Below are 46,986 nucleotides of genomic sequence, written 5' to 3'. Positions count from 1 at the left end.
AGGTAGGCGAGATCGGCGATGTGGTCCTCACAAAGGATGGCAAGGTTGACGCGGTCATCGTCGATGTCGGCGGTTTCCTCGGCATCGGTGAAAAGGAAGTGGCCGTAGGCATGGACAAGCTTTCATTCATGCAAGATCGCAGCGGCAGCAAATACCTCTATACTAATTTCACCAAGGATCAGTTGGAGGCCCAGCCCGCGTACGACAAAAGCACATGGGCCGAAAACCGCAACAGCCAGCGCATGATTGTGCAATAGTCATTCGAGGGCCGCTCCGATCCCGAGCGGCCCTCGCCACCGATCGACTTTCCGACGGCACACGTTCGAGCACGCTGCCGACGCGAGCCGTGTCCGTGATGCGGGCTGATGCTGGCGTCTCTCGGGAAGCCTGGGGTAAAGCGCAAACCCAATCTTGCCTCACCGCATCCGACGCCGTCCCTTGATTCACGCAGATGCCGGCCCGTGCGCCAGGTTGAGCCGRATGCCCACGGCGCGCCATGAAGCTCGGGAATGGCAGATTTTATCGCGCGCAGCCAATGAACTCAGTTTGCTGCCGATGGGATTTCGTCCGCGGCCGTCACGTTCCGGCCAGCCACCTGGCCGGCGCCGGTTGCCGCTCGGTCGCCGTCCGTGTGGTCTCCTGACTTGCCCCCCAGTTGCACAGAGCTTTCGCGACAAGGCCTGAGGGCCCACGGAAGCGACCGAGCCCGCCGCCCACACATATCTGCGACTGTCGTGGAATAGTTTCTGCTCGGGATCGGTAGATGCAGCAACGAGGTGAAGTTTGTCCGTGCTCGCCACTTTGAACAATTTTCGGATGCTCATGCCGAGCGTTTCTCGGGCTGCAATATGGAAGACGAGCGCTCGAGGATCTGCACCGAAGCGCTCAAGGCCGAAACTTCTGCCTCTCGGACCMAGCATCCCCCTACCCCGCATCTTGATCTGGATCGCCCCCGCCGAGAAAACCCCATCATCTCGGTCGATCGACCGATCGCCACACGACCAGCATCCACGAGGGCGCTGGAAAGCAACCTGAGACACRGGCGTCTCAAAGGGAGGAAACTATGGAACAAACATTTTCGCAACGCTTCGACGCTTACCAACCGTCAAAGAAGCTGTGGTTCTGGACGGTGGTATGTGCCGTTGTGCTGACGATGATCGTCGGCTTCACGGCCGGAGGCTGGACGACGGCTGGAACGGCGGCGGAGATGGCCAAGACATCGGCCATCAAGGCAAAGGCCGAGCTGGCAGCCAATCTGTGCGTCCAAAAATTTATTACAGCGTCGAATGCCAGCGACAACCTCGCCAAGCTGAAGGAAACCTCTTCTTATCAGCGAGACAGCTTCATCAGCGATGGCGGATGGGTGAAGCTGGCCGGGATAAAAAAGGATGTGCCGGGTGCGGCGGATCTGTGTGCCGACAAACTGTCGGCGATGGACACGATCCCGACGAACAGCGTGGCTCAGGAGAACACCAAAAGCTGATGACTTTGGTTCGCCCCGGCCGACGGTGTGTCGCCGGGCGCTACTCGCGACGGAGGCGCAGCCATGGACGAAGCGTGGTTTTCAAGGCCCGTGCCAGTGGCTAACGGCATATCAGGGGAGATCAACAACGTCCTCAATGCCAACCAGGCGATCGACCTGCTTACCAGGCACTGGCGCGGCGCGGGAAGCCAGAAGCACAAGACGGCGCTGCGAGCCTGCCGGCAGGCTATGAACGGCGGTATCGCGGCCGACCTTGCCAGGGACGCTTTGATCGACGCGGCTCGAGAGGCGCACATGCTCGTCGAGTAAGCAGCCCGTCGTCATGGCAAAACGCGTARCTCCGTTCGGTTTCCTGCCGGCCAGACGGCAAACTGGCTGTCGCGRGCGGCTTGCCTTCGTCYGTGGCGTCCTTGCAATTCTGTTGCTCGCRGCGTCGGCCAACACCACGGGCGCCCTGCGAGCGGACGCTGGCTCGTTTCCCCTGCCTCGTTTCGTCTCGCTAAAGGCTTCGTCCGCCAATCTGCGGGTTGGGCCAGGTGTCGGCTATACTATCGAATGGGTCTTCAAACGACGTGGCATCCCCCTGGAGATCTATCAGGAGTACGGCAATTGGCGACGGGTGAGAGATTGGGACGGAAGCTCCGGCTGGATCCATCACTCGCTCCTGTCAGGGCGCAGAACCGGCGTCGTCGCCCCCTGGTCCAGGCAGCCGCTTGCCTTGTACGCGAAGCCGGCGGCGGACAGCGCCATCCTTGCGTGGCTCGAGCCGCGCGTGGAAGTCGAGCTGACCCGATGCGACGGACAATGGTGCGCGGTCGCATCGCGTGCCTCAACGGGTTTCATGAAACAAACCGGGCTATGGGGCGTCTACCYGGGCGAAGTGCTCTAACCTGGTGCTTCTGGATGGCCGAGCGAACGGTGTTGATTTCAGGMGGAGGAATTGCCGGACCGGCACTGGCTTTTTGGCTTGCAGCCGCCGGATTCCGGCCGACGCTGATCGAACGGGCGCCCCAATTGCGCACTGGGGGCTATGTCATTGATTTTTGGGGCCTTGGCTATGACATCGCCTCGTGGATGGGCCTTGAGGCAGATATCAATCGCCTAGGATATCACGTGCGCGAAATGCGCATCGTGGGTGAGAACGGCAAGCGCGTCGGAGGCTTTGGCACGGACGTCTTCGGCGAACTGACAAACGGCCGCTACGTGACCCTCGCACGCAGCGATCTCTCGCGACTGCTCTTCAAAAAGATCAAAGACACCACCGAAGTCATTTTCGACAATGAGATCGTTGGGCTCGAAGAAAACTCGCACGGTGTTCGGGTGCAACTGGAACGTGGAGGCGAACGCGACTACTCGCTGGTAGTCGGCGCCGATGGCTTGCATTCAGGCGTTCGGCGGCTCGCGTTCGGACCGCAGCATCAGTTTGAGAAGAAGCTCGGCTACGCCGTCGCGGCATTCGAGGCCGAGGGCTACCGGCCACGCGATGAAGACGTGTATTTGATGTACGGCCTGCCGGGGCGGATGCTCGGCCGTTTCACGTTGCATGGCAACCRCACCCTTTTCCTGTTCGTCTTCACCGTTGGTGAGAGTCCGTTGCCAACGGCGCTGGACCTGCAAAAGGAAATGCTGCGCAACAAGTATGCCGATGGCGGATGGGAATGCCCACGCATCCTGGAGGAACTGGGTCATACCGATGAGCTCTACTTCGACAGCGTCAGCCAGATCGCGATGAACAGATGGGCCAAAGGTCGCGWAGTGTTGACCGGCGATGCCGCCTTTTGCGTTTCCCTGCTAGCTGGGCAGGGCTCGGCGCTGGCCATGATTTCCGGCTATGTTCTGGCAGGGGAACTCTTAAAGGCCGATGGTCGACATGAGGAGGCTTTCGGTCGCTACGAAGCGCTTTTGCGGAACTACATACGAACCAAGCAGCAGGGAGCAGCGAGATTCGCGAGCGCCTTGGCGCCCAGGACGCGGCTCGGACTTTTGTTCCGCAACCTGGTGACAAAGGCTTTCTTAATACCCGGCCTGGCGCGTCTGGTGATCGGAAAAGAAATTACTGACGCACTGCACCCCCCCGACTATCGCTGGCGTTAGCCGGTCCCGGCTGCAGCACTACACCTCTCTCTTCGGAAAGCGATTCCCGAACCCGTTGCCTGGCGGACGATCGGGGTGCAAGCCTCCACTTCCTGGAAGACGAGTTGCCGCTGCTCTGGTCGGTGCCCTTCCCGGGTCATGCGGATGAATGCCAAGCCTGGCGGCGGAGACCGCCGTTTGATCCTCATTTTCAGTTCTTTGCCGCGAGCTTGGCTGGGCGGATCCAGCGCCGTGCCTGTGTTAGGGTAGGCTTTTCCTCAAGGACAGGCATGGCAGGCATCTCGCGGAAATACCCCATGCTGCGGCGCTCGCGGGCAGGACTTCGCGTCGCATCCGGCAACCGCGCGTTGTTTTCTGAGCTGGAGCCATATCGACCGGATTGATCAGCGTGCCGTTCGCGGCTCTCGGATGTGTGCGGCGATGTTGGGCTACGGCACGGCTGGCCTCGTTTCGCGCGAGCCTCTTTATCACGCGCTATCGCGCGTGTTCGTGGCCGAGGCGATCCGGGGGCGCAGGCTGGATGGCGCTGACGATGCAGTAAAAGCCTAGTCAGGACAGCAAAACACTTGCGTTCGACCGATTAGAAATGGCCGCTCCAACCGGATTTCGAGGAACGGCGCCGATGGGTGTCAGCTCTGCGGTCAACAACGAGCGTGATTTTCTATCAGCCACCGCCGGCGTCTGAGTTCCAGTCAAATGAAGCAAGGCCTCACAGCACCCAGCGGAACGCTCGCCTCAGCTCAGCAGTGYCGTCTTTGTCATACCATCGCCCGTGCGAGATGATGACACGCTCCGGATGCCAGGCCAGCATCTCTTGGACTGCCATGCGCAGCGCTCTGCGGCGTCGGAAGAAGCTCAATCGCATGTCGATCGGTGCCTTGCCGTCGGGGTCGGCGGCGCCTGCGAGTCTTACGAACAGTCTCAAGAACCAGCTGTGTATCCGCTTCGGCTCGAAGTTCTCGATCAGGTCGGTGAGGATCAGGGTTCGCGTGGCGCGGTGGAACAACACAGCTTCCGTCAGCACATCGCCTCGAACGACCAAAAGGTCGACTTCGCCAGGCCATGGCGAGTGCCGCCCCACCAGAAGCCGGTCCACGGCAATCGGACGCTTGGCCCGCTTCTGCAAACCGCGCACGGCCATAACTTCGGCATTGGGAATGGSCGCCTTCCAGTCCGGTACCCACCAATAGTGCAGCGAGTTCGGAGCAATCAAAAATCGGACCGGGCCGAGCACATCGACCGCCGATCGCAGCGCCGGGGTCAGAGCTACCGGCGAGTGGAGCGCCAGATCGCCATTGCGGAGCCGCAGAACTGTCATACGGGTACTGAAGGGAAATCTCATCAGGCCGAGGTCAAAGTCTATCGGCGGTCCATCCACGATCCACACGTCCGGTGCGACCGGCTTGAGMAGATTGATCGGCTCGTACAGGTTCAACGCGGACTGGCCGTTCAAAGTTTCCTCAGGGCTCGGCATCAGCTCTCAATCCTTCGGAGTGGCTCGGCGTGGGTCAGCAACCACTTCCGCGCTGGCGCGCCGCCAGCCATTCACGAACAGCCAGGCGGACGACTTCCGATCTTGCGACCCTCATTTCGGCGGCGGCTGCGACCAACGCCGCTTCGACGCCGGCGTCGAAGGACATCGACCCGGTTTCTCGCAGCATTGCCGCGGCGCGGATCTCGGAAGGCGCATCATCAAGGGCGAGCGCGTCTCGGGCGTCTGATCCGCTCGTCATGACCGCAACTCCGGCCGCTCGTTGGCCTGAGTGTCATCGTAGCTCCGGATGGCAACAACCCTGTCCTTCCTGATCGTGGCGAGCACGAGACGGCAACCTTGCGGATAGTAGCGCGGCAGCGCCGCAGCCTGTTCGGCAATAACAGCACCGTTGAAGCCGCRCAGCTCGCCTCCGAGCAGCCAATCTTCGCGATCGTTTGCGCCAACCACCGCGATGTAGTCTCCATCGCAGGGATAGCCGATGAGCCCAACTTCTTCGTAGTCTTCAAGCTTGCGGATGGCGTTTGCTGCACTCAAGCCGGACACCTCTCGGTACAAGATCGGACACAAACACATCTGGAACGGCCCGGAACCCCCCACCTCGATGCCGGGCCGCAAGGAAGTATCCGCGCGGGCGCACTTCCCAAGTGCCATGACGCGGATTCACGATCCGCCCCGCGACAGCGTCTCGTTTGCACAGGCAACAAACGGGACAGTCGAATTCTGTTGCCTGGCCTGCGACAGCCACATCCTTCGGTTCTCCTCGGAGAGCCCCTTCATTGCGACGCGCGCTGCCGAAGTGATTTCAAAGGGGCCGCAACAAGCGCATTGGAACTCGACCTTGCGCAGCGCGATATCAGCCTCCAAGGCGGCGCCAGCACAGATCGGACATTTTGAGGGATAATATCGTCTCTCAAACGACAAAATGTTCATCACACGAGCCTTCTTCGGGCCTTATCGAGAGCGACGCACCGAGACCGAGGCCGCCGCTGCGCCGATGGTGGAGGATGGGAACGCGCGTCAACGTTAGGCGACGATCAACCTCGAGTCTTGGGAGCAACATTCCTGCGCGTGGCGACTTCAATCTGCTTTGCTTCCACCTCGAGCCGGTCCGGCGCGGCGGATCCCATCAAGGCATAGGCGGTGCCTCCAGACTGCCAGTAGACCGTTGGCACGCGTCCGTCCGTTGCCGGGGTGGGAGGCACTGCGTCCTCGCCATTCATGGGGGCTGCCACCAGCGTGATGCGACCAACGCTTGGCGTATCTGCCGTGACGACGAGGCTTTGTTTCCCGTTCCACGGCTGCACCTGGACGTCCTTCACCACCCACACCGACGGCAGGGTCGGCATGCTGACGTTGACGGCACCGACCAGCCGTTCGATCTTGTCCTGCTTCGGCTCGACGCCTCTCTCCGGGCCCGCATTCAGTTGCGCGACCCGCAACGCGTCTCGTGCGGCCAAGATGAAGGTCTCATCAGCCGTCTTGCCGCCTTRGCGGAGCGGCACAGTCAACGAGTTCGCGCCCCAGCCGATCGCAACCAGCACGACGGCGGCGACCTGGAGCCTCAGTAGTGCCAACATCTTTCCGCGGCGAAAGGCACTCTCCAGTCGCTTCGCCTTCTCCATGCTCGCGGCAGGCGGAAACAGCCGCTGTGGCTGTGAGGCGCGCAACGCCTCCATACGTTGTGCATGAGCAAAGACCTCCGCCGCCAGCTCCGGCTCACGTGCGAGGCGGGCTTGCAGGTCCGATCTCTGCGACGCTGAAAGCTCACCGTCCAGAAGGCGACCGATATCCTCTTCGGAAATCCCATCAGTAGGCCGCATCGCGCCCTCCCACGATCTTGAGACGGGAAGACCCGTCCTCTTTGTCTTCCAGGTTATGCTTCAACGCCGCTCGGGCGCGGCTGAGGCGCGACATCACGGTCCCTGCCGGCACGCCCAGAAGATTGGCGGTCTCTGAATATGTGAACCCCAGCACCGCAACCAGATGCAGTATCTCCGCTTGCTCGGCCGGCATTCGCGTCAGCGCCCTTTGTACCTTCGCGAGTTCAGCCGAATGCTCCTGCGAGGGCGGCAAGGCCGATTCTGCTACTTCCGCAAATGATGCCATGCGCTGCCGGGTGGCAACGGCCCGGCTGGCGTTCGTGAGGAATGTGTTGCRCACGATGGTGATGAGCCAGGGCAGCAAGGGACGTGAGGTATCGTAGCTGGCGGCCATCGTCAGTGCGCGGGCAAGCGCCTCCTGGACCAAGTCGTCCGCATCAGAATCGTTGCCGGTGAGGACGCGACCGTAACGCCAAAGATCCTCGAGGTGCGGTATGACGTCCAACCTGGTTTTCATATCACCAAGATATACTTTTTTGCGTCACTTCAGGATCTCCATTTTGAATCTGGCTGACGGGTAGACGGCCCAGCGGGCAGGGACAGCTTCCGCTGGGCCGACTGGGAGCGTGCTCCTCCCGGTTCCRAGATCTGGGTGCCATGTATCCTCAGATGCTTGCGCCGCTCCCGTGTCCGATATTGGCTTCGACAGGTCTTGTGCTCACCCTCCTTGCACCATTTACCAAGGCAGGCCGGAAACTATTCCAAGCAACAGAGAAAATATTCCGGAGTGCGAGCCGACCCTCATCACTCTAGCAAGCCGGAATAGAATCCGCTGCTCGACGGTATCAACGAGAGCCGGCTCGTCGACAACGCCGGCCGGAGCAAGAATGAGGACGGGTCGCGATGCGGGTGGGCGAGATCATTGCAAACACCTTCGCTGCTGTGTTGCTGGTAGGTGGCCTCGCGGTGGTTTTCCTGATTGCCGGCAGGCCGCTCGTCCCGAGGCGCCAAGCCAGCCGATCCGGATAAGACGRCCTCGATCCGCGACAAGCGCCAGCAACTGCCAGGCTATTTCAACCTTGCGCTCGCCCCAAGAAGACCAACGGCATTGCGATAGACCGTCTCCCGCGTCCAGGCGACCGTTTTGGCGGCCCACCTCCGCTGCGTGCGCAGGCAACCGGCGGCGGCACTTGCCTCTTGGAGGCGCCATGCGTGCGCGGGCACCGGTACCCGGCGGGTTTGACCGGTGTCGATCTCGCGTCATCAGACGGCATGTTGATCCGTCCGTGAAGGGGCCGAGACCTTCCTTGCCTGTCAAGAGTAGCCGCCGTCCATGACCGCGCTTGTTGGTGGCAACGGCTTTTGCTTGCCGAATCCGTTCCCAGCTAGCCATAATCCGGAATGGACGAACTCTCCATTCCCACGCTCGGGCTTATACTCCTGACGGCCTCGCTCGTCGCGATGATCTCGAGGCGGCTGCGCCTTCCCTACAGCGTCGGGCTGGTAGCTGCCGGCATAGCGCTGGGCTTTGTCCCGGGTGTTACCGAACTGCCACTCAGCCGGGACCTGATCTTCACGGTATTTCTGCCTCCGCTGATTTTCCAGGCGGCCCTTGAAATCGAATGGCGTCATTTCCGCGTCAACCTGCCGGTGACTGCTTTGCTTGCCTTTCCGGGGGTGGCGATCGCTGCGGCTGTTGTAGCACTCGGGATGCATTGGCTGCTCGGATGGAGCTGGACTGGCGCAAGCCTTTTCGGCGTGCTGATCGCGGCGACGGATCCGGTTGCGGTGCTGGCGGCCTTCAAGGAGATGAGGGTGCAGCCGCGGCTTGGGCTTCTGGTCGAATCCGAAAGCCTGCTCAACGATGGCGCGGCCGCCGTCGGTTTCACCATCCTGGTTGCGGTGGCATCAGGCGCAAGCGCCACGCCCGTGGCCATCGCCTCTTCCTTCGTGTGGATTGTGGCTGGCGGCATCGCGGTGGGTGCGGCCGTCGCAGCGGTTCTTCTTCTGATCGCGGGGCGGACCGAGGACCATCTGGTGGAAATTACGCTGACGACGATCGCGGCCTATGGGTCGTTCCTGATCGCCGAGAAATTCGGCATGTCAGGCGTTCTTGCGACGCTCACCTCCGGCCTTCTGGTTGGCAATGTGGGCTGGAAAGGCGCGATATCCGCCAACGCGCGAAGCCACGTGCTGGCATTCTGGGCCTATGCCGCCTTCCTCGCCAACTCGATCGTGTTCATCCTGATCGGCGGCCATGAGGCGCACCAGCCGCTCGGGATTTTTGCGGGTAGCTCGGCGGTCGCCGTAGCACTCGTACTGCTCGGCCGGGTACTGGCCATCTATCCGCTCTGCGCCCTRCTCAAGCCGACTTCGCTGAAGGTGGATCTCAACTACCAGCATGTCCTCGTTTGGGGCGGCCTGCGCGGCTCACTCGCGCTTGCGCTGTCCCTTGCCCTGCCGCAGGACATAGCTGAGCGTGGCGCGATCATCGTCACGGCGTTTGYCGCGGTGGCGTTCTCGATCTTTGTCCAGGGCCTGACAATGCCATGGTTTATCAAGAAGCTGGGACTGACGGCCGAGCAAAAAGCGTAAGGGCGCGCCGGCTGCCGTGAAGGGGGACTTCGCGCTTCGGCAGCCGGCACTRCACGGGCCGTGCGGGACGGCCATCCCTCCCGTGGCCGAGAGGATGGGCCTGAATTCCTTTTTCATCAAGAGCGGCTTGCCTCTTTGAGATGATGACAGCGTGCCCGAGCAAAGCAGCGGTCCAGGAAGTGCGATTTGCTAGGAGCAGCGACCGAGAGGCGTGCGAGAAAGCTTGGTCAATTCAGCTTTGTCCACTATGCGGTGTCGGTCTGATCGTAGGCCAACGCGGGCAGCCGTTGGCTCCCGCTCGTCAGTCATTCCCGGCAAGTTCGTCTGCCCGCCGAAGGCTCTACCAAGCGGCRCCAACTCTATCGAGGAAAATGCGCTTCTCCCTGGGAGCATCATCGCCTCCGCAGTGCTTTTCCCCTGGCCTGATCATAGCTGCTTTGCTCGTGGCGTCGAACCGTCGCGACCTCCTGAAGAATCGGTCGAGCTCAGACCGGTTCCTACAGGCGCGGGAGCGCTRCACAAGCATGATGGATCCGCTTAAACCAAAGTATTACCGCGCCGCCATGGGCGATCTAACATGACGCGCTGTTGGAGGCGGTGAAGGAAATCACCGGGAAGGATGTTCATCCGCTGGTTTGGGGCGGTTCGCTCTAAGCAAGCCCGCCCGAGCAAACCCGGGCGGGCGGTCAGGTCATCCCCAACGGCGGCACGTTAGCTAGTGTTCCAGTCCTACGAAATGCGCCGCGTTCCCTAACGGGCGCGGTTTGGCAAGGTTCCAATCTGGGTCTGATCGCCATCCACCGTGATTTGCATCAGCCGTTTGCCGTTCGCGTCGCGGACAGTGCAGGCGATGTCCTGGCATTTCTTTTCCACTAATTTGCTGACGATCTCAAAGGCCCTGTCCTTGGCCTTTTTGACGTCAGGCAAGGCAGTTCCCATGGCGTCGTGATAGACGTCGCCACCATAGGCGAGATCGAAGTGAAACCGGAGCATCTGCCGAGTAAACGCCTATCGACGCGAAAAGGGCCCCTCATCGTTTTGCGTTATGTTGGTCTACCGGCATACGCCGTAAATATAGCTTACGCCGGAACCGATGTCATTTGATAATCGCTGCTGGATCAGCATAGGGGTAACGCGATATCGGGGGATGGTGAGACGCCGYTGCAGGAGCGATGCCCAGTCAGTGCCGATCATCTCGACGAGCTCTCCGGCTTGGTGTTCGGAAATCTCTGTCTCCTTAACCAGCCGCCGAACCAATAGGGCAACCCGGTTTTCCTTGTCTTCGCGACACGTTGGACATCCATGAATCGCGTCGAACTGGTTCTGAGCGGGAAGCTTTCAGGTGCGGATCAGGCGTAACAGAAAACCCGCCGACCGAGGTCGACGGGCCCTCTTCCCTCAAACTGCTTGTGCTCCGCTTCCCGGACGGACCGCCAGACCCAGGAGCCCGCACAACGCTCTTCCTAACGCAGTATTGACCGACGGGGCTGTAGCTCGGGAGCAACGACGAGAGGGGATTCGCCGCCAGCACAGAGCAAGGATACTGTCTAGCGCCCGAGCGGACGTTTTGAAACGGACAGCAGTTCAGCCTCGTCCCTGATCCCCGCCAGGTAGTTGGCCAGAACACGAGAAGCGAGAGCTTCACGTCGCTCGGGGGACTGATGTTCATCTTTCAATCTGTCGAACACGCGAGCGAGTAGTGCGACTTCTGACGAACTGAAGATGCCTGCTTCTCTGGCTCTCGCAAAAATTGGCATGAAGTCCCTCCCTAAATAGGTCGATCCCTCAAACCCCGCCAATCTGGGCTTCATGAAAGTTAGCTGTCAACAAAAAGCCCACCGGCAGAGCCGCGCTTGCCTGGTGTACCATCGCATTCGGCCCCCGTGCAGAGACTGATGGTGCAGCCTGCCGTCATCGTTCTGTCAATCCTGTTCTGCTCGGCCAGTGTCTCACCCTGCGCGCCCGCCCGCCTATTACCCAAGGCTCGATCTAATCGGCTGACAACACTGTTGACGCCGGAAGTCGTACACATCCCAGTGCGGATGCGGGCCGATTTCACAGCGCCGTCGAAAACGGCATAGTCAGYGCCGGCCGGCAGTTAGTCCCCCTTCACGGCCTCCCAACACTGGCGCTCATAGATTTCGAAGAGTTGATCGATCGAAACGCCCTTCACCGAACCCACAGCCTGGCATTCGCTCTTCCAGCATCTGCGGATCAGCGCACCGATGCGCATAGGTCCTGGCGATCATGCCCGCATGAGCTTGCAGTAGTGACGGGCGAGCAGCGCGATGGCGTCGTGCCTTCCGCTCCGACGATAACGGTCTCGGTCACGGGTTTGGCAGTTTCAAGGCCCGGGACTTCGGTGCGCCCGCCAAATGGGAGGATGGGACGGCTACCGCGTCTCGGCGCGGCTCTGCAGTTCGCGCAGAACAAGCATCCGCAGCACCATTTGAGCGCTGGCCGGCGGCGCGTCGTTGCCTAGCCGGGTTTCGAGTGCTTTCAATTTGTAGTCTTCGAGTTTTGAGACACGATCGCTCAGGGCGTCGATCACGTCACGAAGCCTGCTCATCAACTCCAAAGACACCAGCATCAAAGCGCTCCATCCATAAGGCATTTCTAATATATAGGCACGACCGGTTTACAAATGTTGAGTTGGGACGACTGTCGCCGCCGCAACCAGCGAGAACAGAGACAAGAAAAAATCAGCCGGCACGACAGCGCCGCCTTCCGTCTTGACCGCGACAGCGGTCTCTCCAGGCTTGCCGTCGGAGTATTTAGCTGACTGGCATAAGACGCTGCTCGTTAAGCAGCGTGGCCAAAGCCGTTATGACCTGCGGCATGAAAAATGGCTTCGGGATCATAATGCTGCCGGGCACACCTTTGACCGGCCATTCGTGGGCGCTGTCGCCGCTCATGTAAATAACAGGCATGATCGGGTTGACTGCGCGCACGTACCGGGTCAAATCCCACCCGGATTTGCCGGGACCCAGTCGGATGTCGGCGATGAGAGCTCTAAATCTATCGGGTTCTGGGTCGAAAGTGGCGAGTGCGCGCTCGGCATTGCTTTCCGAACAGACCTTGAACCCTGCTTCCTCTAAACCCGCTTCGATTTCGAGGAGGATGAGAACCTCGTCTTCAACGATCAGAATCTCGCCCTCGCCCATGGTTGGCCGGTCCCCATTTGATCCAATACGCGTTTGGTACACTCTCGGTTCCAGGTAAGTAATCGTTTTTTTCTGCGGACTCGCGGCCCAAACGATGTGAACGGGCCGACTTCAGCCCGGCAACGAGAACGGCAAGGCGAAGAAGTCGTCCCGGTGCCGGAGCGGCTGACTTCTGAAGCTTGACGGCGATGTCGGCGAGCTGATCGACGCCGTAGCGGTTTCGTCGTTGACTGACTGAATGACGTGGAGGCCGAAGACGCTGCCGTCGTCACGGATGACGAGCTATGGCGCACCGGCGGATTGAGCGCCGCGCGAGGATGTTGCGCGTGCCCAGGCCGCCGAGCTTGGTCGGCAGCAAGCGCATCTGTCGATGAGACGGCGATCGTCAGCCATTTCCGGCTGATCCATGCTTCACCAGTTGTGGGACGCCAGACAGAGCCCCGCTGCAGGCTTCTCTGGTTACGCCCCAATACAGTCGAAACCGCCGGTGTTTCCCCTTTCCGAGCGGCGTCGGGTTCTCGCGCCCCCGACGCGCAGGATCCAATCGATCCAGGCCTTGAGCACCGAGGGAACGGGCCGTCCAAGCCTCGTTGGCCGTAACATCGACAGAGCATCCCATCGTCGTCTCGGCACAAGGCACTCGGCGGTTGGCGGCCGTCGGAAAGCTCGGATTCAAGCCTGCTCCTTCTTCGCTTTCRCAAAGCCGCGGTCGGTTGCGATGAATCGTTCAAGCATCGGCGCGATCAAGCGCGATGGATCGGCAGATGGCCGCCCRGTCTCGCGCCCGAGGATCTCCGCGTATTTCACCAGATCGCGATGGAGMGCCGCCGGCAGTTCCACCGTAATCTTCACCGGCTTGTCGTCGGCAATCGTTGCGAGCTTCAACTTGGTCATGTCAACCTCGGTATGGTTCAAGGGCAAGGTCGCGGGTAACGAGGACGCGGACGGGAAACCCGGGCCGGATCGTAAGCGTCGGTGCAACAGAGAGTTGGYGCTGAACGACCTGTTGGCCTAYCTGGCTGACGCTATCGGAAGCTCCGCTTCGCAGGGCACGCACGATATCGCTGTCCTGATCGGAAGAACCGGCCTGCGCGCCAACGCTCAGAACGGTCGACAACACCGCGGCCTTGAACAACTCGCCCCAGTGATAGTCGACGGCATCCTCCAGGCCGGCATAACCCTGGGCGTCCGCGCCAGGTTGCCGCTCCAGCACGATGGAGCGTCCGTCGGGAAAGATCAGCCTGTTCCAGACAAGCAGCACGCGGCGCTGCCCGGAACCAATCCCGCTATCGTATTGCCCAACAATGCGAGTGCCTTGCGGGATGAGCAGCGAGCGCCCGGTAGGACTATCATAGACGTTTTCGGTCACCTGAGCGCTGATCTGCCCGGGAAGGTCCGACCGGATGCCGGTAATGAGCGCGGCTGGGATCACGGCACCGGCTTGCAGCACATAGGGCGACACAGGAGGCGTGACGTGATCCGGGGCCACCGTCCGCCGGTYAGCGGCGGCGGACAGGAAGGAAAGCTGGCGATCCTGCGCATTTGGCGCAGCGTTCTGACTGGCGAGATCGGCAATAGCAGGGGCGGACGCTTCGGCGGTCCTGGGATCTCGTGGCGCTGTCTGGAAGAAGACACGCGAGGTTCTGGCCGCTTCCTCTTCGGCTCGCCGGCGCTGCTCGGCTTCGTCAATCGAGGGGCTTGGGATTGAGGGGGGCACGATGGCCTGCCCCTTGTTTTGAGCATCGAGGATCGGCCTGCCGAGATCRCCGGGCAGCGGCGGCCCAAGGATCGGGCCGGCGTAGTCGCGCGGCAGTCTTGCCAGTCCGTCGGCCGGCGGCCGATTGGAGGTGGGGTAGAGCTCCTCGCCCTGCTTGAACGTGTTGGCGTCCTGCAGAGCGTAAATCAGCGCGCCGCCTATACCGAGCGAGGCGACGAAGCCTATACCCGCGAGCATTTTGCGCGACAGACGCGTCACACGCGGCGGTTCGGGGCGAAGCCGCATGGGTTCGACGGCCATATTCCTCTCGTTCATGGCTGCGGCGCTCCCCTGCGTATTGCGTTCGGCAGCGTCGACGCGGCGCCATCGCTTGGGCCTCGCCCCACCCCATCGGTTCTTCTGTCGATGCGCACGATCCTGACCGTCTGCTGCCGCTTGCCGGCGCCAAGACGCAGTTCGGCCGCGCCAAAAAGACGGTCGACGATGAGGATATTTTGATGGACGCGGCTGTTGGTGATTTCAGCCTCGCCGTCCGGGCCGATGACGAAAATCGGCGGCATCTCGCCTTGCACGATGCCGCGCGGAAACTCGACGTAAACCCGGCGGCCATCGTCGTAGGCGCTCACCGGCTTCCAGGGAGGGCTGTCGCCGGCGATGCCGTAGCGATAGTTTCGCGCCGTAAGCTGCGGTATGACCGGCATCGTGGCGATCGTCTGCAGCAGGCCCGATTTCGGAGCCGGATAGGACCAGGCAACGGCGGGCATGTAGGGCTTCGCGCCTGAGCGCAGCTCAAGCATATAGCTGCGCCGGTCCGTGGCGATGATAAGGTTCGTTGCGATGTCAGCCCGCGAGGGTTTCACCAGGACGTGGACGCGTCGGGCAATGCCGGACCCGCTTTCGGTGTCGCCTATGATCCAGCGCGCGGTGTCACCAGCCGCGATCGGGCCGTCTCCGGTCAGGCTCTCTCCCGGCTCAAGCGCGATGTCCGTTATCTGGCCAGGTGAGGCGTAGACCTGATAGAGCGCTCCCTCGCTCCAGGGGTAGATCTGAATTGCGTTGTAATAGCCCTCACGGCGCGGTTCCACGCGTGCCGCGGCGTTTGCGTTCTCGACACGGGCGGCCGGCGTTTGCCCGATGGCGCCGCCCCGCGCGGGCGCCCACCTTGGGGGGACGCGAAGAGGCTTCAGTCGTTGGTCGGTCGAGGCGGCCGGAGCCGGCGGCAAGGGCGGAACGGAGCTATCGTAGCTGATCGTCGGCGGCTTCTTCGCAGGCGTGGCGCAACCCGCAAGCAGCGCTGTCGCCGAGACCAGCGCCGACAGCAGATGCCTCGACAAATTCGTGCCCGCCACAAGACGCGATGTCGGGCTCATTGGCTCATCTCCCGCGACCAGTTGATGGCGTTGACGTAGATGCCAAGCGGATTGGCGCGAAGCCGTTCGGCGTCGCTTGGCATCTGCGTCGCGATCGTCAGGATCGCGGTCCAGCGCTCGGTGCCCGAAAGTTGACCGTTTTCATAGTGGTGCTCGATCCAGGCGACACGAAAGGAGCCCGGCGAGGCTCTGATGACCGACGAAATGTCGACCGCGACCTGCTGCTTGCCGACCTTGGAGAAGGGATCCGCGGCGCGCGCATAATCGTTGAGYGCCGCAGCACCCTGGTCGGTGGTCCAATCATAGGCGCGCAGCCAATCCTGGCGCAGGATGATCGGGTCGGCCGGGATCGAGCGTACCTGCTCGATAAAGCGGGCAAGATGCCACGCGATCTGCGGATCGGTCGGCTTATAGTCGGCGGTTGCTGGTGCGATCGCTTGAGCCTGGCCGAGCTTGTCGACCTGCACGACCCAGGGCACGACCGTGCCGTGACCCGACTGCCAGACCAGTGAAGTGGCAAGCCCCGCCGACAGGATGAGCGAACCGAACGCCATGGCGCGCCAGTTGCGTGCCTGAACGCGTGCGGAGCCGATGCGTTCGTCCCAGATCTGCTGCGCCTTCTGATAGGGGGTTTCCGGTCGAGGGCTCTTGCCGTAGTGGACGGCGGGGCGCCTGAAGATGTTCATGGATCATTTGCCTTCAGAAAGAGAAATCGAGGCTCCGCCGCCATGGCTGTCACCGGCGCGCACCGCGTGGGCGGCGGTCTGGACGCCGTGGGCGAGGCGTTGGGAGCGATGCAGACGTCTGGCCCATTCGGGCTCTCTTTGAGCGCCGGACGGCTTGCCCGCGCCGGAGGCGTCCGCCGTTGACGCCGTGACGCCGCCTAGCGTTCCCATGGTCGACGAACCGCCGGTGATTTCAGCGGCCGAACGGGAGCCGGTGGCGAAGCTCGCGCTAAGTGATTGAACTGTGTTTGCGGCGGCGCGCCTGAGTGGAGAGGCTGCCGCCGAAGCGCCAGCGCGCGCAATGCCGCCCAGACCGGAGGCGATGCCCGCCACGCCAGGCTGGCCGGCGGCGCCAAGCCTGTAAGCCGCCGAACCGCCACCGGCGAGTGATGTCGCGCCACGCGCGGCCGACGCCACTCCCGCGGATGCGGCTGTCCCGCCTCGCGTCGCGAGGCTGGCTGCTCCGTAGCCGGCAACTGCGATGCCGCCCGCGGCAAGGCCGGTCCCCGCGGCCGCACCGGCGCCGAGTTGCGGTCCACCCGCGACGAGCCCGTTGGCGATGCCGGGACCGAAGATGCCGAGCCCAAGCAGCGACAGCGCCGCCAGCACGATGGCCATCGCCTGGTCGATGGTGGGGTTCTCGCCGCCGAAGCCTTGGGTGAATTCGCCAAAGAGCGTCGATCCGATGCCGATGACCACGGCAAGCACCAGAACCTTGATGCCGGACGAGATGACGTTGCCGAGCACGCGTTCGGCCATGAAGGCCGTCTTGCCGAAGAGGCCGAAAGGGATCAGCACGAAGCCGGCCAGCGTCGCCAGCTTGAACTCGATCAGCGTCACAAAGAGCTGCACCGCCAGGATGAAGAAGGCGAGCAGGACGAGCGCCCAGGCAAAGAGCAGGCAGGCGATCTGGATGAAGTTTTCAAAGAAGGAGATGTAGCCCATCAAGCCGGAGATCGCTTCGAGCAACGGTCGTCCGGCATCGAGACCGGTTTGCGCCACCTTGCCCGGGTGCAAGAGGTCCTGTGCCGAAAAGCCGGTTCCACTCGCCTTGAGGCCAAGACCGGAGAAACTCTCGAAGACGATCCGGGCAAGACCGTTCCAGTTGGAAATCAGATAGGCGAAGACACCGACGAAGAGCGTCTTCTTGACGAGCCGCGCAAGGATGTCGTCGTCGGCGCCCCAGCTCCAGAAAAGCGCGGCAAGCGTCACGTCGATGACAATCAGCGTGGTGGCGACGAAGGCGACCTCACCGCCGAGCAGGCCGAAGCCGCTGTCGATATAGCGGGTGAAAGTGGCCAGGAACTGGTCGATGACGCCGGTATTGCCCATGTCTAGCGGACCTCGTGCAACGCTGGATCTGGCGAGCGCGAAGCGGCGGGCTCGAACGTTGAACTGCCCGAGGGCTTTTCGAGACCGAGGAAGCGCTCACGCTGTTCGGCCCACAGCCGCGCGCATCCTTCCTCACGCAGGGCAGCCTCGCCGAGGATCTGGCAACGGCGCAGGCCATCGCGGAGCGGATTAGGCACGGAGGACGCCCTTGTGAGCGATCCCTCCCCCACAGCCTTGTCGTCCTTCCGGCTCATCTCGAGCGCCGTCGCCGTCACGGCGGCAGCGACGAAGACGACGGCCACGATGCGAATGAGGTTTTTGCCGTCCATGGCGCCCGACCTCAGCGGTTGAACATCTGGACAGAGCCTGCCTGGTAGCCGGAACCAGGCGCCAGGAAGCGGCGCCGTTGCTCGCGTCCCTGGTCGGCCGCCGCGGCACGTTCGGCTTCGGTCAGGGCCTGGGCACGACCGTTGGCGGCTGCCAGGGCGGTCAGGTCCGCAAGCTGCTGGCCCTGAAGCGCCAGCAGCTGGTTGCCGGCCTGCGTCGCCTGCAGGGCACCGATCGCCGACTGGCTGGCGCCGACCAATGCCGACATCTGCGCGCGACCGGTGTCGATGTTTGCGACCACGCCCGCCTGGACGCGCATTGYGTCTTGGAGACCGCCCACCGTGTTTTGCCAGCGCGAGCGCGCATCCGTGACGAGTTGCTGGTCAGAGGAAGAGAGCGAGACGCTGCTGTATTGCTGCCGAAATGCCTTGTCGACCTGCTGGACGTCGAAGGCGATGTTTTGTGCTTCGCCTAGAAGCTGTTGCGTGCGCTGCACCGAGTGCTGCAGTTGCTGCAGCGAGGACAAAGGCAGGCTCGCCAGGTTGCGCGCCTGGTTGATCAGCATCTGGGCCTGGTTCTGAAGCGAGGTGATCTGGTTCGTGATCTGCTGCAGCGAGCGGGCAGCCGTCAGGACATTCTGGGAATAGTTCGATGGATCAAACACGATCAGGGCGTGCGYCGGCGCAGTCATCATCGGCGAGATAGCGATCGGCCCGGCGAGTGTCGCCGCGACCACAAGAAGGGCGCGCCGGCGGCTTTGACGAACAGTCATGGTTTGGAATCCTCTTCAGGTTTGGGAACAGTGAGGCTGGGAATGAGGTCGGCGGCCCAGCCGACGTCGCGGGCACGCAGCCAGGCCGACAGGAACCCGTCGCGGCCATGCTCGGCGACGATGCTGCCGATCAGGGCCTGATCGCTCTTCGAGGACGCGGCGCAAAGCGCAAGCCCGACCTCCGACAGGCCGAGCTCGAAGAGACGGTTGCCGCGGCGGGACTGGCAGTAATAGTCGCGCTTTGGTGTGGCTCGCGCCAGGATCTCGATCTGGCGATCGTTCAGGCCGAAGCGGYGATAAACGGCGGTAATTTGCGGCTCGATCGCGCGTTCATTGGGCAGCAGCAGCCGGGTTGGACAGCTTTCGATGATTGCCGGCGCGATAGCCGACTTGTCGATGTCGGAGAGTGRCTGGGTGGCAAAGACGACGCTGRCATTCTTCTTGCGGAGCGTCTTCAGYCATTCGCGCAACTGTCCGGCGAAGGCGTCATCGTCGAGGGCAAGCCAGCCTTCGTCGATAATGAGCAGGGTCGGACGACCGTCGAGCCGGTCGCCGATGCGATGAAACAGATAGGAAAGGACGGCCGGCGCGGCCTGCGTGCCCACCAGACCTTCGATTTCGAACGCCTGCACGGATGCCTGGCCGAGCTGTTCGGCCTCTGCGTCGAGCAGCCGCCCGTTCGGGCCACCGACACAGTAAGGACGAAGCGCCTGTTTCAGCTCGTTGGTCTGCAGAAGCACGCTGAGCCCGGTCATGGTGCGTTCCTCGACCGGGGCCGAGGCGAGCGAGGTCAGCGCCGCCCAGATGTGCTCCTTTGCCTCCGGCGTGATCTGGACGCCCTCGCRCATCAGGATCGCGACGATCCAGTCAGCCGCCCAGGCGCGCTCGTATGTGTCGTGAACGCGGGCGAGCGGCTGCAGCGAAACGGAAGCGTCTGTGCCTTCGGTGAGATGACCGCCGAGATCGTGCCAGTCGCCGCCCATGGCGAGCGTCGCCGCGCGGATCGAGCCGCCGAAGTCGAAGGCGAAGATCTGTGCGTTGCGGTAGCGGCAGAATTGCAGCGCCATCAAGGCCAGCAGCACCGACTTGCCGGCGCCGGTCGGTCCGACGACCAGCGTGTGACCGACATCGCCGACATGAAGGACCAACCGGAACGGGGTCGAGCCTTCGGTCTTGCCGTAAAGCAAGGGAGGACCGACCAGATGCTCGTCCCGTTCCGGCCCTGCCCACACGGCAGAAAGAGGGATCATGTGGGCGAGATTGAGCGTCGAGATAGGCGGCTGGCGGACATTGGCATAAGCGTGTCCGGGCAAGGAGCCGAGCCAGGCGTCGACGGCGTTGACGGTCTCGACAATGGCCGTGAAGTCGCGGCCCTGGATGACCTTCTCGACGAGTCGCAATTTCTCGTCGGCCACGCGCGGGTCGCTATCCCATATGGCGACGGTCGCAGTGACGTAGGCCATGCCCGCCATGTCAGCGCCGAGCTCCTGCAACGCCGTGTCGGCGTCGGCCGCCTTGTTGGCGGCGTCGGTGTCGAGGAGTGCCGATGCCTCGTTGGTCATCACCTCCTTCAGGATCGAGGCGATGCTCTTGCGCTTGGCGAACCATTGCCGCCGTATCCGGCTCAGAAGGCGGACCGCGTCGACCTTGTCGAGCAGTATCGCGCGGGTCGACCAGCGGTACGGGAAGGCCAGCCTGTTGAGGTCATCAAGCAGGCCAGGTGTCGTGGCGGTCGGGAAGCCGACGWTGGTGAGCACGCGAAGATGCTTGTCGCCAAGCCGCGGTTCRAGCCMGCCGGCGAGCGGCTCGTCGGCCAGYAGCGCGTCGAGATAGATCGGGGTCTCGGGGACGCGCACCGCATGACGCTTGGTCGAGATGGTCGAATGCAGGTAGGTCAGCGTTTGGCCGTCGTCGAGCCAGTGGCATTCAGGCATGAACCCGTCGAGCAGGGAGAGCACACGCTCGGTCCGGTCGACAAAGGCGCGGACCATCTCGCCCGGATCCGCGCGCGACTGGTCGCGGCCCTCATAGAGCCAGCCTTCGGCGCGCGTGGCGTCTTCGGGCGGCGGCAGGAACAGGAACGTGAGAAAGTAGCTCGATACGAAATGAACCCCCTCCTCGTCGAAGTCGGATTTGCGCTCGGCATCGAGCAGGCCCGAGGCCGCATTGGGAAACTGGCTTTCGGGGTAGGAAGCCGCTTCGTGGCGCTGCGCTTCGACGAAGATGCTCCAGCCCGAACCGAGACGACGAAGGGCATTGTTGATGCGCGATGCCACCGCGACGAGTTCGGCCGCTACGGCGGAGTCGAGATCGGGTCCGCGAAAGCTGGCGGTGCGCTGAAAGCTGCCGTCCTTGTTGAGCACGACCCCGGGGGCGACGAGTGCCGCCCAAGGCAGGAAGTCGGCAAGGCGAGCAGCAGTCCGGCGGTATTCGGCAAGGCTCATCATGGCGGCGCCCTCAAACCGACAGATGCCCGGGCAGCCGCAGGTGCCGGCGGCCGACTTCGAAAAAAAGCGGATCGCGCCTGGCAGCCCAGACCGCCGTAAAATGTCCAATCGCCCAGATGAGAAGGCCGACCAGCCAGAGCCGCAGTCCAAGACCGACAGCGCCGGCCAGCGTGCCATTCAGGATCGCGATTGCACGCGGCGCGCCGCCGAGCAGGATCTGCTCGGTTAGCGCCCGGTGCACGGGCACCGTCCATCCCGGCACCGCGTCGAGCTGTTCGAAAGCGGTTGTCATCAGATCAACGCTCCGCCGCCGAACGAGAAGAACGAAAGGAAAAAGCTCGACGCCGCGAAGGCGATCGAAAGGCCGAAAACGATCTGGATCAGCCGCCTGAAACCTCCCGAACTGTCGCCGAAGGCCAGCGTCAGGCCGGTGACGATGATGATGATGACGGCGATGATCTTGGACACCGGTCCTTCGACCGACTGCAGGATCTTCTCGAGCGGCTGTTCCCACGGCATCGAGGAGCCCGACGCGAAGGCCACCGGCGCGAGCATGAAGTTGAAGGCGACGGCGGCGCTGGCCACGGCAAGCCTGACCTGGCAGCGCGAAGAGAGGCGGGTCATGAAATTTCTCCTGTGTTGATCGGTGTGACTTCGGCGATGCGATAGTCGCCATCGGGGCCCAGACCCTCGACCCTGACCAGCTCGACAAGCCGTCGCGCGGCGCCGCGACCGGCGAGCACGGCAACAAGACCGATCGTGTCGGCGATCAGCGCACGCGGCACAGTGACGACGGCCTCCTGGATCAGCTGCTCAAGCCGGCGCAGAGCGCCGATGCCGGAGCCGGCATGAAGGGTGCCGATGCCACCGGGATGCCCGGTGCCCCATGCTTTCAAGAGGTCCAGCGCCTCGGCGCCGCGCACCTCGCCGATCGGAATGCGATCGGGCCGCAGGCGCAGCGAGGAACGAACCAGATCTGAAAGCGTGGCGACGCCATCCTTGGTGCGCATCGCCACGAGGTTGGGGGCAGCGCATTGCAGTTCGCGGGTGTCCTCGATGATGACGACACGGTCCGTCCCTTTCGCCACTTCGGCGAGCAGCGCGTTGGTCAAGGTCGTCTTGCCGGTCGACGTGCCGCCGGCAACAAGGATGTTTGCGCGGTCGGCAATGGYGGCGCGCAACGCGGCGGCCTGGCAAGAGGTCATGATGCCCGCCGCGACATAGTCATCGAGCGTGAAGACGGCGACCGCTGGCTTGCGGATCGCGAAGGCCGGCGCGGCGACCACTGGCGGCAGCAGGCCTTCGAAACGCTCACCGGTTTGCGGCAACTCGGCCGAGACGCGCGGCGAACGGGAATGGACTTCGGCGCCGACATGATGGGCGACCAGCCGCACGATCCGCTCGCCAGCGGCAGGCGCGAGCATTTCCCCCGTATCAGCCAAACCTTCCGCAAGCCGATCGACCCAGATCCGGCCATCCGGGTTCAGCATGACCTCGATGATTGCGGGGTCGTCCAGGAACCGGGCGATGGCCGGCCCGAGCGCGGTGCGCAGCATACGCGAGCTGCGTGCGCGTCCTTCGGTATCGTTGTGCAAGATGGCCATCGGGTCCCCGTTTGGCCCGGGAACTCGTCGAGCAGTTCCCGGTCGCAGACAAGCAAGAGCGGCCTGGAGCAGTCCGATTCAACAGCTTTCGACCGCCGTCGTAGCGCAGCGAACAAAGACCGGCGAACGGCGGCGCCGAACTCGGGAAGTTTTACGGCGGGGTGTCCCCGTGGTCCAAACCTCGGCAGAGGATGAACTTCCGCAATATAATGTACATGTTTATTGACACACGACTCTCGTCGGGTTTATGAAACGGCCTGGCAGTGGCGGCGATCGCCCTTTCCACGGCGCGGAGGATTGTCATGCGGTTCGGTCCGGAGGGCTCGGTTTCGCGGCGCCAAACAGGCGGCTCCAAAAATCCGGCAGTCGCTAGACCGCGACGCTTCACGGCAAAGGGCGGCGAAGCTTCATGAGCATGCTCGACATCTGGCTTGGGATCCTGCACGGGCTGCGCATAACGGCAGCGGTCACCGCCTATGGCCTTGTCTTCGCGGTGCCCTTCGCGCTTGTTTTCGGCGTCGCGCAGTTTCTGACCACCGGGTTGACGCGCTTTCTGGTCACGGCAGTCATCGAATTCTGGCGCAGTTCGGCGGTGGTCGTCCTGCTCTTCGTCTTTTACTACGTTCTGCCAGTCATGGGGGTCACCCTCTCAGCGATGACCGTCAGTGCATTGGTGCTCGGCCTCAACAGCGGCGGCTATGCCAGCCAGGCGGTGCGGGCCGGGCTCCAATCTCTTCCGGCCGGCCAACGCGAGGCTGGCATGGCGCTCGGCCTCTCGCGCCCGGCGATCCTGCTCCTGATCGAGCTGCCCCAGGCGTTGGTCGCCATGAGCCCCACATTCGTCAACAATCTTATTCAGCTGGTCAAGGCAACTTCCCTTGTCTCCTTGGTCACGCTGACGGACATGACCTTCCGCGCCAAGGAAATCTCCCAAACCGAATACGACCCGGTCGCGATCTATTCGGCATTGTTGCTAGCCTTCTTCGTCGTCTGCTATCCGATCGCGCTCGCCGGCCGCTGGCTCGAAGCGCGGGTCAATCCCGAAAGCGGAGCGCCTCGTGGGATTTGACCTCGACTTCGCGCTCTCGACCGTCCCGATCATAATCGGCGCGATCGGGACTACCCTGCTCGCGACGGTCTTGAGTTGCTTCGGCGCGTCGGCGCTTGGCTTCACGTTCGAGATGATCCGCCGTGGCGGCGGCGTGCCTGGCTTCGCCGTGCGCTTCCTCATCGATTTCATCCGCTCGACGCCGGTCTTGGCGTGGCTCTATTTCCTGTATTTCGTCATGCCCTTCTACGGGATCYGGCTCGGCGCCATGACGGTGGGCATATTGGGGCTAAGCCTCTATTACAGCGGTTATCTGGCAGAGGTGTTCAAGGCGGGCATCGACGCTATTCCGAAGGGCCAGCAGGAAGCAGCCAGAGCCCTGTCGCTCACCCGCCGCGATACGGTCATCTTCGTCATCGCACCCCAGATGCTGCGCAACATCGCCGCGCCCCTGGGCAACTACCTGGTCTCGATCCTCAAGGCGACGCCTTATCTCGCGATCCTGGCGGTGCCGGAAATGCTTGGGCGTGCCTTCGACATCGCATCCCAGACCTATCGCTACGYGGAGCCGCTGACTGTCGCGGGCGTTCTGTTTCTCGCGCTGGCGCTGATCGTTTCTTATGGGGTCAAGCGCATGGAGAAGCTCCTGCTTGCGAGCGGGCGCCGCTGATGCTCGACCGGCGGACGCATCCGACCCCGACGCCTCAATCCGTCCCGCTCGTACGGATCGACGGCCTCAACAAGTGGTTCGGTGCGCTGCAGGTATTGAAAGACATCGATCTGACCTTGCGGCCGGGTGCGCGCGTCGTCGTCTGCGGACCCTCGGGGTCGGGCAAGTCGACCTTGATCCGCTGCATCAACGGTCTCGAGCCCTTCCAAAAGGGGACGATAGAGCTTGCAGGAAGACGCCTCGGAAAAAGCGATCGCGATGCGGCGATCGCGCGCCGGCTGACCGGCATGGTGTTCCAGAGCTTCAACCTCTTCCCTCACCTCACCGTGCTTGCCAACTGCACGCTGGCTCTGCGCCGGGTCCTTTCGAAATCGGCGCGGGAGGCCGAAGAGATCGCGATGCGGCATCTGACGGCGGTGCACATCGCCGAAAAGGCGCGGGCCTATCCGGCTGAGCTGTCGGGCGGCCAACAACAGCGGGCGGCGATCGCGCGCGCGCTCTGCCTCGATCCCCGCATCATGCTTTTCGACGAACCCACCTCGGCGCTCGACCCGGAAATGATCAAGGAAGTGCTCGACGTCATGATCGCGCTCGCGAAAACCGGCGTGACCATGGTCTGCGTGACGCATGAAATGGGCTTCGCACGCGAAGTGGCGGATGAGATCGTGTTCATGGACCAGGGCCGCATCGTCGAGCACGCGTCTTCCAGTGGCTTCTTCTCCGGAGCCGCTCATCCGCGCGCCAGGCTATTCCTGGACACAATCCTGAGCCATTGAACGTCGCGCACTTAATCGCGGCGCGATTGGCAACATGGATCAGCGCCGGGATCGCGGTGCGCACTACCAGTCGGGCGCGAATGCGTAACCGGCAGAGCGGACGGTCCGGATCACATCGCTTCCCACAGATGCCCGAAGCCYTTTGCGCAACCTGGCAATATGAACGTCGACACCGCGTATGTCGGTTGCGGCGGCGTGTTCAGGCCATGCGGTCGCGACCAGTTCCTCCCGGCTGAGCACCTTGCCAGGTTGCGCCAGCAGGCTGCGCAAAAGCCTGAATTCGATTGGCGGCATAACGATTTCTTTTTGCTTGAAGAATGTCCGGTGGGTCTGTCGGTCCAACCGGAAATCGCCCTGCACCAGATCGCCTGCCTTGGTTTGGCGCGCAAGCCTGGCGGCCCCTGCCTTGCCATGCAGCCAGGTCAGAAGCTGCTCGGGCGCAAAGGGCCGGGAGAATATCTCGTCCACGCCCGCCTTGATGAGGTCCAGGTGCAGTTTGCCGGAACGAGGCGCGACCAAACCTGCAAGAGGCGCTGCACTTGTCGCTTCGGACGATTTGAGCGACAGGCATAGCTTGGCGACTGCGCGGTCCCCCGGCTGACAGTCCAGGATGACCGCAAGCGGCGCTTCGGCCTTAATGGCGCGCGCAATTTCCTTGTCCGCCGTGATCAAGCGGGTTTCGAAGCCGGCTACTGAAAGGATATGCCCGAAAACCAGAAAGAAATCCGGGTCCTTCGAAGCGATCAGGACCAGCGGCATCATGAGTTCATCAACCGAATTCGGTGCACCATAGGGCTGACTACCGCGCAAATGGGCGCGATGACAATATCCCCTGGCGGGCGAACCACCAGCTGCCGGAGGCAATCAGCCTAGATTTTGTCCGCCAGTATGGCGCCGGGGATGCCGTAAGCCTGGCGCGTCTGCTCAATGGCCTCAGGCGTGACATCGATCAGCAGCGCGATGATGTCGCCATCGGGATGTTCGAGAGCGTTGCCGAGTTCGTAAAGCGTCCAGCCAAGGGCACGCAGGCGTTTCGGCCAGAATGTTTCGCACACGACGCTGATTTGTCGAATCCCCAGACTTTGCGCCGTCTCAAGGAGGCCGCACAGAACAAAGCCGGCGATCGGCGACGACGCTCYATGCGTGCGAAGCGATGGGACGACAAAAAAGCGCGTCCATTCGAAAATGTCAGCCGCTCGCGGAGGCGTGCCGCCGGCGAGAACCGGGAAAACCTCGCTCATGAGATGCGGCTGCAATGTCGGAACGAGACGCGAGCCGCCGACGATCTTGCCATTTGTATCGAGCGCCAGAACGTAAAGCGCATGCTCGTTGTCGAAGGCGTCGATCTCGATGTTGATGGGCCGGGCGACGGCGCGCCAGCGTCTATGCTTGACGTAAATGTCGTAGCGGATGCGAAAATAGCGCTCCAGCACTTTTCTATACTGCTTCCTGTTTTCCCAGGTGACCAGATGAATACGGACCATGACGCCTCCAAAAGTGGAGGTCGTAGGAAAACACGCTTCATGCCCGTATGATGGTATTCAGGTATTGCTAAATCTGGATTTCCTGCCGTCGCAGAGCTTTGACGATGGCATGCGAGACATTGGCCGCGTCGAGCTTTCCTCGAATGTTGCGCTGATGGCTTTCAACTGTGTTCCTTGTGACGCCCAGGATGCAGGCGATGTCTTCGTTCGACTTGCCTTCCGCACTCCACTCCAGGAGTTCGCGCTCGCGCGGCGTCAAGGGCGCGGCATCGACGGCCTGGCCGGATTGTTCCAGCCCTGACAGACGTCGGAAGGTATGCACGCAAAGCGTCTCGATGAATGGCACGTCGCTCGGCGCTATTTCAATCCGATCGCCCGCTGCCGTGACGACGCCTGGCCCTGCCAGCGGCACGTGGACGGGAACGCAGAGACCTTGGCCCATCCCGAAGTCCGCCGCTTCATCCATCACCAGCTTTGCGCGCGCAGAAAGCTTTGCCGGCGGAAGTTCGTCCCATAGGAATGGCTTCGGCGAGTGCCGGCACTGCGCGACGCAGGGATCATGCGAGAAATAATCCTCCGACATGTAGCGAAGGTACCATTCGGGCGGCCAACCATCGACCAGGATCTGTCGGCTCCAGTCGGTGTCGTGCGGCACGGGCAGGCCGGTGATCAGAAAATAACGCAATCCGTAGCGCTCGATGRCAGAGCGGAATTCTTGGAGGATGTCATCCACCGAGCACGCGGCATCGATCCTTGAGATCGCTGCAAACAACCCGACAAGACTATCGATCTCCATCGGCAGACCTCGACAAGTGTCAGGCCCCATCCCGGTCAGGAACTTAAGGTCACAAATACGGTATATTCAATGGGACTTGCGCCGAATGTACACTTCAGGAGTCAATTAGCCGGCGCAAAGATAAAGACCCTGAAGGCCGCATCAATGTTGGCTCAACAGACCGCGCTTCATTCGGATGACCTTGGCGTCGTCTGCTTTGTCCCGCGGGCTGCTCGCCGAATCGCGGGAACAGCCGTGATCAACTCTTGCGGCTCGACATCCAAGGCCTTCGCCAGGATTTCGACTGTATCCAGCGTGGCGTTGCGCCGACCGGCCTCGACGCTGCTGATATAGGCCCGCGTGCGGCCCGAGACGAAAGACAACTGCTCCTGCGACAGTCTTCTTTCTCTCCGTAGCCGCTGCACGTTCAAGCCAAAAACGCCGCGAAGTTTCATCAAACAACGGATGCTACGACGCGCACTATGGTGCGACACACTATAGTGCACATTCCGCATTGACAGCGGTGCCGCGGGCTGTTTGAAACAACCGGCGAATTTATCGTTTCCTGACACAGGAATAGCCATGCCGAGCCGGCCGTTTCGCGACCTCGCGCACGACATATCCGTGCATGCCTCAGGCGAGATCAGCCGACCCCGAACGGACAAGAGCCGGGTCCTGGAATTCGTCTGCATCCGTTGCGGTGCCTCCTACCCCGCCGATATCAGCATCGACTCCAAAGGGTGCGCACGGTGTCAGGCGACCGCACCAGCAAATCTTCGGCCGGTTTATGCGGATCCTGCTCATCCCCTGGAGGGCGCCACGCCCTCGCGCTCATTGTGGCGTTTTGCGCCTATGCTGCCTTGCAATGCCGCGGATGCAGTGAGCCTTGGCGAGGGTTTGACGCCCCTAATCGCGGCGCCGCGCATCGGCGCGGTTCTCGGCGTGCCCAATCTCGCAATCAAGGACGAAGGTCGAAACCCGACCTGGTCGCATAAGGATCGCTTCTCGACCGTCGCTGTCAGCGTGGCGCGCGCCCGTGGCGCGAAGGTCGTCGCGACCGCCTCCTCTGGCAACGCCGGCGCTTCCCTGGCGGCCTACGCTTCCAGAGCCGGGTTGAAGTGTGTTGTCACTACTTTCGCCGGGTCAGCCGGCGCGATGCTGGCGCAGATCCGAAAATATGGCGCAACGGTGCTGCCCCTGGTCAACAAGATGGACCGATGGTCGCTGCTGGAACAAGCGGCTGCCCGCTATGACTGGTTCATCGCCTCGCCCTATCACGGTCCGGTGGTCGGCAGCCATCCGCTTGGCATCGAAGGCTACAAGACGATCGCCTACGAGATCGTCGAGCAGTCGGATGGCAAGGCGCCGGACTGGTGCGTCCTTCCGGTCTGCTATGGCGATGCATTGTCCGGCGTGTGGGCTGGCTTTTGCGAATTGCATGCGCAAGGGGCAATCACCCAGCTGCCCCGTCTCGTCGCCGCGGAGGTGCACGGGTCGTTGGCGGACGCGCTTGCCAGCGGCGCCGATGCCTTGAGTGAACGCAAGCTGCTTTTCGACAGCCTTGCGGTATCAATAGGCACGCCGCGCAGCACGTTCCAGGCTTTGAAGGCTCTGCGCGAATCCGGCGGGCACGCCGTCCCCGTCGACAATCACGGCCTTGTCGCGATGCAGGAACGCCTTGCGCGTGACGAAGGAATCTTTGCCGAACTGGCATCGGTTACGCCGCTGATCGCCATATCGATGTTAAAGGATCAAGGGGCTATCGCGGCCACAGACCGCGTCGTGGCCGTCGTCACCGCAAGCGGTCTCAAGGACCTCGATAGGTCCACCCGATCGAACGAACACGGCGAGATCTTCCAGACGACGCAAGACGCCTGGCGCTGGCTCGACAAAAGCGGGCCGGATCTCGTCTCATAGATTCTCCGCCGCACCAATAGCCGATGGCACCACAGTTGCTGCCTGGGTTTTGAGCACATCGTCGAGACTGCGCCGCATCCAAAGAAATCGCGTCCATTGYGTCTCCGCGGCCGGTGCGATTGTCGTCAGCGTCCTCGGCTCCGACGGTTCCTTGCAGGGCCAGCCAGGCAGGGTTGCAAGCCAGTCGTCATTGTAGACGGTCTCGGCATGGCGATGGCCTTCGTCAGGCATGATGACCGCGACCTGTGCGTCCGGAAGGKTCTCTGYAACCCAACGCGCCACCAACGCGGCGGCGCCGCTGGTCGGACCCATGAAGATACCGTGCTCGCGCAGCAAACGGTGCGCGCTCAGATACGCCGGATAGGCGCCGACCCAATGGATCTCGTCGACAAGCTCATGCCTGACGTTTTTCGGCAGAACGCTGTTGCCCAGGCCCCGCAGCATGYGTTTGCCGACGGGCTGCCCGAACAGAATGCTGCAATGGGTATCGACGGCAAACACCGTCAGGTGGGGAAAGACCGTTCGCAGAAAGGAGGCCGTGCCGCATAACGAACCGCCGGTCCCTATGCAGCCGACCAGACAATCGACCTTTCCCATCGCCCGAATGAAAAGTTCAGCCAGCCGCGCATAGGCAAGCCAGTTCCCCGGACTGTCATATTGGCGGGTCCAGAAGCCGTCCGGCTCCTTGGCGAGGATTTCCTGCAGGCGCTCAAGCCGGCCAGGCTGGTTGCYGTCGCCGCGCGGATCGTCAAGCGCGATGACCGTGGCGCCGATGYGCTCCAGCCGGGCTTTGTATTTGGCGTCGATAAGCGTCGAAGCGGKGACGAGGGTAAGGCGATAGCCACGCGCCGCCGCCAGCAGCGCCACCGCCATGCCGAACGTGYCGGATGTCGTTTCGACGATGTGGGAGCCTGGCTTCAGTTCGCCATTCGACGCTGCCCGATCGAGAATGTAGCGAGYCGGCATCAGCTTCATCAGCGGAAAAGCCGCCGCGACCAAATTTGGCGCCAGGCGAGCCAGGCGTGGAGTTTCGAGGTCCCTGAAATAGTCGACGGCGAGGGTCACCATGTCCAGCCCTCCGCATTGACCAGATGGACCTCGATGTCCTTGAAGCCGGCGCGTCTAATCTGTTGTGCGACCAGAGCTGCCCGTCGCTTCAGATTCGATGCGAAAAGATCGAAGATGAGACCAAACAACGACCCGCTATGGGCGACTTGCACGCCGCACGCCCCGGCCCGCCTGGCGATTTCAGCGATCTCGTCGAAACCCTGTTTCGGCAAGTGGCGTTGACTGATCAAGGCACTGGCCGAGGCGGCACGTCCAAGGAGATTGGGATCCTGAAGGGAAATCGCCCGCGCCACCAGCGCCCGAAGCACGCCGAATTCCTGGATTTCGGCACTGTCGTAGCGCGCCGGCGGCAGCTGCAATGTGTCGACCGGGACACCGCCATTCGCCTTGAACCCGACCAGTAGCAGCGGCGGCAGCGAGCCGCCGAAATTCTCGATCACCCGGCCCTCGCGTTGCGCGAACAGGACCGCATGCTCATCGAATGCGATCGCGTCGCTGGCGCGCTCGGCGGCTACGGCGAGACGGCCGATGGTCGAGGACCGCAGCTGCACCTTGAGGGCCGCGGCAACCGCGCGAATGGAAGCGACGACGTCCGCGGTCGACGAGCCGTAGCCGTGCCCCACGGGAATCGAACTTTGCAGCGTCAACACGCCACCACCGGTCGCATTCAAGAAATCGAGCGTGAGCCGCGCGGCTGCCGACGCCTTGATCTTGTGATCCGGGTGGACAATGACTGCATCTTCGTCGCTCCTGGCAAAGATCGCCTCGGACCTCAAACCGGCAATCGGCAGCGTGACGAGCCCGCGATGAAGGCGCCCGCCATCGTCCTTGAAGACGCCCTGGATGAGTTCGCCGTGATGCCCAATAGCCGCTCCCCTTCCGGTCGAAGGCCGCGGCGTTTCACGGCTCACAAGGTCGCCGGCGCCAGYCAWTTTCATCTCCCCCACGCGTTGTCGCAGCGGAGGAGGATGGCGGTGACGGCTGACACCCGCTCTCAAGGAATTCCGGTATTGACGGCTTGCTGTCGAACGAGCCAGCCGGGAGGCRCACGATCCATCGTCAGGCAGCGGAGCCGAGATGCCTCAGCGGCCGGCCAACCGAAATCGATTGCGCCGCAGCCATGATACCCTCGGCATCGATCGCGTAATGCCGGTAGAGATCCGCGATCGTGCCGGTCTGGCCAAAATGCTCGACCCCCAAAGCGCGCGTGCGGTGGCCACGGACCGACCCCAGCCAGGCGAGCGTCGCGGGGTGCCCGTCCAGCACCGTCACCATGGCACAGGAAGCCGGAAGACCGGCCAGAAGCCGCTCGACATGACTTGAGGCGCGCGGATGGCCGTACTGGCGCGCCCGGGCCGCGGCTGACCAGCCGGCGTTCAGCCGATCGGCCGAGGTCACGGCCAGAAGCCCGATGTCGCGGCGATCGCCGGCCATCAAGCCCACCGCCTGTACCGCTTCGGGCGCGACTGCTCCGGAGTAAGCTATCACCAGTTCGGCGTTCGGCCCGGGCTCGCGCAGCCAGTAGGCGCCATCGACGATGTCGCGCGCCAGCTTGCTTTCCATCGGGCGTGCCGGCTGCTCGATCGAGCGCGTCGAGAGCCTCAAGTAGACCGAACCTCCGGTCTGATCGCGCAGCCAGCTATGGTCGTCAGGCTCGGCTTCGCCGGTGCGCTGCAGATAGTCGAATGCCCAACGCAGGATGACTGCCAGTTCATCGACATAGGCCGGCTCGAACGTCGCCAGACCGTCCTGCGCCATGCCGATCAGCGGCGTGGCGATCGACTGATGCGCTCCGCCTTCGGGAGCCAGCGTCACGCCGGAGGGCGTCGCGGCCAGAATAAAGCGGGCGTCCTGGTAACAGGCATAGTTGAGCGCATCGAGGCCGCGCTCGATGAAGGGATCGTAGAGCGTGCCGACCGGAAGCAGGCGCTCGCCGTGAAGCGAGTGTGACAGGCCGAGCGCGGAAAGCATCGTGAAAAGGTTCATCTCGGAGATGCCCAGTTCGATATGCTGTCCGGACGCCGCAAACGTCCAGTTGAAGGTGGAGGGGATGCGCTCCTCGCGGAAAATGTCCGCCTGATCGCCGCGGGCGAACAGACCCCGCCTGTTTACCCAGGCGCCGAGATTGGTCGAGACAGTCACGTCGGGTGATGTCGTGACGACACGGCTGGCAAAATCGCTGTCCGACTTTGCGATCTCATGCATCAAAAGCCCGAAGCCTTGTTGTGTGGACATGAACGGCTGAGCGGCGAAGCCGATGCGCGCCGGCACCGGAATGGCAGGGGCTTTGTGACGACGCGGGKCTGCCTGTGCGAAAGGCGAGGACGCAAGGAAAGATCGTATCGCAGCCTCGTCATAGGCGAGCCCCTCGAACATGTCCCATTCGCGCCCCTCGCGGACACCCATGCCTTGCCGGAGCGCGTCGACTTGCGCCGGTGTCATCAATCCGGCGTGGTTGTCCTTGTGGCCGGCGAGCGGCAGGCCGAAACCCTTGATCGTATAGGCGATGAAGCAGGTCGGGCGATCATGCCCGCGCGCTTCCTCGAAGGCATCGATGATGCTCTCGAGATCGTGGCCGCCGAGATTTGCCATCAATGCGGCAAGCTCTTCGTCGCTGCGCTTCTCGATGAGACGGCTGACCGGTCCCTGATCGCCCAGATCGTCCAGCAGGCGCCTGCGCCATGCAGCGCCGCCCTGGAAGGTCAGCGCGGAATAGAGCTGATTKGGGCATGCATCGATCCATGCCCGCAGCTTCTCGCCCCCCTCCTCCTCGAAGGCGGCCTGCTGCAATTTGCCGTGTTTGAGGATCACCACATCCCAGTCGAAGTTGCGAAAGATGGTTTCGAAACGCTGCCACAGGCCTTCGCGCACCACCGCGTCGAGGCTCTGCCTGTTGTAGTCGACGACCCACCAGGTGTTGCGCAGGCCGTGCTTCCAGCCCTCGAGAAGGGCCTCGAAGATATTGCCTTCATCCATTTCGGCGTCGCCGAGCAGAGCGACCATCCGGCCTTCCGGCTGGTCGGTGTTCCAGCCTTTTGCCCTGACATAGTCCTGGACCAGAGAGGAGAACAGGGTCTGCGCGACGCCCAGTCCAACCGACCCGGTCGAGAAATCGACATCGTCGATATCCTTGGTCCGGGACGGATAGGACTGCGCCCCGCGATAGGCACGAAAATTCTGCAGCTGCTGAAGCGTTTGCTTGCCGAACAAATACTGGATGGCATGGAAGACCGGGCTGGCATGCGGCTTGACGGCGACGCGGTCCTGCGGCCTCAGGATCTTGAAATAGAGCGCCGTCATCAAGGTCGAGGCGGACGCCGACGACGCCTGGTGGCCGCCGACCTTGAGGCCGTCCGCCGACTCGCGAAGATGATTGGCGTGATGGATCATCCAGACGGCCAGCCAGAGGACCTTGCGCTCAAGCTCGGAAAGGATCGTCATCGTCGGGCTCMTGTGAAATCTCGCCTCAACGATACCTGCGTCGATCTTCCAAATGTGGCTATTCTTGCGCAAAGCGATCGATGATATTGGCTGATCCAGCCAACTGGGAGCCATCGATGAGGGAAACATGCCAAATCCGGCGCTTGACGCAATCGACCTGAAGATCATCGCTGCGCTGCAGAAGAACGCCAAGGCGACTTCGAACGACCTCGCCGAAGCCGTCGGTCTTTCGCCCTCGCCTTGCGCCCGGCGCGTCAGGCTCCTGGAGAACGCCGGCGTCATCAAGGGCTACACCGTGGTGGTCGACCAGAAGAAGCTCGGCCTGCCGATCAGCGCCTTCGCGTCGATCAAGCTTGAACGGCAGCGCGAGGACGATCTCGACCGGTTCTCGCAAGCCGTGCTGCGCTGGYCGGAGGTGGTCGACTGTTATCTGATGACCGGCCAGCGCGACTACCTGATGCGCATCGTGGTGCGCGACCTTGAAGCTTATGAGCGGTTCATCAAGGACAAGCTGACGCGGCTGGACAACATCGCTTCGATCGAAAGCAGTTTCGCCCTGGGTCAGGTCAAGCGCTCGGAAGTGCTGCCAATCTGATCGAGCGATTGTTCCGCGACGGCCATCGCGGCTGCAGCCGGTCTGCGTGACCTTGCGCTGATCGAGGGCGGATGCGCCTCATGATCGGCGGTCCCTGGCCGCATCCTCRATCAATCTCGCCAGTAACTGGCGGAATCGTTGGTCAGACTTGTCCCCAATGTTTCCTATATCTTCCGCAACCATGCCGGGCGCAGAAACCGACGCCTCCCCACTTATCGAAACGCTGACCTTGAAGGCCCTTGCGTGGTTTTTCTCCACCGCTCCATTCCCGTAGATTCGGAATTCAACAGATGGCGCAACGGCGCTATCCTCGGGGCGTGGGATGGGTTCTATATCGATGATCACCTCTCCCGCCACGTCTGCCTTGGCCGCTTCCAATGACGCGACGACGACCTCCGTTAGCCAAGCTCTGGCTTGGGTGCCAAAGTCCACCTTTGGAGTATGCCCATCCGCGCTCTCGTCCTGCCGACGGTGAGCTTTCTTGCCCCGCTCAAGGGCCTCTTTGAACTTGGACATTTMCGGCCGCCTCCGACCTGTCATCGCATGAAGTACGGCAGATCGGCCGCAGCTCTCCAATCTAAGAACGCACACGATCCTCGGATGTTGCGCCTGGACGAGATTGGTGCTTTGGCCCGCATAACTGATGCGCTCTGCGGGCTCGCTTACCGGGTGCGTGGCTGGACCGTCAGTTCTGATGGCTTTTCGCAAGCGCACGTGATCGGCATCGAAGTGGCGGAGATCGTCAACGTCATTAGGCCGCGTGGCTACTCGCCTTGGTGTCCAGGGAAGGTGAGCGAGCGCGACACGTTAAGCACTACGCTACCTTTCGAACAGCAGCCCTGAACGGGTGATCGATGGTGAAAGCGTCCGGCTGGATTCCCCGCTCGATCTGCGTCCATGTGACAGGATGGGCAATAGGAAAGCCGGGCCGCGCTCGTGGCGAAAACGTACCGACTGCAGTATTGCCGCGCCCGTTGCGAAGATAGTCGAGGAAGATGCGACCCCGTCRGGCTGCTGGATTGGCTGACAAGAGGTAACGGTCCGGCTTGGCATCGATGAGGCACTGGGCGAGCGATTTGGCCATTTGCCGCGCCTTGTCGTGGGTCACACCCGAAGCCAGCGKAGCCGTCAGGTGAATGCCTTTGCCCCCGGTGACCTTCGGCCAGCTCCGCAAACCAGCCGCTTCCATGATGTCACGTAGCGACAGCGCCGCCTCGATCACCGCATCCCATGGCACGCCTTCGCCAGGATCGAGATCGAGCACGAGCTGGTCGGCATGCTCGATGTCGTCAACCGTAGCGTTCCAAGGGTGCAGCTCGACAGCGTCCATTTCGACCAACCCAAGCAGCCCGTCGAGATCGTCTACCMAAACCCGAACACCTTCGCCGCCCTCGCGCTTCTGAACGCGTAGCTGGTGCACCGGTCCTGGTATCAGAGGCAGCGGTCCCTTGTGATAGAAGGTGGCCCCGTGCGCATGACGTACCAGCTTCAGTGGCCTTCGTCCCAAATGGATCAGCGCCCGGTCGGCCACCCGCCGCCAGTAGTCCACAAGCTGTTCCCTGGAAGGTGCAACAGCATYGGGTAGCAGCTGGAGAATGTTCTCGCGAGGAACGCCATGCTGGCCCTCCAACCTGCGCTTGGAGGGCGABGGCGGCTTCGCCGGGATCACCTGGAGATCCTCGCGTAATCCCTTGAACACGGCCTCGCGCAAGATGCCCCGGTCCGTCACGCCACTGAACTGCACCTCCGCCAGCACCTCCGGCCGGACCCACGTTGCCTTGGGCTTTTTGATCGGCTCCGAGAGAGGTGATTTGCTGATGATGAGCGGATCAAGCCGCTCGCGAACCCGCCGGGCTTCCTCCAGCGTATAGCCGCTTTGCGCTTTTCCAGCATAGAGCAGCCGCTCGCCCTGCCACCTGCCGATATAGAGCGAAGCAATGCGGCGTGGCCGCGCGCCAAGCTTTTCGACGAAAGCGACAATCGGGAACGTGTCGCTCTTGACGCACTTGACCTTGAGCCAGCTCGTTTGGACACCGGAGCGGTAGGGAGAATCAGCCCGCTTTGAGACCACACCCTCCAGGCCCATGCGGCAGGCATGGTCGAACACGTCCTTGCCGCTGATTTCCAGGTGTTCGGCATAGGTGAGTGTTGGAGCCGTTTCCTGCAGCAGCCCGTGCAGAGCGGCTTTGCGCTCAATTAGCGGCTGCTGTCGAAGGTCGCGGCCGTTGAGGTGCAGAAGATCGAACGCGAAGAACATGAGCTTCGGCGAGTTCGGGTTTCCCAGCTCCCGCTCGAGAGCTTGGAAATCCGGTAAGCCAGTCTTGCCGAGGACGACCGCTTCGCCATCGAGGATAGCGGATCGGACCGGCAGGTTCGCCGCCGTCTGGACGATCCGTTTGTACCGATGCGACCAGTCATAGCCGCGACGCGTGAAGGCACGTGCYGCACCACCTTCAACGATAAGCTCGGTCCGGTAGCCATCGTATTTGATTTCGTGCAGCCAGTCCGCGTCGGCAGGAGCGTTCTCGACCAGCGTCGGTGATTGGAATTCGATGAAGGCGAGGTGACCGGTCGATTTACGCATGCACTCGAACTCCTGGACCGGGATTCAAACCGGGCCGGAGCAATCGGTTCCGAAGATTTTAGCAAAATTGAATATGGTTGCCGGCCGCCGACGCGGTCGGCTGCTGCCTCTGAAGTTCTTGGACTTTGAGGCGATGATCGTGCGCCGTTCGCTTAACGGTCACTCCAGCGGTGAGCCATTTCTCGTTGCCGCAATATTTTGTACATATTTTGTATATATATATTGACGCAAGAGCAGGCCTCAACGTAGCGTTGAAGGGCTGGGGCCGGGGTCCCTGCGCGCAACTCAATCTCACGGGAGGACTGCACGATGAAATTTCGAGCCCGATCGGCCGCCATTGGCCTCGCCTGCATCGCCTATGCCGCGATTGTCGGATCTGTGCTGCCGGCCACGGCGGAAACGACAAAGGAACGCGTCTTGAGAGAGGGCCGGATCGTGATCGGCATCCACAACCGCGCGCCATGGGGCTACAAGAAGGAGGAAACCGGCGAGTTGCTCGGCTGGCACCCGGACCTGCTTAGAGCGGCGTTCGCCGACCTCGGCGTCAAGCAGATCGACTTCCAGGTCACCGAGTTCGGCGCGTTGATTCCTGGCTTGATGGCCGGGCGTTTCGACGCCGTGGCGTCCGGCTTGTCGATAACGCCGCCGCGGTGCCAGCAGGTCGCCTTCGGCGCTCCCGACCTGAGGCAGGACGACGCGGCGATCGTTCTCGCCGGCAACCCCAAGGCGATCCATGGCTATGCGGATCTTGCCAAGAAATCCGACACCATCATGGGTGGCGGCCGCGGCAGCAACGTCATCCAGAACGCCATCGCCGAGGGCGTCCCTCAGGATCGCATCCTGCAGTTTCCCGACATCGAGACCAACATCGCGGCACTACGTGCCGGCCGCATCGACGCCGCTGTATTTTCTTCGCCGACTGCGATCGGGCTGCTGGCCGGCAAAAAGAGCCCCGATCTGGAGCGCGCCAACCCATTCACGACCGACGAGAAGTCGATCAGCTACGTCGCGATCGCGTTCAGGAAGGATGATGGCGACCTGCGCGACCTTTACAATCAGGGGCTGGCCAAGGTCATGTCGAACGGCACGATTGCCACGATCATGGCGAGGTACGGATTTGGTCCCACGGAAAACGTGCCGCCAGGATTGACGACCTCACAGTTGTGCGGAGCTCCCAACTGACCGGTTCGGCAACGGGAAGACGCCCAGCAATCGCAGGACCTAACGGCGCCGCGCGGCCCKGGCGGCGCCTTCGCCCGCAGACCCTCATATCACTGTCGCTCGGGATCGCCGGATGGCACGACGTCCTCGGGGATCTCCTGCCRCAAGCTYGGCCCATTCGCCAGCCGCCTGCCAAGCGCGGAAACGAAGGCGTCATAACGCTCGCTTGCCTTGGCGCGCGCCGCCTGGGCCAGCGGCTCAGGCAAGGCCGGAGTGGTGGCAAGCCAGAAGCGGATGAAGACCGCGTGGGTTTCAACCGAGATGCCGACGTCGCGCTCCAAGCGTGCAATCCGGCGATCGATCCGGTCGAGACGTTTGGAGATCGCCGCCTCGCGTTGCGCGTCTGCATCCGGAGAGAGGAACGAGGCGATCGCCGCCTCAGCAATGAGCGACTGCGGGCGATCGCGCCGGGCGGCATAATCAACCAGCAAGGCCATCACGGCAGGATCGAGATAGACAGAAATTTGGACCTTCTTCTTTCTTGCTGTCATGACCTTCACAGCTCCATGCCGTCGTTCGGGTCGAGCGCGATCTGACGTGCCACGCCCCGAACAAGGCGAGCCATCCGGCTGCTCTTCGCAGCGAGATCATCCGTCTCATCAGGCGCTTCGAGCTCGAATTCGTTCACGGGCGGCAGCTCGGCAGCCGGGAGAAGAGGATCGAGCTCCGGCTGACGTCGCAATTCGGACTCGGTCGACGCGTCCGGGACTTTCGCCAGGGCAGTTGCGGCTGCCATCCCCGGCGGCGGAGCCGGCAACGGAAGCGCCGTCCAATCGTCAGGCTCCGCCTCGGCTCGAGCCGCGACAGCCGGTGGCGGCATGACGCRCTCCCGCAACCGCGGGTCTTCGAAATAGCGCGCCTTCTTCGCCCGGATAGGCGGCGTGCCCGCCAGCATGACGATCTCGTCGCCGGCCGGCAGTTGCATGATCTCGCCGGGCGTCAGCAACGGTCGCGCCGTCTCCGAGCGCGACACCATGAGATGACCGAGCCAGGGCGAGAGGCGGTGACCGGCATAGTTCTTCATCGCCTYCAGCTCGGTCGCTGTGCCCAGGGCATCGGAGACGCGTTTGGCGGTGCGCTCGTCATTGGTCGCGAAGCTGACCCGTACATGACAGTTGTCCAGAATGGAATTGTTCGGGCCGTAGGCCTTCTCGATCTGGTTGAGCGACTGCGCGATCAGGAAGCTTTTCAAGCCATAGCCGGCCATGAAAGCGAGCGCGGATTCGAAGAAGTCGAGGCGTCCCAGCGCCGGGAACTCGTCCAGCATCAGGAGCAATCGATGGCGATCCGTCCTGGCCTGCAGATCCTCGGTCAGACGGCGGCCGATCTGGTTGAGGATGAGACGGATCAGCGGCTTGGTGCGGCTGATGTCGGAGGGCGGCACGACGAGATAGAGCGTCGCCGGACGAGGACCGGCGACCAGGTCGGCGATGCGCCAGCCGCATGCGCGCGTCACCTCCGCCACCACCGGATCGCGATAGAGGCCAAGGAAGGACATCGCGGTCGAGAGCACGCCCGAGCGTTCGTTGTCGGACTTGTTCAACAACTCACGGGCGGCGCTGGCGATGACCGGGTGCGAACCGCCCTCCCCCAGATGCGGCGTCGTCATCATCGCGGCCAAGGTCGATTCGATCGGCCGCTTGGGATCGGACAGGAAGGCGGCTACGCCGGCGAGCGTCTTGTCCGGTCCGGCATAGAGCACATGCAGGATCGCGCCGACCAGGAGCGCGTGGCTCGTCTTTTCCCAATGGCTGCGCCGTTCAAGCGAGCCTTCGGGGTCGACCAGGATGTCGGCGATGTTTTGCACATCGCGGACTTCCCATTCACCGCGGCGAACCTCGAGCAAGGGATTGTATGCATCCGATCTTGCATTGGTCGGATCAAACAGCAGCACCCGGCCGTGGCGAGCGCGGAAGCCTGCGGTCAGACCCCAGTTCTCGCCCTTGATGTCATGAACGATCGCGGAGCCCGGCCAAGTCAGCAGCGACGGCACAACAAGCCCGACACCCTTTCCCGAACGCGTCGGCGCAAAGCAAAGCACATGCTCCGGTCCATCGTGCCGCAGATAGTGAGTTCCATAGCGCCCCAGCACCACGCCGTCGGGGGCGAGCAGGCCTGCCGCCTGCACCTCGCTTCTTTCGGCCSAGCGTGCGGAGCCATAGGTCGCGACCTCCCTAGCCTCGCGGGCACGCCACAGYGACATGCCGATTGCTACGGCGATCGCGATCAAGCCGCCCGAGGCGGCAATCAGACCGCCGCGCGCGAAGATGGCTGGTGCGTAGGCGTCGTAGAAATACCACCACCAGAAGATGGCGGGCGGATAGTAGACCGGCATGCCGCCAATGACGAACCAAGGCGTTCCGAGCCGCTCCTGATAGCCAAGCTGCCAGGCCGCCCATTGCGTCGAGGCCCARATCGTGAGGAGCACGATCAGGAGGACGACGACGATCTGTCTCCAGAGGACTTTCGTTCCCGACATTCGCTTCTCCTCGTGCCGAGAGTTCGCCAAGGTGGCTGCGAGATGCAACCGCCGGCTGACGCCGATCGCATCGCGTCGTATCGTCGGCAAGAAAGACAGGGAATCGGGAAGTCCAAGAGCGCCTCCTCGATTGCGGGTTTGAGCGGCAGATATCATACGCGATCGCGTATATCCAACTTCTATACGCGTTCGGGTATAGTGCACATTTATACTGCGCGCGCAGATGCATAAGTTGACGGGCAAGCCGGCGCCATCGAAGCCTGCGGCCCGAGATGCGGACGAACGCCAAGTCTCCATGCCGCGATTGTGTTGCGGTCCAAGTCGTCAGCGCCACGGCTCAGGAAAACCGTGAGGATCTGCTCCCAAGGGATTTTCGCGGCCGACATGGCAGGATTTCCTTTCAGCTGCTAGAGACCTAGCCCGCGCTTGCGGGCGAAGCTCCATTCGACACTGCCGTCGCCGCGAGTGCTGCCGCTGACATGCTGGCCCAGGTGCCTTTCGAGCGAAGGTGTCCAGGGCACGAGCTGGAACCCGAGGCCATCATCGATCATCGCGAAGCGGCCGGACGCGAGCGCAAAGCGCTGGCTGTAGGTACCGGACACGGATTCGCCAGGTGCGGCACGGTTGAACGAGCGGCCGGATTGGGCCGCGATCCTGCCGCCCAGCGCCTCGAGCTCCCTTCGGCGCAGCGTGTCGATCAAGTTGCCGGCAAAGACGGTCCCGCTCGGCTGCCGCTTCGCCAGCCCCAGCCCGACCAGATGCTCGACGCGCCGATCGAGCGCCTGGCGCACCTCGGCGCCGAAGCCRCCATCGGAAAGAGCTGCCGCAGTACGRGCAAGCGCCTGCCGGTCGAGCCAGGTCGCCCCCTCCGCAACCACCTGTCTGTCGATGTCGAGATCGGAGCGCACGGCAAGCGCCAGCCGCCGCCGACCCTGAGCGTCCTCGAATGTGCGCAGTTCGACGATTGCGCCTGGCGCACCATCGCCCGCCGCCTCGAGATCGGCGAGCCGGACGTGATGACAGCGGCCGTCGACGCCATCGATGACCGCATAGGCACTGCCGCTCAGTTCGTCATCCAGTCCGCGCTCGATCAGACGGCCGGTAATCCTCTCGCCGATGCTCTCTGCGRCCAGCACATAGCTGGCGCTCGGGCGTTCGATGTCGCGGGCCGAGAATGYGCGATGCATGCGTTTGATGATGTCGGCGCGCTCACCCATCTGGCGCAGCGTCGCCTCGGCTCTCTCGCTGACGATCCATTGGCCAGGGCCTATCTGCTCGGCGAGGCCAAGCGTTTCCAGCCTGCGCACCCGCCCGATCTGTGGCGCGATGAATTCGTCAGGCTGGCGATCGGCGCGTGGCGCGAGATCGACGACGCCGTTCTCGCCTGCGTCGCGGAGCAACTGGCGGTCCAGCCCGGTCCACCGCTCGGCCTCGACCTGGCGCTCGACATGCCGGCGGATCTCAAGCTCCGACCGGGGGCCAAGCTCCTGCGTGACGAGCTCGCTGGCGCGATCGCGCATGCCGCGGCTGATGTAGTCGCGCGAGATCACCAGGTCTTGGCCGTCGTCGGCCCGGCCCCGCAGGATGACGTGGACATGCGGATTGTCGGTGTTCCAATGATCGACCGCGATCCAATCGAGCGAGGTGCCGAGATCCTTCTGCATGCGACCCATGAGATCACGGGTGAAGGATTTCAGGTCGGCCATCTCGCCGGCATCTTCGGGCGAGACGATGAAGCGGAAATGATGTCGGTCGTCCTTGCAGCGATCGACGAAATCTGCGGTCGACGCATCGTCGACCTCCGGTCCGAACATGCGGGCTCTCGCATCGTCGCGTGTGACTCCCTCGCGGCGCAGATAGTTGAGGTGGGTCGCCAGCGGCGCGCCGCGTTTTGAATGGCGAACCACGCGGGTCTTGATCGTGGCTAGGCGGGAGCGGCCGGTGAGGAATCGATTGGCTTGAAGGCTCGCTGCGCTGCCGCGTCCGAACTGCGAGCGCCTGCCTGTCCCGATCCGGCCCGAGCGCGACACGCCACCGGCCTTTTGCGCCGCCGCAAGCGCCTGGGCGATGAAGGGCCGCGACGATTGGGCTCGCGTTGAGYGAATGCGGCCCGGACGGATACGGAACTCGTGCTCATCAGACACGGCACACGCCCTCACCTTGCCATAAATACAGCGAATGCAGCGGCTTGCCTGTTCTCAGCACATTGCGCCGTGGCGCTGYAATGTGCGGGAAGCGGTAAAAAAGCCAGCAAATACAACGAGCCGACCGCAGCACAATGTGCGCCCTTTTATCTTGCCGTCCCTCGGTTGTTGCCGTAACCGTCTGGTCCCTGCAAAAATTTGAAGTAGTGCATGCTCGCGTCATGTCGGGTTCCTTCGGTTTGTGGAGGACAATCGGATGGCGCCTCGCCRCTCCTGGGCCAAGGCCAAGAGCGCCTACTGGTCGTCGCAGGTCGCTAGCTGRCTCGGCAGCAGTCTGAGCGCGCAGGGATTCTGCCACCAGGCCATCTCTCGAACAGGACGTTCGATCCGTCGATGGACCATCTGGCGAGCAGCGAAGACCCACGTAAACGCGCGCTGGCTCTCGCCGAATGATGAGGATTGGACAACTCACAATGGCGGTGGTCGTATGTTGTTGCGACCCCGGTGGATGGTTCATAGTTGCAGCGTGATGGGGATAAACAGATGACCCAGTCTTCCGCAAACGGAGCAGAGACAAGACTGYTTGCCGAGGCCATTGCCGCGCTTCGTGAGCTGACGTCGCGGGCGCGGGAGACGCACGACCGATCGTTCGACGATGGCCATTCCGCCGATTCCTGGCAGAGCGATGAGCTGCGTGCCGCGATAAAACGTGYTGAGGCAGTAATTGCGAAATCGGAGGCTCCCCGAGAATAACAGGCTGCGTCGAAAGTCTGCTTACTTGAACCTGCAAACTCGGGATTCATGTCAAGCCGGACCTGACGTGCAGCGGCCGAACGCTTACTTGTTGCCCCGTGTCCCATGCGCAGCAAAGGCGGCGACGTCCAACGGGAGGCCGGGACGCGATGTGACGGAGACTTCGTCATCGCTGCGATATCCGCAGGCCGGACCCAGTGAACAGCTGCCGCGGCTGCGAACCGGCCGCGAAAAGTTCGCGCACGAACGGTGACGATGAGACCCCCACGGAAGCGTGTTCACCGGACGAACGACCGGCACTGCCCAGGTGGCCGGACCGCGCTGTGAACAGCGGCGCGGTCTTCCATCTAGTGGCCTTGCTATTGGCGGCGGTGAGCGCGCCGGTCGCATCACCGCCGCCCGACAAAGGGCGAAGCTTCGCGACATAGGCGCGGGTTTCGGCCGGCAGCGGGCGGCCCCTCAACGAGGCTTCATAGCGCCCCGGCCCCGCATTGTAGGCGGCGAGAAAACCCGGTGAACCGTATTGATCATAGAGCTCGCGAAGATAGGCAGCGCCGGCAAGGATGTTGTCGTGCGGATCGAACGGGTCGCGGCCCAGTTGGTGACGAAGGCGCAGCTCGGCCCATGTTTCGGGCATGATCTGCATCAGACCCACCGCGCCCTTTCGCGACACGGCGCGCGGGTCGCGGGCGCTCTCGAGGTRCATGACCGCGCGTATCCAGAGCTGAGGAACGCGGAAGCGGCGCGACGCCTCGACGATATGTGCCGCGTATGGATCGTGGGCGGATTTGCGGGAGACAGGCGCGGATTGTGCGGCGGCTCCCGTGATCGCGTGGCAGAAAATCAGCATGCCGGCGACGAGCCGACGTGCTTGCCTCCAACCAGACAACCAGGTGACGGGGCGGCGTTCGTGCGCACGGTTCGGYGCCGACGGCCCGCTCATCGAGCGCGCTCCGGCCGCCATTTCGGCCGGATCCAGCGCAGCGACCAGGAACCGTCGTCGGATCGGAAGAGACCGGCGCGAAAGCGCCGGCCAAACAATGGATCCTCCAGCCGGCACGACAGATAGTCACCAGCCGTCTGCCCGGTTTCCTTCCAGGCCGCGCCGACCTCGGGGCCGCTGCCATCGCCGATGTGGATGCGAAAATCCGGCGCGTTGCCGCTGGACGTCCTGATCGGGACAAGCATCAGTTCGACATCGACGAGCAGTGTTCGAATGCGTCCGGCGTAACCGGATTCTGTTTCCTTGAAGACGCCGATTTCGGCCATGGACTATCTCCTTCCTCTGTTGGCTGGGCTGAATTTCAGTTCGCGGGAGCAAGCCAGGTGTAATGGCCATTGCCCTTCTCGTCGGTCCAAAGCGGTATTGCGCGCCCAACGATCGAGCTCACCGGGAACGGGCCGAAGTAGCGCCCGTCGAGACTGTCCTGGACACGCCGGTTCATGACGAAGACTTCGGCGGCGGCGAGCGTGCGGCAGCCCTGCCAGTCAGGCAGCGCGCGTCCCTTGCGGTCGCGCTCCAGCGCGCCRCCAATGGCAAGCCCGTTCACCGTGACGAGCCGGCCGAGGCGACAAATTTGCTGTCCAGAAAGTCYCTCGATGTGCTTCAGCATCGRCACGCCGAGCGGAAGGTAGCCACGCTTGGCGGCGAAGCGTGCGACCGGGTCCGGCGACTTGATGACAACGAGCGCGCCAGCCGTAGGAACGGCCATTGTCCTGATCGCGTAGAGCCCGATTGGTGCGCTGGCCGATGCGTTCCATAGCAGCAGCGGCGGCATCTTGCCCAAAGCCGGAGCGACCGTTGCGGAGACAGCCGCAAGCACCGCGGCCATGCAAGCGGCGCGGCTCATGAGGTGGCTCGCTTGCGCAACAGAAAGGCGCGATGCTGCGCGAGCGAGTAGGCAGGCGGCGTTCCGCCGGCAATCAGTCGGTTGTGGGTCTGACGCCAATAGTCCGGTGCGACCTCAACCGGATCGAGGCCGCTCGCCTCGATCGCGTCGATGAGTTGCAGGACCCGCTCAACCTTGCCCCAACCTGCGATCTTGAGCAGGATCTCGCCGCCTGGCCGGATGTAAGGCATCGTCTGAAAAGCTTCAGCGGGCAAGACGGCGCGCACGATGTCTATGCGCGAAACGACGGTGCCAAAATCATTCGCCGCCCAGCGCACGAAGGCAAAAACACTGCCTGGCGCAAATCCCACGACGCGGCGGCGCTTGTCGATGATCGTCTGATCAGCAGGGCGTCCGAAGCGAATGCGACGCTCGATCCGCTTCTCGATCCAGATCAGCTCGACCGTGGTGAGATCGRCACCCGGCACCGATTGGGGAGACGGCGTCATGTGCCGGCTCCCTCGCGCCGCCCGATGCACCGTCGCTTCTGCTCCCCGCCGCCAGTCCGCGGCTTGCCCGCAAGACTGTTAGATTGAGAGTTAGACTCTAAGTTAGGAGCGCGATTCCCCGTTTCGGGGCCGTGCCTTAAAGCCGATGGCGGTTCCCGAAAGCACGAGGATGCGGTTCCCGATGGCACGATAGTTCGGGTTCCCGATGGCACGACGCTGTCCACAGGCGCCGGCGCCGGTTCGAAAGCCAGCAACACTCGGCCGCCAGCTTCCACCTCCGTGAACAGAAGGTACCCAGGAAGCGGTTGGCGCCGCACGATGTCGCGCAGCTCGAAGGCGAAGCGCTTGAGCGGCGAGRGGCTGCCGGACTTGCGATGCAGGTGGCTGATGTCGAAGCGCCAGYCGGCGCGCTGGCGACCGCCATGCTTGCGCACCAGTCGATAGAGCCAGCGCTCCAGGCCGCCGGTCAGCCCGAAATAGGCCCGGTCTATGGTCAGGATCAGCGCGTCGTCCATGACGGCGCGGTAGAACCAGTCGGGCAGGATCAGTTCGAGGCCAAGCGGGCGACCGTTGCGACCCGAGCGCTCCTGCCATTCGTTGATCCACGAGAAGCGATGGCGACGGCCTTCGGCGGGTTGGCGGATGGAGGTGACGACGCTTGTCGACTGCAGGCGATCGAGCGCCGCCTTGAGGCGCAGGTAATCTCGCTTGGAGACGCCGCGGCCGATGAAGGTAAGCATCTCGTAGG

At 62.8% G+C, this 46,986-nt stretch carries 49 protein-coding genes; 12 read left to right on the top strand and 37 right to left on the bottom strand.

Annotated features, from left to right (window positions below; genetic code table 11):
- The 5 genes from LCM4576_RS29695 to LCM4576_RS29675 form a co-directional block, all read left to right on the top strand.
- On the top strand, positions 1 to 257 hold a 257-nt coding region (locus LCM4576_RS29695), incomplete at its 5' end, for a PRC-barrel domain-containing protein (RefSeq protein WP_131803319.1).
- A gap of 806 nt (positions 258 to 1,063) precedes the next feature.
- The gene (locus LCM4576_RS29690; protein WP_041005330.1) at positions 1,064 to 1,483 is read left to right on the top strand and encodes a hypothetical protein; all 420 of its coding nucleotides are present in this window, start codon (positions 1,064 to 1,066) and stop codon (positions 1,481 to 1,483) included.
- 63 nt (positions 1,484 to 1,546) lie between these two features.
- Positions 1,547 to 1,792: a DUF982 domain-containing protein gene (locus LCM4576_RS29685; RefSeq protein ID WP_041005331.1), complete on the top strand. Its 246-nt coding sequence runs from the start codon at positions 1,547 to 1,549 to the stop codon at positions 1,790 to 1,792.
- Between the two features lie 13 nt (positions 1,793 to 1,805).
- Positions 1,806 to 2,372: an SH3 domain-containing protein gene (locus LCM4576_RS29680; RefSeq protein WP_083361563.1), complete on the top strand. Its 567-nt coding sequence runs from the start codon at positions 1,806 to 1,808 to the stop codon at positions 2,370 to 2,372.
- A gap of 14 nt (positions 2,373 to 2,386) precedes the next feature.
- Complete coding sequence (locus LCM4576_RS29675) at positions 2,387 to 3,577, top strand: FAD-binding domain (protein WP_071035973.1); 1,191 nt, start codon at positions 2,387 to 2,389, stop codon at positions 3,575 to 3,577.
- A 709-nt stretch (positions 3,578 to 4,286) separates the two neighbouring features.
- On the opposite strand, the gene LCM4576_RS29670 is transcribed toward LCM4576_RS29675, so the two are convergent.
- From LCM4576_RS29670 to LCM4576_RS29650, 5 genes are all read right to left on the bottom strand, one after another.
- Positions 4,287 to 5,051, bottom strand: a complete 765-nt coding sequence (locus tag LCM4576_RS29670) for a DUF4336 domain-containing protein (RefSeq protein WP_071035972.1) — start codon at positions 5,049 to 5,051, stop codon at positions 4,287 to 4,289.
- A 255-nt stretch (positions 5,052 to 5,306) separates the two neighbouring features.
- Entirely contained in the window at positions 5,307 to 5,606 is a 300-nt protein-coding gene (locus tag LCM4576_RS29660; protein ID WP_131803317.1) for a hypothetical protein, read from the bottom strand.
- A 126-nt stretch (positions 5,607 to 5,732) separates the two neighbouring features.
- Complete coding sequence (locus LCM4576_RS36970; RefSeq protein WP_198540338.1) at positions 5,733 to 6,002, bottom strand: hypothetical protein; 270 nt, start codon at positions 6,000 to 6,002, stop codon at positions 5,733 to 5,735.
- A gap of 104 nt (positions 6,003 to 6,106) precedes the next feature.
- On the bottom strand, positions 6,107 to 6,892 hold the full coding sequence (locus tag LCM4576_RS29655; RefSeq protein WP_071035970.1) for an anti-sigma factor: 786 nt from the start codon (positions 6,890 to 6,892) through the stop codon (positions 6,107 to 6,109).
- Positions 6,879 to 7,397 carry a sigma-70 family RNA polymerase sigma factor gene (locus LCM4576_RS29650; protein ID WP_244510952.1) on the bottom strand — a complete coding sequence of 173 codons (519 nt, stop codon included), beginning with the start codon at positions 7,395 to 7,397 and terminating at the stop codon, positions 6,879 to 6,881. Before LCM4576_RS29650 ends, LCM4576_RS29655 begins: the two co-directional genes overlap by 14 nt.
- An 896-nt stretch (positions 7,398 to 8,293) precedes the next feature.
- Between LCM4576_RS29650 and LCM4576_RS29645 the strand changes: the two genes are divergently transcribed.
- Positions 8,294 to 9,487 carry a sodium:proton antiporter gene (locus LCM4576_RS29645; RefSeq protein WP_071035968.1) on the top strand — a complete coding sequence of 398 codons (1,194 nt, stop codon included), beginning with the start codon at positions 8,294 to 8,296 and terminating at the stop codon, positions 9,485 to 9,487.
- 750 nt (positions 9,488 to 10,237) lie between these two features.
- Here LCM4576_RS29645 and LCM4576_RS29640 read toward each other — a convergent pair.
- From LCM4576_RS29640 to trbB, 15 genes are all read right to left on the bottom strand, one after another.
- Positions 10,238 to 10,480: a DUF6894 family protein gene (locus LCM4576_RS29640; protein WP_041005344.1), complete on the bottom strand. Its 243-nt coding sequence runs from the start codon at positions 10,478 to 10,480 to the stop codon at positions 10,238 to 10,240.
- 554 nt (positions 10,481 to 11,034) lie between these two features.
- Complete coding sequence (locus tag LCM4576_RS35380; protein ID WP_082047088.1) at positions 11,035 to 11,244, bottom strand: hypothetical protein; 210 nt, start codon at positions 11,242 to 11,244, stop codon at positions 11,035 to 11,037.
- Between the two features lie 635 nt (positions 11,245 to 11,879).
- Positions 11,880 to 12,077 (bottom strand): hypothetical protein, encoded by a 198-nt coding sequence (locus tag LCM4576_RS29635; protein WP_071035967.1) that lies wholly within the window; start codon positions 12,075 to 12,077, stop codon positions 11,880 to 11,882.
- Between the two features lie 184 nt (positions 12,078 to 12,261).
- The gene (locus LCM4576_RS29630) at positions 12,262 to 12,651 is read right to left on the bottom strand and encodes a response regulator (RefSeq protein ID WP_071035966.1); all 390 of its coding nucleotides are present in this window, start codon (positions 12,649 to 12,651) and stop codon (positions 12,262 to 12,264) included.
- Between the two features lie 672 nt (positions 12,652 to 13,323).
- Positions 13,324 to 13,545, bottom strand: coding sequence for a DUF2274 domain-containing protein (locus LCM4576_RS29625; protein WP_071035965.1), 222 nt, complete (start codon positions 13,543 to 13,545; stop codon positions 13,324 to 13,326).
- Between the two features lies 1 nt (position 13,546).
- On the bottom strand, positions 13,547 to 14,683 hold the full coding sequence (locus LCM4576_RS29620; RefSeq protein ID WP_071035964.1) for a TrbI/VirB10 family protein: 1,137 nt from the start codon (positions 14,681 to 14,683) through the stop codon (positions 13,547 to 13,549).
- Positions 14,680 to 15,738 (bottom strand): P-type conjugative transfer protein TrbG, encoded by a 1,059-nt coding sequence (gene trbG, locus LCM4576_RS29615; RefSeq protein ID WP_041005357.1) that lies wholly within the window; start codon positions 15,736 to 15,738, stop codon positions 14,680 to 14,682. Before trbG ends, LCM4576_RS29620 begins: the two co-directional genes overlap by 4 nt.
- On the bottom strand, positions 15,735 to 16,424 hold the full coding sequence (gene trbF, locus LCM4576_RS29610; RefSeq protein WP_041005359.1) for a conjugal transfer protein TrbF: 690 nt from the start codon (positions 16,422 to 16,424) through the stop codon (positions 15,735 to 15,737). The genes trbG and trbF overlap by 4 nt, the downstream gene beginning before the upstream one ends.
- 3 nt (positions 16,425 to 16,427) lie before the next feature.
- Positions 16,428 to 17,795: a P-type conjugative transfer protein TrbL gene (trbL, locus tag LCM4576_RS29605; RefSeq protein ID WP_071035963.1), complete on the bottom strand. Its 1,368-nt coding sequence runs from the start codon at positions 17,793 to 17,795 to the stop codon at positions 16,428 to 16,430.
- A 2-nt stretch (positions 17,796 to 17,797) separates the two neighbouring features.
- Positions 17,798 to 18,124: a putative entry exclusion protein TrbK-alt gene (gene trbK-alt / locus LCM4576_RS29600; protein WP_041005363.1), complete on the bottom strand. Its 327-nt coding sequence runs from the start codon at positions 18,122 to 18,124 to the stop codon at positions 17,798 to 17,800.
- Positions 18,125 to 18,135: 11 nt separating this feature from the next.
- Positions 18,136 to 18,894 carry a P-type conjugative transfer protein TrbJ gene (gene trbJ, locus LCM4576_RS29595; protein ID WP_071035962.1) on the bottom strand — a complete coding sequence of 253 codons (759 nt, stop codon included), beginning with the start codon at positions 18,892 to 18,894 and terminating at the stop codon, positions 18,136 to 18,138.
- Positions 18,891 to 21,341, bottom strand: coding sequence for a conjugal transfer protein TrbE (gene trbE / locus LCM4576_RS29590; RefSeq protein ID WP_071035961.1), 2,451 nt, complete (start codon positions 21,339 to 21,341; stop codon positions 18,891 to 18,893). The genes trbJ and trbE overlap by 4 nt, the downstream gene beginning before the upstream one ends.
- Before the next feature lie 10 nt (positions 21,342 to 21,351).
- A complete protein-coding gene (locus tag LCM4576_RS29585; RefSeq protein WP_019863699.1) occupies positions 21,352 to 21,633 on the bottom strand; it encodes a VirB3 family type IV secretion system protein in 282 nt (93 codons plus the stop codon).
- The gene (locus LCM4576_RS29580) at positions 21,633 to 21,965 is read right to left on the bottom strand and encodes a TrbC/VirB2 family protein (RefSeq protein WP_041005366.1); all 333 of its coding nucleotides are present in this window, start codon (positions 21,963 to 21,965) and stop codon (positions 21,633 to 21,635) included. The genes LCM4576_RS29585 and LCM4576_RS29580 overlap by 1 nt, the downstream gene beginning before the upstream one ends.
- Entirely contained in the window at positions 21,962 to 22,945 is a 984-nt protein-coding gene (trbB, locus tag LCM4576_RS29575) for a P-type conjugative transfer ATPase TrbB (protein ID WP_071035960.1), read from the bottom strand. The genes LCM4576_RS29580 and trbB overlap by 4 nt, the downstream gene beginning before the upstream one ends.
- 409 nt (positions 22,946 to 23,354) lie before the next feature.
- Between trbB and LCM4576_RS29570 the strand changes: the two genes are divergently transcribed.
- From LCM4576_RS29570 to LCM4576_RS29560, 3 genes are read left to right on the top strand one after another with little or no spacing between them, the layout of a single operon-like run.
- On the top strand, positions 23,355 to 24,014 hold the full coding sequence (locus LCM4576_RS29570) for an amino acid ABC transporter permease (protein WP_041005369.1): 660 nt from the start codon (positions 23,355 to 23,357) through the stop codon (positions 24,012 to 24,014).
- Positions 24,004 to 24,663: an amino acid ABC transporter permease gene (locus tag LCM4576_RS29565; RefSeq protein ID WP_071035959.1), complete on the top strand. Its 660-nt coding sequence runs from the start codon at positions 24,004 to 24,006 to the stop codon at positions 24,661 to 24,663. The genes LCM4576_RS29570 and LCM4576_RS29565 overlap by 11 nt, the downstream gene beginning before the upstream one ends.
- On the top strand, positions 24,663 to 25,439 hold the full coding sequence (locus LCM4576_RS29560; protein WP_041005374.1) for an amino acid ABC transporter ATP-binding protein: 777 nt from the start codon (positions 24,663 to 24,665) through the stop codon (positions 25,437 to 25,439). The genes LCM4576_RS29565 and LCM4576_RS29560 overlap by 1 nt, the downstream gene beginning before the upstream one ends.
- A gap of 63 nt (positions 25,440 to 25,502) precedes the next feature.
- Here LCM4576_RS29560 and LCM4576_RS29555 read toward each other — a convergent pair whose 3' ends face one another.
- From LCM4576_RS29555 to LCM4576_RS29540, 4 genes are all read right to left on the bottom strand, one after another.
- On the bottom strand, positions 25,503 to 26,201 hold the full coding sequence (locus tag LCM4576_RS29555) for a response regulator transcription factor (RefSeq protein ID WP_071035958.1): 699 nt from the start codon (positions 26,199 to 26,201) through the stop codon (positions 25,503 to 25,505).
- A gap of 107 nt (positions 26,202 to 26,308) precedes the next feature.
- Positions 26,309 to 26,923, bottom strand: a complete 615-nt coding sequence (locus LCM4576_RS29550) for an acyl-homoserine-lactone synthase (RefSeq protein WP_071035957.1) — start codon at positions 26,921 to 26,923, stop codon at positions 26,309 to 26,311.
- A 67-nt stretch (positions 26,924 to 26,990) separates the two neighbouring features.
- The gene (locus LCM4576_RS29545) at positions 26,991 to 27,719 is read right to left on the bottom strand and encodes a LuxR family transcriptional regulator (protein WP_071035956.1); all 729 of its coding nucleotides are present in this window, start codon (positions 27,717 to 27,719) and stop codon (positions 26,991 to 26,993) included.
- Positions 27,720 to 27,886: 167 nt separating this feature from the next.
- On the bottom strand, positions 27,887 to 28,153 hold the full coding sequence (locus tag LCM4576_RS29540) for a helix-turn-helix domain-containing protein (RefSeq protein ID WP_041005381.1): 267 nt from the start codon (positions 28,151 to 28,153) through the stop codon (positions 27,887 to 27,889).
- 127 nt (positions 28,154 to 28,280) lie between these two features.
- Here LCM4576_RS29540 and LCM4576_RS29535 point away from each other — a divergent pair, with 127 nt between their 5' ends.
- Positions 28,281 to 29,615, top strand: coding sequence for a threonine synthase (locus LCM4576_RS29535; RefSeq protein ID WP_244508276.1), 1,335 nt, complete (start codon positions 28,281 to 28,283; stop codon positions 29,613 to 29,615).
- Here the strand turns inward: LCM4576_RS29535 and LCM4576_RS29530 are convergent.
- The 3 genes from LCM4576_RS29530 to LCM4576_RS29520 all read right to left on the bottom strand — a co-directional run bounded on the left by LCM4576_RS29530 (position 29,610) and on the right by LCM4576_RS29520 (position 34,124).
- Positions 29,610 to 30,683, bottom strand: coding sequence for a PLP-dependent cysteine synthase family protein (locus LCM4576_RS29530; RefSeq protein ID WP_071035955.1), 1,074 nt, complete (start codon positions 30,681 to 30,683; stop codon positions 29,610 to 29,612). The genes LCM4576_RS29535 and LCM4576_RS29530 overlap by 6 nt on opposite strands.
- Positions 30,677 to 31,594 (bottom strand): kinase, encoded by a 918-nt coding sequence (locus tag LCM4576_RS29525; RefSeq protein ID WP_244510951.1) that lies wholly within the window; start codon positions 31,592 to 31,594, stop codon positions 30,677 to 30,679. Before LCM4576_RS29525 ends, LCM4576_RS29530 begins: the two co-directional genes overlap by 7 nt.
- Positions 31,595 to 31,742: 148 nt before the next feature.
- Positions 31,743 to 34,124, bottom strand: a complete 2,382-nt coding sequence (locus LCM4576_RS29520; RefSeq protein ID WP_071035953.1) for a transketolase — start codon at positions 34,122 to 34,124, stop codon at positions 31,743 to 31,745.
- A 127-nt stretch (positions 34,125 to 34,251) separates the two neighbouring features.
- On the opposite strand from LCM4576_RS29520, the gene LCM4576_RS29515 reads away from it, so the two are divergent.
- Positions 34,252 to 34,719: an Lrp/AsnC family transcriptional regulator gene (locus LCM4576_RS29515; protein ID WP_071035952.1), complete on the top strand. Its 468-nt coding sequence runs from the start codon at positions 34,252 to 34,254 to the stop codon at positions 34,717 to 34,719.
- Between the two features lie 78 nt (positions 34,720 to 34,797).
- Here the strand turns inward: LCM4576_RS29515 and LCM4576_RS29510 are convergent, their stop codons facing one another.
- Positions 34,798 to 35,235, bottom strand: coding sequence for a hypothetical protein (locus LCM4576_RS29510; RefSeq protein ID WP_041002490.1), 438 nt, complete (start codon positions 35,233 to 35,235; stop codon positions 34,798 to 34,800).
- A gap of 298 nt (positions 35,236 to 35,533) precedes the next feature.
- Complete coding sequence (gene ligD / locus LCM4576_RS29505) at positions 35,534 to 37,303, bottom strand: DNA ligase D (protein WP_071035951.1); 1,770 nt, start codon at positions 37,301 to 37,303, stop codon at positions 35,534 to 35,536.
- Between the two features lie 309 nt (positions 37,304 to 37,612).
- Between ligD and ehuB the strand changes: the two genes are divergently transcribed.
- Positions 37,613 to 38,485, top strand: coding sequence for an ectoine/hydroxyectoine ABC transporter substrate-binding protein EhuB (gene ehuB / locus LCM4576_RS29495; protein WP_041005397.1), 873 nt, complete (start codon positions 37,613 to 37,615; stop codon positions 38,483 to 38,485).
- An 89-nt stretch (positions 38,486 to 38,574) separates the two neighbouring features.
- Here the strand turns inward: ehuB and LCM4576_RS29490 are convergent, their stop codons facing one another.
- The 8 genes from LCM4576_RS29490 to LCM4576_RS29455 form a co-directional block, all read right to left on the bottom strand.
- The gene (locus tag LCM4576_RS29490) at positions 38,575 to 39,015 is read right to left on the bottom strand and encodes a CopG family transcriptional regulator (RefSeq protein ID WP_071035975.1); all 441 of its coding nucleotides are present in this window, start codon (positions 39,013 to 39,015) and stop codon (positions 38,575 to 38,577) included.
- A gap of 5 nt (positions 39,016 to 39,020) precedes the next feature.
- On the bottom strand, positions 39,021 to 41,003 hold the full coding sequence (locus LCM4576_RS29485; protein ID WP_071035949.1) for a conjugal transfer protein TraG: 1,983 nt from the start codon (positions 41,001 to 41,003) through the stop codon (positions 39,021 to 39,023).
- Positions 41,004 to 41,410: 407 nt separating this feature from the next.
- Positions 41,411 to 43,147 carry a VirD2 family relaxase/mobilization nuclease gene (locus tag LCM4576_RS29480; RefSeq protein ID WP_071035948.1) on the bottom strand — a complete coding sequence of 579 codons (1,737 nt, stop codon included), beginning with the start codon at positions 43,145 to 43,147 and terminating at the stop codon, positions 41,411 to 41,413.
- A 919-nt stretch (positions 43,148 to 44,066) separates the two neighbouring features.
- The gene (locus LCM4576_RS29475) at positions 44,067 to 44,843 is read right to left on the bottom strand and encodes a lytic transglycosylase domain-containing protein (RefSeq protein ID WP_071035974.1); all 777 of its coding nucleotides are present in this window, start codon (positions 44,841 to 44,843) and stop codon (positions 44,067 to 44,069) included.
- Positions 44,840 to 45,169 carry a DUF736 family protein gene (locus LCM4576_RS29470; protein WP_041002480.1) on the bottom strand — a complete coding sequence of 110 codons (330 nt, stop codon included), beginning with the start codon at positions 45,167 to 45,169 and terminating at the stop codon, positions 44,840 to 44,842. Before LCM4576_RS29470 ends, LCM4576_RS29475 begins: the two co-directional genes overlap by 4 nt.
- A 35-nt stretch (positions 45,170 to 45,204) precedes the next feature.
- The gene (locus LCM4576_RS29465; protein WP_071035947.1) at positions 45,205 to 45,750 is read right to left on the bottom strand and encodes a S26 family signal peptidase; all 546 of its coding nucleotides are present in this window, start codon (positions 45,748 to 45,750) and stop codon (positions 45,205 to 45,207) included.
- A complete protein-coding gene (locus tag LCM4576_RS29460; protein ID WP_071035946.1) occupies positions 45,747 to 46,238 on the bottom strand; it encodes a DUF2840 domain-containing protein in 492 nt (163 codons plus the stop codon). Before LCM4576_RS29460 ends, LCM4576_RS29465 begins: the two co-directional genes overlap by 4 nt.
- Positions 46,235 to 46,986 (bottom strand): replication initiator protein A (locus tag LCM4576_RS29455; protein WP_071035945.1); only part of this gene is annotated, 752 nt, incomplete at its 5' end. The genes LCM4576_RS29455 and LCM4576_RS29460, both read right to left, overlap by 4 nt.

Source organism: Mesorhizobium sp. LCM 4576 (assembly GCF_001854815.1).
Lineage (GTDB): Bacteria > Pseudomonadota > Alphaproteobacteria > Rhizobiales > Rhizobiaceae > Mesorhizobium > Mesorhizobium plurifarium.
Note: the sequence above shows the minus strand (reverse complement) of the source record. Positions and strands in the feature narration are given on the sequence as shown.

Excerpts from the sequence above, each read along its gene's own strand:
- trbG (WP_041005357.1), bottom strand. The coding sequence starts at position 15,738 with ATGAGCCCGACATCGCGTCTTGTGGCGGGCACGAATTTGTCGAGGCAT.
- LCM4576_RS29635 (WP_071035967.1), bottom strand. The coding sequence starts at position 12,077 with ATGCTGGTGTCTTTGGAGTTGATGAGCAGGCTTCGTGACGTGATCGAC.
- LCM4576_RS29540 (WP_041005381.1), bottom strand. The coding sequence starts at position 28,153 with ATGAAACTTCGCGGCGTTTTTGGCTTGAACGTGCAGCGGCTACGGAGA.
- LCM4576_RS29560 (WP_041005374.1), top strand. The coding sequence starts at position 24,663 with ATGCTCGACCGGCGGACGCATCCGACCCCGACGCCTCAATCCGTCCCG.
- LCM4576_RS29570 (WP_041005369.1), top strand. The coding sequence starts at position 23,355 with ATGAGCATGCTCGACATCTGGCTTGGGATCCTGCACGGGCTGCGCATA.
- LCM4576_RS29470 (WP_041002480.1), bottom strand. The coding sequence starts at position 45,169 with ATGGCCGAAATCGGCGTCTTCAAGGAAACAGAATCCGGTTACGCCGGA.
- ehuB (WP_041005397.1), top strand. The coding sequence starts at position 37,613 with ATGAAATTTCGAGCCCGATCGGCCGCCATTGGCCTCGCCTGCATCGCC.
- trbK-alt (WP_041005363.1), bottom strand. The coding sequence starts at position 18,124 with ATGGACGGCAAAAACCTCATTCGCATCGTGGCCGTCGTCTTCGTCGCT.
- LCM4576_RS29630 (WP_071035966.1), bottom strand. The coding sequence starts at position 12,651 with ATGGGCGAGGGCGAGATTCTGATCGTTGAAGACGAGGTTCTCATCCTC.
- LCM4576_RS35380 (WP_082047088.1), bottom strand. The coding sequence starts at position 11,244 with ATGCCAATTTTTGCGAGAGCCAGAGAAGCAGGCATCTTCAGTTCGTCA.
- trbL (WP_071035963.1), bottom strand. The coding sequence starts at position 17,795 with ATGGGCAATACCGGCGTCATCGACCAGTTCCTGGCCACTTTCACCCGC.
- LCM4576_RS29690 (WP_041005330.1), top strand. The coding sequence starts at position 1,064 with ATGGAACAAACATTTTCGCAACGCTTCGACGCTTACCAACCGTCAAAG.
- LCM4576_RS29535 (WP_244508276.1), top strand. The coding sequence starts at position 28,281 with ATGCCGAGCCGGCCGTTTCGCGACCTCGCGCACGACATATCCGTGCAT.
- LCM4576_RS29640 (WP_041005344.1), bottom strand. The coding sequence starts at position 10,480 with ATGCTCCGGTTTCACTTCGATCTCGCCTATGGTGGCGACGTCTATCAC.
- LCM4576_RS29585 (WP_019863699.1), bottom strand. The coding sequence starts at position 21,633 with ATGACAACCGCTTTCGAACAGCTCGACGCGGTGCCGGGATGGACGGTG.
- LCM4576_RS29580 (WP_041005366.1), bottom strand. The coding sequence starts at position 21,965 with ATGACCCGCCTCTCTTCGCGCTGCCAGGTCAGGCTTGCCGTGGCCAGC.
- LCM4576_RS36970 (WP_198540338.1), bottom strand. The coding sequence starts at position 6,002 with ATGAACATTTTGTCGTTTGAGAGACGATATTATCCCTCAAAATGTCCG.
- LCM4576_RS29685 (WP_041005331.1), top strand. The coding sequence starts at position 1,547 with ATGGACGAAGCGTGGTTTTCAAGGCCCGTGCCAGTGGCTAACGGCATA.